Here is a 57,671-nt window from a genome sequence, read left to right as displayed (position 1 = left end):
TTTCACGCTATTCTGAGCCTTCACGTGAGCCGGTAATAGCCAGTGCTCCTGTCAGGGAGCAAAGTCAGCAGACCGAAGTTCCAGAAAAAGCTCTGCCGGCAGACAGCATATTACTCAACCTTAAGGCTGTTCCTGTGAATATGACAAAGGAACATGCCATCTCTACCGCAAGGTCCTATGTCTATGATTATAAGGACATAATGCTCAAACTTGTGCCTTTCTGGAAATATGACTATAACCTTAGTACCGAGCAGAGGTACAGGTCCAAGATAGTGGATATATCAGGCGAAGGTTCGGGTTGTGTGAATGCTCTGAATGGTAACAACGAACAGATATCACTGCATGATGTGCGTGAGACGGTTGCAATTCCGGATGTACGTTATGAGGTAAAGCACCCTCAGACAGTTGAGGAGGAAGCGAAAAAGGAGCTTCTTGATGGCATTATCGACGAGCACACAAAGGACCTGCGCTTTGATGCCACCCAGGGCGAGGCGATCATATCCGAGCACAAGAGATTTAAGCCTGCACCCGATGATATCGAGCTAAATGTACAGCTGGTCTATGTACCCGTATGGGAGGTCAAAGGACCTCGCAATTCCGTTGAGATAAATGCTTACAATTCGGAAGTGTTGCGAAATCCTGTGGATGATGATGCAGAGTTCGTATAATCGTCCTTTCAAGACTTCAGATATTCGTTCGTACATGTGCGAATATTTTATATATCAAAAACCCATATAAGGGATTACCGGCTTAAATCACCTTGTGGTATAGACAAAGAGGAATAAATATGGTAGAAGTAAGTGAGAAAGCAGCAGCAGAATTAAAATCATTGCTCGAGGAGCAGGACAAACAGGACCATTCATTAAGGATATTCATAGCAGGAATGAGCTGCTGTGGTGTTCAGTACGGAATGTCACTGGAAAATGAGATCAGCGAAGAAGAAGACGTTACTGAGGAAGTAAACGGCCTTAAGATCGTTATGAACAAGAATGACGTGGAAGGTCTCTCCTCCGCAACCATTGACTATGTGGACGGACCACAGGGCAAGGGTTTCGTTATCGATAACTCTTCTTCAGCAAACGCATGCGGATCATGTGGTGGCGGTTGCTCTTAAGCACAGTCAGAAGAGCATAAGAATACTTAAATAGTAAAATTCAATTATTGCTACAAGGTGATTATATGTTTCCGGGAATCGGCGGCAGGGGAATGAACCCTGCAAAAGTCAAGCAAATGATGAAACAGATGGGTATAGACATCAAAGAAGTCAACGATGTTGAACAGGTCATCATTAGAACTCCTGATAAGGACATTGTGTTCAATGATGCAAACGTATCCATCATGACAGCACAGGGTACGGATACCTATCAGATAGTCGGTACCCCGGAAGAGGTTGCCAGGGAAGTTGAAGTACCTGACGACGATGTAAGGCTGGTAGCAGAACAGACCGGCGTCTCAGAAGACGAGGCAAGAGAAGCACTGAAGAATGCCAACGGTGACCTGGCGGAAGCCATACTGGCACTCTCAGCCTGATCTCTTTTTTCCTGTCTTTTCTTATCTTTTCTTTATATTTCAGTTACTTTCTTCTGAGCCTATCCTGTGTAATTTTTATCCAATGACCAAAATAGGTTTATACTAATATCATGATTATACATGATGGATGGGAACTATTAACCTCTGGTTTCATTATCTCTTCCTTTTCAGTATCCACCAATAACAATACATTGAGCTGAAATGCATTCCTATGCAGGCTTTGTTGAGTGGTTTCTGAGTTAAGTTCGATCGACCTGAAACAAGGTCGGGTCTTGTGAGATATATAATCATTAATAGTTAGGAAAGGAGTGTAAATGTCTGATAACTTTGATGTCAAACTGGATACAAAGAGTTACCTTCCGGACCCTTCCGTAAAGGAAGACTCATGGATGGGGGATTATGAAAAGGCCTATGATGAATCCGTAAAAGACCCGGAGGCTCACTGGGAGAAGGTTGCGGAGGAACTCGAATGGTTTGAGAAATGGGACCGTGTAAGAGAATGGGAGCACCCTTATGCAAAATGGTTCGTCAACGCCAAAATGAACATTACCTGCAATTGCCTGGACCGGCATGTGTTCAACGGGAGAAAGAACAAGGTAGCTCTCATATGGGTTGGGGATGACGGAGAAGAGCAGGTGATAACATATCGTCAGCTTTACCGTGAGGTTATGAGGTTTGCAAACGGACTCAAGTCCCTGGGAGTTGGAAGAGGTGACCGGGTGTGTATCTATATGCCCCTTGTTCCAGAGCAGATAATTGCAATGCTCGCATGTGCCCGTATAGGTGCGGTACACAGTGTCGTCTTCGGAGGTTTCGGCTCCAATGCCCTGCGCTCCAGGATAAAGGATGCACAGGCAAAGATAGTAGTCACAGCAGATGCAAGCCTCAGACGTGGTAAACGCCTGGACCTGAAATCCATTGTCGACGAAGCCGTAGTAGGTTCTTCAAGCGTTGAGAAGATCGTCGTTCTCAGAAGGATGAAGCCACAGATGGAGCTCTTCTCGGAGATCGAGGTTGATTTCTACGAGATCATGGAAGGCGTGGAGAAGGAATGCGAGCCTGAGGTCATGGATGCCGAAGACCCTCTCTTCATTCTCTATACAAGTGGTACCACAGGTCCTGCAAAGGGAATTGTCCATGCCTGCGGAGGATATATGGTGGGCACATACTATACCACGAAAAACATGTTCGACCTCAAAGAGGGGGATGTTATGTGGTGTACTGCAGACCCCGGCTGGATCACAGGTCACAGTTACATAGTCTACGGTCCGCTTGCAATGGGCGCTACGATCCTGATCTCCGAGACAACACCTGATTATCCGGATCCGGGTGTCTGGTGGGATATGATCGAGGAGTTTGACGTTACGGTCTTCTACACCGCACCCACGGCTATCCGCATGTTCATGAAGCTGGGTGAGGAGTGGCCGAACAAATATAACCTGGGCTCCCTCCGGGTACTGGGTTCTGTGGGCGAACCTCTCAATCCGGAGGCCTTCGAATGGTACTACCGTGTAATCGGAAAGGAGAAGTGTCCGATACTGGATACCTGGTGGCAGACCGAAACGGGTATGCATATGCTCACAACTGCGGTGGGCGAGCCAATGAAGCCCGGATTTGCGGGCAGGCCCGTACCCGGAATAGTTGCCGATGTGGTGGATGAGAACGGTGAGCCGGTGCCTCCCGGGACTGGCGGTTTCCTGGTAATAAAGGAACCATGGCCGTCCATGATGAGGACCGTTTACAACAACGATGAGAGATACCGCCAGTACTGGAACTCCATCAACAACTACTATGCAGCCGGTGACCTTGCGGTAAAGGATGAGGACGGCTATATCATGATACTCGGACGTTCGGATGATGTGCTGATCGTAGCCGGGCACAATATCGGCAGTGCGGAAGTGGAAAGTGCCCTTGTGTCCCATGAGGTGGTTGCTGAAGCCGCAGTTATCGGAAAACCTGATCCGCTCAAGGGTGATTCCATCAAGGCTTTCATTATACTCCGCATGGGTTACGAGCCCGCTGAGAAGCTGAAACTTGATCTGCTGTATCATGTGAGGATGAACCTGGGCCCCATCGCCATGCCTTCGGAAATAGAGTTCGTGGACTCTCTTCCCAAGACCCGCAGCGGAAAGATCATGCGCAGGGTGCTCAAAGCACAGGAGCTTGGCATGGATCCCGGGGATGTTTCAACTCTGGAGGAATGATTTTTCTTTCCTCTTTTTTTCCTCCCTTTAAAACTATAGCAATAGTTATGAAGTATGCACCATAACTAATATCATCAGGGTGACAACATGATGGATTTTTTTGAGCTTTACCTTTCGGAGGACTGCCCGTACGGTGATGAGACCACAGAACTTCTGGATATTCAGGGCAATGGCAGGCTGCGGATAATTTCCCGGGAACACGGGGTTGCTGCATGTATGGATGACCTGGCTGACTTCTATAAAAAGAAGGGTCTGGAAGTTGTCACGTGTCCCGATAACGGTGCTGAGTTCTATCCCAATGATGTGATATTCGAAGCTCAGGGTGAGCTGCCGGTGCTTTTTAAACTCTGGCGCGTGTCCCAGACATTTCTCTCACTGGTATGTGCCATAGCTTCCAATACCCGCATTGCCGTTGAACTTGCTCATAAGGTCAATGCAGGTGTGGAAATTGCAACCAGCAGGAAGACACATCCGGGATTCCGGAAATACGAGCTCAAGGCCGTAAAGACCGGAGGAGGCCAGCATCATCGCAACTCCCTCAGTGATTCCATCCTTGTCACACAGAATCATTTCAACGTGGCCGGAGATTTCGGAAAACTTCGGGCCATGAAAAAGGTCGAGATTGAACCAAGGACCCGGGAGGAGGCCTTCAAATACGCTCCCCTTGCGGATGTACTGCTTCTGGACCATTACAGTCCTGAAGAGCTGGAAACCCTCGTGCCGGAACTTCGGTCCGTGAATCCGCACATTGAGATCGGGGTCGGCGGTATTGATCTTAAAATGGTTTCCGAGTATGCAAAACATGTGGATTTTATCGTGACGAGTTCTCTTTATTATTCAAAGCCTCTGGATCTGACCACTAAAATAAGAAAACTTTGAATGGTATTTTTCAGGCCACATAGTAAATTATTTATATTATAAGCACAAAGGTTGTGTGTAAGGCATGCATTACCGGTGCAAACAGCCCGCGCCCTCGGGGGAGGGTGGCGGAAGCATGTTTCCTGCTAAAGGATACCGAAAAGATAATTAAATCAATAGATCATTTTTCATTCAAAAGAAAAGGTGTTAATATGAGCAAACCGGAATTATTGGATTTCAGTGCAACATGGTGCGGACCCTGCAAGATGCAGAAGCCTTTCCTTGATAAGGTAAAGGAAGAGTTCGGAGACCAGGTTGATGTAAAGGTCATTGATGTGGATCAGAATCAGGAAATGGCTGCAAAATATGGCATACAGGCTGTTCCGACACTCATTATAGTGAAGGACGGAGAGGCAGTCAAACGCTTTACAGGCGTGACCACTGCCGGTATCCTGATCGAGGAACTCAAGAAAGTACTCTAAGTGCTTTCATCTTTCTTTTCTTTCCTTCCGTTTTTCTTATTCACTTTATTCAGACTTTTTTCCTGAAAAACATGTATATACTTTGAGATTAATCCCTGTCCGAGGGATAAGGATATTGCAGGAAATGGTCGACCTTGGGATCATGGTTTTCAGGCAGAAGAACTCGAGAGGTTCCTTCAAGCCACATCTGTCTGTAAAGTTTAGGTCCGGGGAAGACGAACTGGTCACATTCTCCATAGATACGACAAGGACCCCTGCGAAGTATCCGCAACCTGATGCCTATCTTATCACTCATGCACATTCCGATCATAACGGCAAATCTGCAATGCTTTCAGATCGTTCCATATGCACAGGGAAGACCGCCCATGCCCTTGAGATCCGGCATGACAGGGACTATAAGGGCAGGACCGTGGAACTTGGTGCTTCCATTGAGGTCAATGGTGTCAAGGTCAGTACATTCCCTAATTTTCATACCGTGGGTTCAAGTGCCTTCTACTGGGAAAATGATGTGGGAACCCGCATACTTGTCACAGGTGATGTAAAGGATGCCTCGCAGCTTCCGGAGTGTGATGTACTCATAACCGAGGCCAACTACGGGGATCCCGGGGATACCACTTGTTATTTTGATGATGATATCCAGGGATTCTCCTCTGCGCTGGAGGATAACAGCTGTGTTGCCTTTGGAGCCTATGCTTTCGGCAAGGCCCAGCGGGCTGTGGAACTGATGCGCAGCTGCGGCTACGACGGGGCCGTGGAAATGGAAGAGAAATCCCTGCAACTGACACGCTCCCTGCTTGATGATGCAGGTGAACTCGCATGTATCGGTGAATCATGCGGGGATTCCGTCTGCATCGTACCACCCTGGGATCTTGATAAACTGCCATCGGATATGGCTAAGTTTGTCATGACGGGCAGAGCTGACTATCGCTATCCTGCCATTCAGATAAGCGACCATCTGGATGCACGGGGACTGACATCAATGGTCCACCAACTTGATCCGGAATTTACAGTGGTCTATCATCCCGGAGGACACAGGCCCGGAAAGTTTGCCGGCCATCTGAACTCTCAGGGATTCAATGCAATTGCAATTGACAAAATAAACAATGTTCTGAGCAATGAGTTTATCTAGTAGTGTCCTGTATGCAGGATAAAACTTTATATAACTAACAGTTTTTTATAGTACCCGGATATCCAATTATTCAGGAGATTATCAATTGCCAAAACCGTCCAAGAAAAAACAACCTAAGGCTGCTTCTAAGAAAAAGGCCGCCGAAGCCTCTGAAACCGAACAGGTTGAGACTGTCGGAAAGGTTGCCTATAAGCCAAAAACTCCCGAAGAGAGAAAAAAGGCACATGTAGAAGGTATCATCAAGACCGCAGTTGCAGCTCTGCTAGGTATCGTAGCCGGTATTGTTGCCAATTTGGTCTATGGAGCGGGGACCGATACTGTATGGTATGCCGTACTGATCATAGTTGCGGGATTTGCGTACTATATCCAGAGGGTGATCTTCCCGCTGATCAAGATAAACACCAAAGAATTCGGTTTTAAGGACTGGTTCTATGTGGAGTTCATAGTCATTGACTTCTGTCTGGTGACATGGACACTGCTTCTGAATTGATATCTTTTTTCATTACTTTCATTTTTATTGACAGGGATCTTACATGCGAATAGCCATACTGAACAAAGACAGATGCCAGCCAAGACGTTGCAGTCACGAATGTGAAAAGTACTGTCCCAGAGTGAGGACCGGTGATGAGACCATTGTTTTCCAGGAAGACGGAAAACCGTCCATCTCCGAAGAACTCTGCGTGGGCTGTGGTATCTGTATCAACAAATGTCCGTTCGATGCCATCATGATCATAGGCCTTCCGGAAGAGCTCACGGAACCCACACACAGGTACGGTCCGAATGCCTTTGCACTTTACGGGCTTCCGGTCCCGCAGGTAGGCAGGGTGACAGGTATCCTTGGTCCGAACGGTATCGGTAAAAGTACAGCCGTACAGATACTCTCCGGAACCCTCGTACCCAACTTCGGTGAGGGTGAAGGTAACTGGGAAAGAGTGCTTGAATATTACTCCGGCACGGTTCTTTATGATTATTTCAGTGATGTGGTGGATGGTAATATCAAGGTCTCACAGAAACCACAGTACGTGGACCTGATCCCAAAGGCATTCAAAGGCAAGACAAGTGAACTTCTAGAGAAGACCGATGAGCGTGGTGTTCTTGACGAGCTGGTCGAGAGACTTGACCTGTCCCACATAATCGACAGGAAGATCACAGAGCTCAGTGGAGGAGAACTCCAGAGGGTTGCCATTGCTGCCTGTGCAGCCAAGGATGCGGATTTCTATTTCTTTGACGAGATAAGCCCCTACCTTGATATCTACCAGCGTATCAATTCCGCCCAGCTCATACAGGAAATGGCAGAGGAAAAGGCGGTGCTGGTGGTAGAGCACGACCTTGCGATACTTGACATGCTTGCAGATGTGGTACATGTGGCCTACGGTCAGCCCGGTGCCTATGGTGTGATAACCTATCCGAAGGGTGTACGTATCGGAATCAACCAGTATCTTAAGGGTTATCTGCCCGAGGAGAACGTGCGTATCCGTCCGGAAGCTATCAAGTTCGAGGTACACCCCCCGAGAGAAGAGACAGATGTGGAAACACTTGTGGAGTATAACAGCTTCTCCAAAAGCTATGATGAGGCTTTCTCCCTTGAAACAGAAGAGGGCTCCCTGAGAGAAGGTGAGGTGCTGGGTATAGTAGGTCCAAACGGTATCGGTAAGTCCACATTCGTCAAAATGCTTGCAGGCGAGATCGAACCCGATGAAGGCGAACTTGATCTGGACATCTCCATATCATACAAACCCCAGTACATCAAGGGCGACAGTCCCCTGCAGGTACAGTATTTCCTTCGTGGCATCTCCTCGAAGTTTGATACGAGCTACTTCCAGTCCGAGGTGGCAAAACCGCTGCAGCTCGAGCAACTCTATGAACGCTCCCTGACAGATCTCAGTGGTGGAGAGCTACAGAGGGTTGCGATCGCAGCCTGTCTCTGCCGTGATGCGGACATGTATATTCTCGACGAGCCAAGCGCACACCTGGATGTTGAACAACGTTCAATGACCACCAGGGTGATCAAGAGATTTGCAGAGAACAGCAGTAAGACCGCGATGGTAGTTGACCACGATATCTATATGATCGACATGCTCAGCGAGCGTCTGATCGTTTTCGAAGGTGAGCCTGCGGTCTACGGTAAGGCACACCAGCCTGCCAGTATGCAGGCCGGAATGAACCAGTTCCTTGAAAATCTGGATATCACCTTCAGGCGTGATGAGGATACGTCCCGGCCTCGTGTCAACAAGCCTCATTCAAGACTTGACAGGGAACAGAAGGCTAAAAAGGAGTACTACTATCATAATATAGAGTAGTATTCTTTACTTTTTTCTCTGAACTGATTACATTTCCAGATGTCCCAGTTCTCTTCTGAGAATTTCATAAAAGCGTTCCCTGGCATATTTTTCTCTCCAGGGGTAATGTCCGCAGTCCTTCAGCAGTACACAATGGAAATCCCTGAGTGTTCTCTCCAGCGGTTTCCTGACACCTTCAAAGGGATGTGGATCGTGATCGCCGTGTATTGCCACCACAGGACATCTGATGTCTTTTCCCATCCTGAGCAGTTTACCGCTTCTTCTCAGATAACTGGCTTCATTCCACACACTTCTGTTGATCTCGTGGCTGAATTCTGCAGTGTTCTCCTTGAAAGGTAACAGATGGAATGAATCGACGCCTGATATGAGTTTTCCGAATTTTGCAAAAAAATAGTTCTTATTCTTTACAGAGGGATCGCTCATCTTTGCGCTGAGATGAAGATATTCTTCCATTTTGTTCTCGCTCATGCGTTCCAGTCGCTTTTGAATGATTGTGGGGGCATAGCTTTCCTCAAACGGACCGCTGGCAACCAGGATGAGTTTTTTGACATAATTTGAATGTCGTGCTGCAAACATAAAGGCAAGCCAGGCACCCCATGAGTGCCCGACCAGTGATACCGGCAGTTTACCGTGCCTTTTCAGGATATCTCTCAGTTCACTTATCTGTCCGTCAATGCTCATTGAGGTCTGCAGGGGTTCCAGTACTCCGGTGGATGACCTGTTTGAAAGCTCCATGGCCAGCTCTGCCACGCTTCCCGGTGCCCCGGGTCCTCCGTGAATGACTGCAATATCGTATGGCTCTTTTCCATATCTTTTAAAGTTCGGATACATTTTATGCTCTTTCTTTTCTGTCCGATTTTCAGTACCCTGTACTTTTAGAGATTCAATGCAGATATGTTTATTTCAAAGCCATGTATTTGCTTTTTCTCTCTAAAAAATCAGGATAAACCTCTTCGATATTTATAAATACATTCGTGTTCCTTGAAAATATAGGAGTGAATCAAGCAGCCCTATCTATTAGATATATTGTCCGCTAGCGGCTGCTATATATCAATTAAGAATGGAGGAAACTAAACCATGCTGTCAAAGATACCAACGGATATAGACAAGGTCAAACCCGAAGACATCAACAAAGAGATATTAAGGGCCGCAATAGTTGCCGAACTCGATGCCATCAACCTTTATGAACAGATGGCTGAAATGACCGAAAATGACGAGGTCAAAAGAGTGCTTCTGGATGTTGCGCTGGAAGAGAAGACCCATGTGGGGGAGTTCCAGACCCTTTTATTGAGGGAAGATAAGCAACAGGAAGAAGAGCTCAAGGCCGGTGAGGAAGAGGTCAACGAAGAACTCTCAAAGTGAACACGGAGGTCAGGACATGTTTTCGGAAATACCTGTCAATCTCAAAATAGTGGATGAAGAGGACCTTGATAAGGAGATCATGAGAGCTGCCATGATCGCAGAGCTCGATGCCATCAATCTTTATGAGTCCATGGCCTCGCTAACTGAAAGTGAGGACCTCAAGGAGATCTTACTTGATGTGGCCAGGGAGGAAAAGGTCCATGTGGCAATGTTCCAGACAGTGCTAATGGAAGTTGATAAAGAATACCTTAAGGTAATGTCAGAATATTCTCTCGGAGGAGGGAAGGCTTAAGATTAAGATATCTGACCATGCTCCGGAAGAGTCATGGTCCCTCCGCTTTTCTGCTTGCAACCGTGTAGGCGTCATATATGTTATAGAGCCAGAACAGGGCAAGTATGATAGCAGTTACTCCCAGATGCAGTGTCAGTATCAGGGTGAATGCAATGGCAAAGTACAGAAGTCCCTTTCTGGGATCATTGTTTCTGATCTGACCCAGTCCCGGGAATATCAGTGAGAACAACGCGGACTTCCAAGGCTCAGGTTTTTCTTCTTCTTCTTCAACAACCCTTTTATCTTCTGCTGCCATATCTTCTTCATCTTTCAGGCTACATACCCCCAAATAAATTTACTCTCCGCTACTATATTAGAATTTTCCCGTCAGTTGCGCTTTGCCAGGACCGCTCTTAATCTGAGAACACCTGCGTTGAGTATCTTTTTTATTTCAGGGGATTGTGTTGCCTTCTGTTCACCCGATCTTTTCCTTTTCCCGGTTTTAAGATACCATGTAAGGAATTCGGTGGAGATTATTATTCCCATCAGGGTCGACCAGATGACCAGCAGGATGTGGAAGTTATTCACCGGCACAAGTCCGTCTGCAAACAAAAAATGCCTGTATGAGAGAAATGCTACGCTTGTTCCGGGTAATATGATTACTGCGAGTATGGGTATGACCAGCAGGGTCAGCATTGCTAGTCTGGACGACACTGCCACCAGAATGAAAAGCACCGTCAGGGCAAATACTGTAAAAAGCATTGCAGAACCGATAAATGCGAGTAATTCCATTGCTACCCTCTTATTATGCCAATTATTTATAAACTCTATTTATATATAGATATGCAATTGCCGGTATGATCGCGAGTATACAGAACAGGGTGATAAATGACGATACCATGAATCCGGCAGCTTCCACACGCCCGACTTCAGGATTTGCATCTGCTGGATTCGCATCATTATGGATTTCTGTATCTTCCCCGTATTCCTGCACAGTCTCTGCTGTTTCTTCCGGTACAATGCTCTCTGTCATATCATCCACATACAGCACCGTTTTTTCCGAACTTGAACTTCCACTCTGGTCCTGCTCGTCTGTATAATCAACTCTTGCAGCACCCAGATCAAGTTTTCCGGTGGCCTCTGTTACCAGCACGTATTTTATCTCTTCTGATTCACCTGCATCAAGGCTGCCTTCCCATGTGTTGCTGCCGGATACCATTGTGAACTGGCCGGGAACACTATCGGAAAGTCTGACTTCTACTTTCCTGCTGCCGGAATTTATAATGTTAACAGTAACTTCCACTTCTTTTCCCGGAAGTGCGTAATTTGGTGATACGTATTTTTCCACTACGACCCTTGAACCGTGTATCAGGTATTCTCCCTCAACAGGGCCGGACTTCACAGTATATGCCTTTCCGCCGTCCTTCCATTGCACAACTGCCTGCTCGAATGTATATTTTCCCGGAAATGTGGGTTTTGCAAGGTATTCGATTTCTTTTGCAGAATTTGCTTCCACCATTAATGTCCATTCGGTATTTTTCAGGTCGTAGGGAATCAATGATGGGTCAAGTACGTCACTGACCGTTACTGCTGTGGGAAAATCAGCTGTATTCTCCACGGATATGCTGATCCTGAAATATTCCTCAGTTCCGGATTGAACGCTGCTGTCGGGTTTTTCAACTATTTCAACACTCTTTTCAACGGAAATATAAGGCTCGATCAGAACTTCAGTTTGTCCCGATCCTGAGTATGGATTTCCCTTATAATCATAACCAATTACCTCGGATTCGATCTTCACTGTTTTTGCAACAGGTGTCACAGGTGCTGATATAGGTATTATAAATTTTTTTATCTTTGTGGGTTCAAGTTCAGAGTGCTGCATCTCTGGTTCACTGACATCAGCTTCGTTGGAACCTGTGCTTACTATCAGGCCGTGCAACGGAAGGGTTCCGTTATTGGTTACCATGAACTGATAATCTATTGTCTCTCCTGATTCATAGCTGTCCTTATCCGTCACAGTGTCTATTTTGATCTTCGGTTTTCCGGGTCTCAGTGTTTCCATGGAGACTTCCTGTGTCCGCTTATTAACATAGATTACATGAACCATGAATTCATCTGAGAACTTTCTGTGGTTGCCTGAGGAATAGATTTCTTCATCAGTGACGCCATCGCCTCTGACTTCTATCTTTGCACCTTCCTCAGTGATATCCTGTAGCTTTACAGTGTAATCCCCATCCTGAATACTGTTGCCAATCCCAAGGGATGTTTTTGCAAGATTTGTTATCCAGACCCTCTCATACTTCTGCCTGTGCACTTCAAGTGACACGATGCCATTGCTGATATCCAGGACATCGATCTTCAGCTCTCCATTATAGATCTGTTCACTGTTAGCTCCCGTGTCCACATAATAGGATTCCGCGAAATCCCGGTTAATGTATAACAGCAAAGTGGCTGAGTTGCTGTCCGTATCCACGGTATGTGCCTTTACGGTAAACTCATTCAGCTCTGCTCTCTCTCCGGGTCCCAGTTCATACATCCCTTTGAATATCCATATGTTCTCGTCACGAAAATCGTAAGCATGAGCTGATGATGTAAAAATAAGTAAAATAAATGTCAGGATTGCCAGCTTCCGTGCAGCCATTATCAACATCTATGTATTTTTATCTTTTAAATGTTATTGTATTCTTGCTTACGGTAGCCCTCATAAGAACATACAATCCAGCTGCAACCAGGGAATAGATCAGGATCCATATACCCGATTCCATTGAACCTATGCTCTCTATGGAGAGGCGTGTTACAAGGTTTAGGGGTGAATTAGTGAAGAGATATGATACCATAAAGAGAAAGATCAATATCATAGAGTAAAGTAGCTGGGAGACGCCCCTGTCCTTGAACGTCAGGGCTATGCTGCTGCTCAGAAGTACAAGTATCAGTCCTATGATTGTGACCACCAGCAGTATCTCGAAGAAATTACTTATCCTGATCCAGTTTAGTCTTAGTAGCAGCATCCACGCAAAGGACTGCAGGGGCACTATGGCAGTTGCAAGCAGGACCTTACCACTAACGATATCCAGCAGGGATGCTGGGGATGCAAGCAGCAGTTCCATTGTCTTTCTTTCATATTCTTCCGTAATGAAGTCGATAATAAGTCCGCCTGATATGAATGCAGGTGTGAATACAAGCAGTGGGAGAAGTGCCACATAGACAAATTCGAAATAGGTGGAAGAGGTATTGATGCCTCTTTTTATAATATTCACATCGATTGGTGAATAACCCGACAGACGCTGTGTGCGTATATCGCGTACCTGCTGCTCGAACTGCTCAAGTGGTTCTTTTAATTGCATGGAGATAAGTGTGGATTTTATCTCCGACTTGGGGAGATATATCTCCACGTTCAGTATATCCTCTCCTTGCGGGGGTCCGGACGGTATTATTATTATAGCGTCCATCCTGCGTTCATAAAAGTCAGTATATGCCGGAGTAAGGTCACTGTAGAGCTTTGTATTGAGTTTGCTTTCCTGTAGAAGATTGTAAAGTTCGTTATCATCTGTTCCCACAACGGCTATCTTTGTTCCCTGCAGTTCCATGTCTCCCATTGCAGTGGGATCATAGAATGAGGTAAGTCCGATCACAAGGAATGTAGAAAAGGATGCTATGAAGAGCTGGATCAGTACTGAAAGTATGAACGTCTTCTCGTGCATGAGTTCCGAGAACTCTTTTCTTGCAATGCCTCTGATCTTCTTATAGGATTTTCCTGACCTAGCCAAAGAGAATCACCCTCAGGATGAACATGTTATATGCACTGTGAACGATGGTCGCCAGAAGCACTGCCATGAAGTATCTTCGTGTTCCCAGACGATACATACCCAGTGAACTGACCATTGCGGTTGATATATGGAGTAAGAGCGGGATCAGCAGAAGTGTGCCCATTGTCATGACAGAACCAAAGGCCGAACTGGCTATAGGGGAAAGTGTCAGCACAGCAACCGCCTTCTCACCCACAAAGAAACCCGTACCTGAAAGAACCGCCAGTCTGACGGCGTTCTTCAGAGAGACATCTGCAAGTTTTCTTTTGAACAAGGTGTAGATACCTGCTGATTTGACAAGTTCCTCTGCCATGGCCGAGAATATTATCATAGCTATTACAGAATACGGTACAGGTAGATTGAAAAGCATGACTATCAGCATCAACTGGGTCATGTAGACAAACGGTATGAAGACGATGCTGAGCAGGAAAACCGAGCCGTACCTGTGTGACAGGAAGATCTCGAAGGAATCCACGATCTTCTCTTTAATTGTCTTCTGGGTGAAGAGGTCCTCTTCCCTGAAAATGAAAGTCCCGAAGGCAAATGCTGACAGTCCCACAAAGTAGAACGGAATGGTTGAGAACATGTATGTATCAAGCATTATGCTCTCTCCCTCTATCAGGCGGACGATTAGTGTGATAGGGGATATGGAACTTATTGCATGGATATTTGTGAACATGGCCGGGAAGAACAGGTAGCCTGAAATGACCACCGAGAGGAAAACGCTCGCAAATGTCAGCTCCTTAAAGCTTCTTGAAAGGATGGCTCCGAAGAACGAAAGTGCGAAGAACAGCAGTACCACGGGGAATATGGTGGCAAGGATAAGAAACACATTCTTGAGTCCTTCAAAGGCTGTGGGAATTCCCATGATGTAGAAAGTGATAGCAGCCTGTATGAGAAGAGTTACCAGAAGATATGGCACGGTCTTGCCGATAACGATGTCCTTTGCCCTGAGAGGTGCTACGAGTATGAGCTCACCTTTTCTGTTGGTGCGCTCATCCATGACACTGGTGGAGTAGAATTGTGATACGAAGTATATTGGGAATATGAAGAGGAATGCATACAGGATTGCTGTAAAAGGGATCGGTGGGGAGAAATGGGTTGGTGTTGAGATCGTCTGCCGCTGGAAGAAGGTTTTTCCCTGGTATTGGTCAAGTTCTTCTATGTCCTCGGGAGGCATGAATGATGAACCTGAACTGTATGTATCTGGTGTGATTCCCTCGCCGTTTTCATCATTAGTATATGCAGTACTTTGTCTTTCCTCGTCTTCCTCTGTCCCGGCTTCAAGCCTTCCTGCAGTTTCTTCTGCACTCAGGAGCTGGAAGTTCTGGGGTCTCTCCACGTCATGGACTGTTACCCATACAGGGTGACTGTTGTTCACATCATTGTAAGAACTCAGTACTATCTCACGATATTCCTTGATTGTGTTTTCAAGTGCGCTACCGGCGGCGGCTGATTTTCTTGTCTGTGCCAGGTATGCGTTATTCCCGATGATCGTAAGGTCGTCACCGTATCTGTAGAACTGACTTGCTTCATAGGCGGTAACGATACGGGTGTCAAATCTCTGGTCGCTTTCAAGAATATGTTCCAGTCCGGGTTCGGTGGTGGATATACTGTAGATCTCCTGGTTCATGCTCATCTCAGTCTGGGCTGCGGAGGCAGAAGCCAGCACCACCAGTATCAGAGAAATGATGAGCATTGCAGATGATCTTGCATCGAATTTGAGTCTTGACCTGAAGAATTCCCATTTTGCTATTGTGAACCAGCCTGGCATCTAGTTTTATTATGATTTTATTATATTAATATCTATGTAACTAATACACTTATTGACAAATTTCCCAAGCATTATATGTAATAAGAACAGAATTCTTTTCAGAACATCATTTTCGGATGTTTGTGGAGTTGTAAAAATGGCGGATATTCTAGCTCAAACTATACCTTATACCGACATAGCGGTGTCGCAGGTACTGTTCGCACTGGTGGTTCTTATCGCCGGAATAGTGGTTGCGGGGATTCTTTCCGGGATGTTCAGGAACGGTCTTAAGAAAACCAAACTTCCGGAACTCATCATCGAGTTCCTTGTCCGGTTTCTGCGGGCGTTGCTATACGTTGCGGTATTGCTGGCTGTTGTGAGTGCTCTTGGAGTTGACGTAAGCTCGGTGGTCGTCGGACTTTCGGCGGTCATAGGACTGGTTCTTGGCTTTGGTATGCAGGATTCCCTGAATAACGTGGCTGCCGGTGTATGGATCGCATCTCTTAGGCCTCTTGATAAGGGGGAGTATGTGACTGTTGACGGTCTTTCAGGTACCGTGGATGCCGTGGGTATCATGGCTACCGAGCTTCTGACACCTGATAACCAGTTCATAACCATACCTAACAAGCTTGTCTGGGGCAGTCCTATTATCAATGCAACCCGCATGCCAACACGCAGGATCAGTGTTGATGTGGGTGTCAGTTACGGTACTGAGGTCGGTAAAGCGGTCAATGTGGCACTGGATCTGATGAAGGGACATTCACTTGTACTTGATGATCCAGCACCTTCGGTTGTGACGACCGAACTGGCTGATTCTTCGGTCAACCTGCAATTGCGTGCATGGACAAAGACATCCGATTTCTGGCCTGTAAGGAACGAACTGATCAATGGTATATACGATGCTTTCAACAGGGAAGGCGTTGAAATTCCGTTCCCGCAGATGGATGTACATCTGGATAAAGAATAAATCATATGAGGTTGCCACCGGCAACCATTCATTCTATTTTTTATAAAACATTTTATATATTGTAATCTATATTGTGTATTTGTGGAACAGAATATCATCGAAGTCAGTGGACTCAGAAAAGAATACGGGGATTTCGTTGCAGTTGAAAACCTGAGCTTTTCCATAGCAAAAGGCCAGATCTTCGGAATAGTAGGCCCCAACGGTGCTGGAAAGACGACCACACTGAAGATGCTTGGTGGTCTTATCAAACCAAGCAGGGGTGACATCTCCATGAAAGGTCTTGATATGTTCCGTGACTCCGTTGAAATTAAGTCCTTTTTAGGTTTTCTTCCTGAAGAATCACCTCTTTATGAGGGTATGTCTGTGAACGATTATCTGATGTTCTTTGCAGAACTCTATGATATTGATAAGGGCGTGGCAAAAAAGAGGATCTCAGATCTGCTTTTTGATCTTTCGCTCAATGCGGACGGCAAGAAGATAGGTGATCTCTCAAAGGGTATGAAGCGTAAGGTCGCAATCGCCCGCTCTCTTATCAATGACCCCGATATCCTGATCTATGACGAGCCTGCATCGGGTCTTGACCCCATGACATCAAGATATATCACAGACTATGTCCGCTCTCTTAAAAAAGAAGGCAAGACCATCATCTTTACAGCCCATAATCTCTATCAGGTAGAGAGCCTTTGTGACAACATCCTGATACTGAAGAACGGACAGAAGATCATACAGGGAACAGCGGATCATATCCGTGAAGAATACGGTAAGATACAGTACCGTCTTGAGTTCAGGGTCGATGACATCGGGGATTATGATCTTGCAGATGTGACACAGGCAGATGATGCTTATGTTGTAATTACCGATGATATAGATGTGGTCAATAATACTACCAAATGGGTGGCATCCAGAGGCGGGGATATCGTTGAGATGCGAACCATAGTCCCCTCACTTGAGGATATCTTCCTCAGCATCATGGGTGTAGAGCTTTTTGCCGAATGATTTTCTGGCTTTGATTTTTGTATGCGATTATTTTAAATACATATTGTTGCATACGCAACTATTGATATAGCAACAATGGGGATATTTTGATTTCATCATCCGAAAATAAGGACCTTCTAATGAAAAAGGCACATGAGTCCATAGGGAGAGAGTCTTTTTTGCTTGCAAGGCAGGTTCAGACGTTTATTGCAGGGGAACTGGAACCATATGGGATAGGAAGCGGTCAGTTTCCATTTCTGATGCGCCTGCTGCATCGTGATGGCATAAGCCAGGAAAGTCTTACCAGAGCACTGAGCTGTGACCGGGCAACAGGAACCAGGGCCCTGAACAAACTTGAGGAATGCGGCTACGTACGCAGGGAAACCGATCCGCGGGATAAGCGTGCATATTGCGTCTTCCTTACGGACAGGGCAAGAGAGCTCGGACCTGTGATAAAGGAGATATCTTCCCGGATCAACGAAACTGTCTTTAAGGGTTTCACCGGGGAAGAACGGGATAGTTTCATCCTCATGATGAACAGGGCAATAGGCAATATATCTGCCGAGAACGAGGCAAGGAAGGCCCAAAAATGAAGGGTTCCGAAGTCGACCCCGACCCCTATCCGGAAGTCGGGACGGAAAAAAGCACCAAAGGAATGGATACCCTTACCGGTGATCCTAAAAAAGCCATCATAAAGCTGGCACTACCCATGATGTTTGCAATGTCCATCCAGACCATATATAATCTGGTGGATACTTTCTGGGTATCCGGGCTTGGAGCAGATGCCCTTGCAGCTGTAGGCTTCGTGTTCCCGTTCTTCTTTGCTTCCATAGCTCTTTCAAACGGACTCGGTATTGGCGGAGGTTCCGCGATATCCCGCAAACTGGGTGCAAGGAACAAGCATGAAGCTGACAACGTTGCGGTCCACACCATGATCCTGATGCTCATACTGGTGGTACTGTTCGCGGTCCCGCTCTACTTCTATGCAGAAACAATATTCACATTGATTGGGGCCGGAGAGACCGTGGGGCTTGCAACCTCCTACGGAAAGGTAATATTTGCCGGAAGTATCCTGATGTTCTTCCCCAACGTGGCAAGCGCCATTCTGCGCAGTGAAGGTGATACCAAACGCGCCATGAATGCAATGGTACTTGGTTCCGTTCTGAATATCATACTGGACCCGATAATGATATACCAGCTTGATATGGGTATTGCAGGTGCGGCCTGGGCTACTGTGATCTCTCTTGGGGTCAGTTCAGCTCTCATGGCCAACTGGCTCTTTTTCCGCAAGGATACCTATGTGTCCTTTGATTTCGGGGATTTCAGGTTCGACAGGGGTATACTCAGGGATATATTCAGGGTTGGTATACCGGCATCCTTCCAGCAGTCATCCATGGCCCTGATGATGTTGATCATGAATATCATCATAATCTATGTAAGCAATACCGATGCCGTGGCTGTCTACACTGTAGGCTGGCGGGTTGCAACGGTGGCAATTGCACCCCTTATCGGTATAGCAACTGCTGTTATCACTATGAGTGGCTTTGCTTTTGGTGAGCAGTCCTATGACAAGGTATCTTTTACCCATGTTTACGCAACGAAGATGGGTTTTCTTGTTGAGACGGGTATTGCAGTTCTGACATTCGTGCTTGCACCACAGATAGCCTACGCGTTTACCATGTCAGAAGGTGCATCCCATATAACCGATGATCTTACTGTTTTCATCAGGATAATCTGTATCTTCTACCCCACGGTATCCTTAGGCCTGCTTTCCTCGGCTCTTTTCCAGGGTGTGGGCAAGGGTATCAATGCACTTGCGGCAACGATCCTGCGCGCTCTCATATTCGTTCCGTTGTTTGCCCTTGTATTTGCGGTAGTCCTGGATATGGGAATCATAGGTGTCTGGTGGGGAATGGTTGTCGGCAATATGCTCGGTGCTTTAGTGATCTTTCTGTGGGCACGGCTGTATCTTGGGAACCTGTCCGAGAGAGAGGCAGCACATGCTGCAGCCGAAACTGCATGATGCCCTTTCACAAACACTTATAAGCCCCCTGTCGGATAACTTATCATGATCTTCCGTAAAGGGAATTACAATTTTTAAATAAGAATATGGTGAAGGATTCATGGTAGAAGATTTGGAAAAAGCCCTGCCAGCAGGAACAGGTTCTGGAGAATGCTCACCTCTTGAAGATGAGGTAGGTGTCATGCTGCTGGAGACTTCAGGTGGTGAAAAGGTGTATCGCAGGTCCGGTTCCATTGTGGTCATCCTTCCGGAGGGCAGAAGTGCATTTACAACTTCCTGGGTCAATGGAGGATACAGGGAAGACCTGGAGGCTGTGTTCAATCACCATGTGCCAAGGGGTAAACATTCTGCAGAGGACCTTGAAGGAGGTAGCGTTCCGGCTTATCTTGAGTTCATATCGAACAAACTCGGGGTGGATCCCGAAAAATCATCCGGCCTGCTGACCGCGGCCTGTATGGAGAATGCCGCTATTGTCACACGCTCTTTCAGGGGTGTGGAAGTGACTGCCATAGTCACCGGAGGCATCGAAGTCAACGGAGGGCGTGTGGGTGATCCTGCTTCATATTACCAGGAAAACGGGGCTTATCAGTATATACAGGGTACCATCAACACCATACTTCTCATAGGTGCAAACCTCCCTCCGTATTCCATGACCAGGGCGATCGTCACTGCAACCGAGGCAAAGACTGCGGCACTGCAGCAGCTTGTGGCACCAAGCAGGCACTCGAATGGTATTGCAACGGGTTCAGGGACGGATATGATAGCCATCGTTGCGGACAGGACAAGTACTATCACTTTAACCGATGCCGGGAAACATTCCAAGCTCGGGGAGATGATAGGAAGGTGTGTGCTGGAAGCAACCCTGCGTGCCCTGGAACTCCAGTCCGATCTCACACCTCTTTCCCAGAGGGATATGATGGTCCGCCTTGACAGGTTCGGTGTGGATGAGGCAATGTACTGGAAGGCAGCATCAAGACTTGAGGGACAGAACCGTAAGGCTGCTTTTTTAAAGGAGCTACGTGAGTTTTCCAAGAATCCTTCTCTCGTAAGTACTACAGCTGCGGTTCTGCATATACTTGATGAGATATCATGGGGTCTCATTCCGGAAACCGCCGGTAAGAAAGCCGCAGTTTCCATTATGAAAGGTCTGCCTGACCTGCTGGGCTGTGCTGTAGATTTACCCTTTGATGAAATTCTTGATGAAAAGAATTCCATTGTGGATAACTGGATCAATATTACCGCGTGGCTGATCAAGAACGGGAAATTAAGTGCAGTGCCGGACAGGTAAAAAGAGATTCGGGATAATTATGAAAGAACTGATGAATCTCTCAACTTACAAGGTTGAGATGGATATTTTTGATTCAGACTGGGGTAAGATCGCAAACTTTCTGACCAGGCACCAGCTTGATGGTATAGAACTCTATGTGGACCATTCTCCACTGCCGGAGATTCCCGGACATCTCATAGAGGGAGTACATCTTCCCTACTGGATGGGACGACACAGGGCGTGGCTTGATGATTCTGTGTTCTCCTCGGATGTTGAGGAAGCCGAAAAAACCTATCTCTTTGGCGGGCAGAGTCGTGAGGAGATTGTCGGTAATTTCAGAAAAGCAATGGAGAATGCAAGCCTGCTTGATGCCTCATACGGTGTGTTCCATGTGGCTTATGTGGAACTGGAGCACGTGTTCACGCGTAGTTTCAACTGTACTGATTATGATGTAATGGATACCACAGCCGAGTTCCTGAATGAGTCAGTGGAAGCCTTCTCCTCAGGTGAACCACCTGTGCGTCTGTTCTTTGAGAATCTCTGGTGGCCGGGACTGACATTTCTCGATGCGGGACCGATCAGACATTTCACCGAGCAGCTTGATTTTGATAACTGGGCATTCGTTCTCGATGTGGGACATCTCATGAATGCTACAAAGGAATGCAGGGAGGAGGAATGTGCGGTGGACACCGTTCTGGATGTACTTTCAAAGCTTCCAGAGGACATAGTTGATCGTATTGAGGGTATGCACTTTCATCACAGCCTGTCCGGGGAGATCATGCAGTCAGATCCTGATTCTTCAATTCCCGAGGGCTTTGAGGAAATGGCCTTCTTCGACCGTCTCGGCAAAGTCATGGAAGTGGTTGAGAAAATGGATCAGCATATGCCTTTCACTCATGAACGTTGCTCGGAGATAGTGGAATATGTATCTCCCGATTACCTGACCCATGAATTCATTATCCATGACCTGCAATCCATTGACGAGAAGATCAGGACCCAGCGTGCTGCCCTTAACAGGAGATCCGTATAAAGTAACTGTTCTCTAACTCGTCTGTGGATACGAATCGATATGCTGCAGGGACATTTACACTTATAGAGAATGTATGAGGTGCGGAATTTATATATACATGGGTGTATAATCCATTAATATCTATGAGCCGAGACGATAATAACGAATCTGAAGACCCCGAGCATCTTGACCGTTTGAAACTTTTCAGTGCTCTGGGTAGTGAAACCCGCCTGAGAATGCTCGAAAAACTGACAGAAGGGGAAATGCACATCTCCGAACTTGCACGTGAACTGGACATCTCGGTTCCGGTTGCAGCAAAACATGCAAATATTCTCGAAGCAGCAGATCTCATACAGAGAAAAGTATACGGCAAGACCCATGTTCTGCAGCTAAATGACAGAAATCTGTTCAAGGCTCTCGATATATTCGCACCTGCCAAGACAGTTGAGGTGGAAAAGGGCACAACTCTTCTTGAAGCACTGAAAAAGGTGGCTGTTGTCGAGGTCAGGAACATACGCGGTCAGGAGAATATTGTTTCAACAAATGGCGAAGAAGGCTTTTTTGTTTATGAAGTGGATGGTGAATTTTCAGATAAGACAGTCAGCAATTTCACATTTGACGAAAATGCCACTGTAATGTGGAAAAAGCTTGAACCTGTAAGTGTCCTCAAGATCAAGGTTAAAGTCAGGGAAGAATAATTCCAGCATTTGATTCTGTTTTTTACATTTTTACTGTTTATTCTCTGCTCTGTTAATACTTTCACATCGCTTGGTAGCCGCTTATATAGTCTGATACAGGATTAATAAGCAATGACCAGTAGGCACACTGTTAATGAACACCATATGACACTCACGGAGAGGATGAAGGTACTCTCCGAGGGAACAAAGTATGATAGCTGTAACCAGAGTGCCGTATGTCACGCCTTCGGTCCTGACGGTCGTTGTATCCAGCTGTACAAGACCCTGCTTACAAATTCATGCTCCGGGGAGTGTAGCTATTGTCCCAACAGATGCGGGAGGAATTCTGTAAAGGCGTCCCTGACTCCTGAGGAGATCACAAAGATCACCTGGTCCTTCTACAGAAAGAACGCTATTGAGGGTCTTTTTCTTTCTTCCGGTGTTATCGGTGATGCTGAGAACACCGCCGAGAAGCAGCTTGAGGTGGCAAGACTCCTGCGAAACCAGGGCTTTACCGGCTACATCCATATGCGCGTTATGCCTGGCACTCCTCTGTATCTGCTGGAGGAGATTGCAGATTATGCGAACAAGTTCGGTGTGAACGCTGAGACCACAAGTTCTGTGAACTATTCGGAGATATGCCCGAATTTTGATTACAAGAGTGATGTGCTCCAGAGACTAAAGTGGACCAGGGACCTGATAAACAAAAAGAGAAAGGAAGTCGGCTATGGTGGCCGAATAGTGGGTGCCAATGACACTCAGTTCGTGGTGGGTGCTCTGTCGGAGCCCGACCGTGAGATAGTGCAGACCGTTGATAAGTTCATGGATAAGTATGAACTGAGGCGGCCGTATTTCATGAGTTTTGATCCGGTGCCGTCCACACCTCTTGAGAACAATCCGTCTTCTCCCCGGTGGAGGGAAATCAGGCTTTACCAGACTTCCTATCTTCTCAAGGACTATGGCCTGAAAGCCTTTGATTTTGATATGGTCTATGACGACAACGGCTTTCTCATAGATTCGGATCCCAAGATGCTGCTGGCACAGTCACATCCTGAAAGATTCCCTGTGAATGTCAACTCTGCCAGCCTGAATGAGTTGCTGCTTGTACCGGGTATAGGTCCCGTGGGTGCCAACAGGATAGTAAGGTCCAGGCCGATCTCATCTGAAAAGGAGCTCATGCGTATGGGTGTTGTTATATCCAGAGCCCGTCCGTTCATTGAGATAAACGGAAAAAGACAGACCAACCTGGCCTCTTTCATGGGGGCAAGCTGATGATAATAGCCTTCAAGAAAAACGTGGAGGGTGTGCTACTTGCATGTTATGAATTACTGGACAGTCCGAAATCAGATCTCATATATGCGGATACTCTGGAAGAGCTTAAAAGTAAGATATCATTTTCGGGTTTTGAGGACGATGTGAGGACCCTTGGTTTCAAACCGGTGACCAATTGCTCCGATCTTGCCACCCGGATACTTGGCAGGAGAAAAAGCCGGATGTTCCAGCGTGATCCGGGTGTTGAAAAATACATCGACCTTGTTTTAAGGCATTCTTCCTGCAACCCTGTAGAACTTGTACATTTCATATGCTCCTGTGCGGGTAATGCCGATCAGCTATATTCGGGTAAAAGTCCGACCGGTAAGAGATTCTATAATTACATGCGCGATGTGACACGGGCCTATCAACGGTTATGCATGTTCGCCAGACCTGATTTTGTGAACGGCATACTGACTGTTGAAGTGGATTCCCCTCATCACATCGGTGACATGTTCTGCCGCTGGCTTGCGGGAAAGAACCCGGATCTGCCTGTCTATGTTATTGAAAATGATATTGCCTGGATCGGCAACGGGCGCTACATAGGACTTGAGAATTTTACCAACGTACGCTCATCTTTTATACAAAGCCTGAGTTTTTCAAGGGAAGACGATGAGCTTGATCAACTCTGGGATGTCTATTATGATTCCCAGATGATCGAAAACAGGCGCAATAAAAGACACGCTAAACAGCTGCAACCAAAGAGTTCGGCCTCTGTCAGTGAGATGTCACGAAGGGACAGATATAAAGTTGAGCGTGGAATAGCAAATTGTACCCTTGACGAATTCAACGCTTAAATACGGAAATCTGTGAATAAACATGTCTGCAGATATCGAGAGTTTACGTGCCGTCCCCGGTATAGGGGATAAGATGGCAAAAAGATTTATCGAACATTTCGGAACTGAAAGCCTGGCCCTTGAAGCGATACTCAGGGCCGACATTGCGGGTATCTCCCAGGTGGAAGGTATCGGGCAGCGCTTTGCAATATCCCTTGTACATGATATCAGGTCGAAAACCGAAGGAGTTGGGATATCTGACTTTTTAAGGACAGAAGAGGCCATGGCGGTATATGAAAAACTTCTGGAGCTCATAAAGGACTACGCACATACCAGCTACGCAAGGGATAAGCTGCATATCCATATCCCCTATCCGTCAAAAAGATCAGATGCTATCATGCAGATGCGCAGCTCTGTATCCGGATACATGGAAACTGCAAAACTGCTGGGTGAGGATACGGAAATCGTTTCCATGCTCACCAGGGTAAAACCACTCAATATTAAGCTCACGGTTCCGAAGATCCGTGACAGGGTGATAATCTGTGCAGAACAGGAAACTTTTGAGTATGCAAGGGAGAGGTTTGGCTCAATGATGGATGTGCAGCTGGCAGGCTCCCTCTCGGAATTTGTTGACATGGCACGTGGCTATTCCCATGTTGTTGCTGCAGACGATGTTTACCTGTCCTTTGATCTTCCGGAAGATATCCATCCGGAATTCATCTCCGATATAAGGAAAAGTCAAGACTGGCAGATCATTCCTGAGAAAGAGATGATCGTTTTTTCCAGAAATCTCAGTAGCCTGCAGTGTGCCATTGATGTTGTGCGGATATTACGCTCCAGGAATGTATCATTTCTGGATGATGTGTCAGATGATGAACTGGAAGTGCTTGCTTCCACTCTTTCACTGATCGATGATGAGGGAAATGTCATCGAGGGTACCGACGAGGAAATTGACCGGCTGCGCTATGTCATTGCAAACCTCGATGCATGTGTTGCGGCAGCATTGAAAGATGCGAATCTGAAATTTGACGAGTCCCTGGCAAAGAGTGAGTTCACCCTTGGTGGACAGGATATGCTCAGGGTTATGAAGGGCTCCATGGAAGTGAAGGACGTAATGGGTAAGCAATTGCATGAATCCTATTATTCCGTGATGAAAGAATGTGCAGCTTCCATCTGTGATGAGCTGAACCTTCAGAAAAAGGAAATGTTGTTTATAGACGCTCTTTTTCCCGATGAGATTTGCCATCCTGTGGAGCTTGACAGGGAACAGCTGTCTTCTTTCAGGCAGCATATGGAACGCAGGGTACTTACAAGACAGCTTGAGCACAAGCGCGAGCTTGGAAAGGTACTTTCTTCCTATCTTGATATTGCCAGGAACATGATCCGGGAAGTCCTGGATTTTGACGTAGGCTTTGCAGTAGCCTGTTTTGCCAGGGATAATGGTCTTGAAATGCCGGAAATAGTTGATGGTCCGGGTCTTGCACTCGAACAGGGCCGTAATCTCTTCATAGCTTCAAGACACGGGGATGTTGTCCCTATTGACTATTCTGTTGGCAGGAACAGTTACAGTCCTGAGGGTGATGACAGTCGGGTAATACTTCTCAGTGGTGTCAACTCGGGTGGTAAGACTTCCATGCTGGAGTTGATCGCACAGTCCGTGATCCTGACTCATATGGGATTCCCGGTGCCGGCAGAATCTTCGGAGATCTCACTTACGGACGGGTTCTACTATTTCGCCAAGTCCAAGGGAACACTGGATGCGGGAGCCTTCGAGACTACGCTTACGGAGTTTGCTGTGGTGGCGGATGATTCTGCCAAGATGGTGCTGGCGGATGAACTCGAATCCATCACCGAGCCTGGTGCTTCGGCCAAGATCATTGCCGGAATTCTTGAGGTACTGACCGAGAATAAGCAAAGCATGTCTGTATTCGTGTCCCACCTGCCTGAGCTCATACTTGAGAACACCACTTGCAAGATCAGGGTTGATGGTATAGAGGCAAGCGGACTTGATGCCGACCTGAACCTTGTGGTAGAGAGAAGTCCGCGTTATAATTATGTCGCAAAAAGTACGCCTGAGCTCATAGTCGAGAGGCTTTCAAAGAAGACATCAGGTGGAGAACAGGCATTTTATGAGAAATTGAAGAAGAAGTTTAATTGAGAATTCTCATTGATACTTGTCGATCAAAGGCTTCCCTTGGTACTTTTTATCCCTTCTCCTTCAATGACCGTTGCCCTTCGCATGGCATATGCGAATGCCTTGAAAAGTGCCTCTATCTTGTGGTGGTCATTGTCACCGTAGACACTTGCATGCATATTGGTCTTCGAGTTCTGGATAACCGATTCGAAAAAGTGCCTGACCATCTGGGTGCTGAACTCTCCTACCTTTGCTGACATGAACTCTGCATCAAGTACTAGATAACTGCGACCGCCAAGATCCAGTGCCACGCTTGCAAGGGCTTCGTCCATTGGTATGCGGGCTTCTCCGAACCTGGCAATTCCTGCCTTATCTCCGAGTGCTTCTGCAAAAGCCTGGCCCAGCACTATGCCAGTATCTTCTATAAGGTGATGATCATCCACGACCAGGTCTCCGCTGGCTTTGACAGTCAGGTCAAAGTTGCCATGTTTTGAGAATGCTGTGAGCATGTGGTCAAAGAAACCTATGCCGGTATCGATATCTGAATCTCCTGTCCCATCGATGTTCAGTTCTATCCGGATATCGGTTTCACCGGTCTTGCGTGATACTTCTGCAGATCTCATAGATGCACCTTTTATGTGTTTTTTATAAATTTTCACTGATAGTATTTATCGCTTCTGTAAGTGTGAACTTTCCGGTATACAGTGCACTTCCCACAACAACTGCTGATGCTCCTGTCTTCCTGATCGCCAAAAGGTCTTCAAGGGATGTGACTCCTCCTGATGCGATAACCGGGATACTGACCGAGTTTACCAGCTTTTCTGTGGGGCCTGTGCTCACTCCCTGCATAAGACCTTCGGTATCGATATTCGTGAAAAGGAGGCTGCCTGCGCCCAGGCTCTCAAACCTGGTACCCATCTCCACAGCAGTATGTTCTGATTGCTTTTTCCAGCCTTCGATGGATATTTTGCCGTTCTTTGAATCCAGGGCGACATTCACATGCTCGCTGCCAAAGGAATCTGCAAGTTGTTTAACAAGCTCCGGGTTCCTGATTGCTGCGGTACTCAGGATCACCCTGTCCACTCCGAGCTCAAGCAGGCCTGCGGCATCTTCAAAGGATCGGATGCCTCCTCCTACCTGTATCTCAACTCCCATGGGCCTGCATTCTTCTACTATCTTCTCGATGAGGGGTGCATTCTGGCGTGTGCCCTCTATTGCACCATCGAGGTCTATGAGATGAAGGGTTTTTGCACCCTGACTTATCCAGTCCTTTGCAACGGCCACAGGGTCATCAAGAGAGACCATCTCGCTGCCGGGAACGCCCTGCACGAGCTGTACGCACTTGCCGTTTCGCATATCGACCGCAGGGATCACTTCAAAAGCCATGGAATTACCTCAGGGCATCATCCTTTCAATTGGCACGACCAGAACGTCCCTTGCACCGGCCTTTTTAAGCTTGCCAACGGTTGCGAATATCCTGTCGGATTCGACCACCGCGTGAACCGCAAGCATGGATGAATCTGATTCCACCTTCATGACCGTTGGTCCGGCCATTCCCGGAAGCACTCTTTTTACCTCTGCAAGATGCTCTTCAGGTACGTTCATCATAAGATAGCGCTTACCCTTGGCACGCAGTACGCTCTCCATGGCTGTTTTGATCTGTTCGATCTTACCGTCTTTCTGCATGCTTTTGTTGTTTGCGATAAGCTGGACCGATGATGAGAATACCTTATCTATCATCTTCAGGTGGTTGGTCACAAGGGTCGTGCCGGAACTTGATATGTCCACGATGGCATCCGCAATCCCCACATGAGGTGTCATCTCGCAGGCACCGCTCACTTTGATTATCTCGATATCGACTCCCTTCTCCCTGAAGTATTCTTCTGTGATATTAGGGAATTCAGTGGCAACACGCATACCATTGAGTTCGCTTGCAGAGGATATCTTTGATTCCTCTGGAACTGCAAGTACCAGGTTTGCCCCTCCGAAATTAAGATCCAGGAGCACTTCAACATCTGATTTTGTCTCATGTATCAGATCCAGTCCGGTTACCCCGACGTCGGCAGCACCGTCCTGCACGTACTCGGGAATATCGGCGGCTCTTGCGAAAAGAAATGTGATCTCAGGGTCGGTGGTCTTTGCGAACAGTTTCCTGGTACCACCTTCAAGTACCGGTAATCCTGCTTCCCTGAACAGGCTGACCGTAGGGTCATGCAAACGTCCTTTGTTAGGTATGGCAATGCGTATCATGGATTATCCTTCTGAATAGAGTCAGCTATATAAATTGAGTGTTCTTTCAAAGACATTTATGACATATAGATTTCACGCTGACGAATATTTCTGTACTGGATTTTGAAAGCTGTAAATATGATTACAGGTTATACCTTGAAAGAGATAATATTAAATAATACATGCTTAGTTGATACAGAAAAGAATACTTAATTTAGTATCTGATTATCTATTATTCTTGTTCGTAGTGTGCCAATAATATTGCATGAGGATAGCAAAATGTTAAGGAATATCAAAGTCGAACACCTGGTAGAAACGCCAATAGAAAAACAGCAGATCGAGCTTGTGGAGAGGAAGGGTGTCGGTCACCCGGACAGTATCTCGGACGGTCTTGCGGAAGCGGTCAGCCGGGCACTATGCGCTGAATACATAAAAAAATGCGGTGTGGTCCTACACCACAATACCGATGAGACACAGATCGTTGCAGGCAGGTCAAATCCGCAGTTCGGGGGCGGAGAGGTCATCCAGCCCATATACACCCTTCTTGTGGGCAGGGCCACCAAAGAATTCGAAGGCGTGGAGATTCCTGCAGAGGCCGTCGCACTTCAGGCTGCAAGGGATTATCTCAGGAACACGATAGTCGACCTTGATCTTGAAAGGGACATGATCGTGGACTGTAAGCTGGGTACCGGCTCCTCTGACCTGAGGGATGTGTTCAACAGGGATCGTGTGCCGGTAGCAAACGATACTTCCTTTGGTGTGGGACATGCACCGTTCTCAGAACTGGAGCAGATCGTCTATGAATCCGAGAGGCAGCTCATAACCGATCTTAAAAAGAAGATTCCGGGAATTGGTACTGATATCAAGGTCATGGGCCTGCGTGACGGCGATGATATTTCACTTACCATCTGCTGCGGAATGGTGGGCAGGCATGTGGATGACATGGACCACTATATGAATATCAAAGAGGAGATGGCAGACTATGTTACTGACCTTGCGCTAAAACGCACTGACAGGAACGTATCCACATTTATCAATGCAGCAGACAATGCGCAGTGTGGCTCTGTTTTCCTGACCGTTACGGGCACATCTGCAGAAATGGGGGATGATGGCTCTGTTGGTCGTGGTAACCGCTGCAACGGTCTTATAACTCCAGGAAGGCCAATGAGCATGGAAGCCACAAGCGGAAAGAATCCGATCAACCACATCGGTAAGATCTACAACCTGCTTTCTACCCAGATGGCAAGGGACATTGCAAAGGAAGTGCCCCAGATACAGGATGTACACATAAGGTTGCTCTCACAGATCGGCATGCCCATTGACCAGCCACTTGTGGCCAGTGCACATGTGATCCCTGAGGATGGCGCAAACTTCGCATCCATAAGAGCGGAAACAGAATCAGTTATTGATGACTGGCTTTCCGACATTACCAGGATCACCGATATGGTGGTCAAGGGAGAGCTGGATACTTTCTGATATCATTTTTTTAAGATACGGGTGATAGCTCTGCCCGTATTTTTCAACTTTATCTATGACTTTTCTGTGTAGTGTTTTTTAAGATAAGTGGTATTTACCGGCATTATCTTCCTTTGCGGCGAAAGAGCTAAGTATTATTGTGCGTATTGGTGTGTTGCATCGCATAGCATTGGCGTGCTGATGCATGATTTGTAGGACCCGCCTTAACTCAGTTGGTAGAGTGCGCGGCTGTAGTATGGTTCATGTGACACGTTCACAAATTCCGCGCAGGCACCGCGATGCCCCCGGTTCGAGTCTGGGAGGCGGGACTTCCAAAATCATGAAAAGCTTTATATCTCAGAACATCCATTAAGGGGTGCTCACAAGCGAAAACCGCAGAATGTCCGAATAGTGTAGAGGCCTATCATGGAGCCCTGTCGAGGCTCCGACCCGGGTTCGAATCCCGGTTCGGGCGTTAATAACTTTTTCCTGGCTTGTCCGGGTTTTTTTTTGTTTTAAAACTCCATGAAGAGTTTTATGTATTTTTGTTTATATATAGCAGTTTTTATCAAAACTTCATTAAAAAATAAGGTAGTTATACAATTATTTGTACAATGTTTTTCTAGTTTTTGGTATGGTACGTATTAATGAATGCGGCAACTCAAATGCATTCAAAATTCTGATAATCCGTCTATTGTATATGTTGATGCTATTTGCTCTTGTTTTGTTTGAGAGATTTATAAGTTGTAACAATAATCGATTTGTAAAAACTGGTATTGTTTTATTTTGCTCGTTTTTGTAGCCAGCTGCATTTCATATACTGCTATGACTTTATGCTATTGTATATTGGATCTCGGCTCTGAGCAGTTATTTTTGACTTTATACTTTTTATAAAACTCCATTGAATTTCTAGATTGGATTTAATTTACAGCGGTAGTCGTACTTTCATTTGATAACTTATGTTATATACAACTACTCCAAATTTAAACAATTTTTCTTCTGTAGATAATGTTATATATTTTGTATTGTTATAAAGTTTATTACTAGAAAAGTAAATAAATTTAGCTAAAATATGAATACTTTTTTAGTTTAAAACTAGCAAATATAGGAGTAATTCCATGAAAAATATGAATAAATTAATGTTAGTTTCGTTTTTGATTGTATGTCTATTTACATCAATAACGATGGCAAATGAAAATGTGGGCACGGCAGAGGTAACTAAATTAGATAATCGCCTTTCAGACGTGGTAGATGAATTCAACAAAATTGTAACTGATGAAAATTCATCATTCGAAGAAGTTCAAGCGCAAGTTGAATTGATCATGCAAATTGAGGATGAACTGGAAGATATTGGCATGGTTGTCAATTTTGAACCTACATCGGGTGTGCACAAAAATAAGAAAAATGAGGTGATGCCTGCAACAATGTCCTTCAAAATAGTTTCAAACAGTGATAAGAAAAGCAAGGAAAGTCAAGAAGCATATGTTTTTGAAATGAATGAAGGCAAAAAAGAAGTATTAGGGGAAATTTACGGTACAGACATAACAATGGGTGAGTATATAGAAAAAATATTTCCAGAAGCGTTAGATGTTTTACCAAAAAAGACTTTGAATGAGTACTATAAGACCCCAATGACCTGGAGTAATAATCCTTATATGTGTAATGAATCCCTCTCTTCCACTTATGGTAAGGACAAATCTTCTGATGACATAATGGCAACATCAACAACTTATTCTGTACTCCATAGCTCTGATTTATCCGTACTATCATCTAGTAGTGTAAAATTTAAATCTACGTCAGTTGTAATCTCTCCATATTACAAATGCCCAATCCCAGAGATGGAGGTTTTTTCATACCTATGGAAAACTAGTCAGACTGTTCCGCAAGATTCTGTTTTCAAAGTTGGCTATAATACTGGAAAAGTAGAAGCAAGTAAGGAGAAAACAGTTATTAGTGGTTCTTATTATACTCAAGGAAACCATTTCTGCGTGTATCCGCTTGGCTGTTGGCCACTATATGCATCTGCTGTATCTACTTGCGATGTCAAACCAGTGGGGGCTATTTAAACATCTTTTTAGGGGGAATTATCCCCTTTTTTGTTTCGATATCATGGGACATATTTGTATTCTTGGTTGTCTTAATTTTTTGAATGGCGAGAATCTGTGTAAGGGTCTACACATTCGTCGAATATCTTTTAATTTATGTACATTAATGTCAATTATTTATATGTAGGGTAGATGTTATTGTGATATGTAATGCAAATCATTTTTCTAAACTGAACAATGGTGCTTTGGACACGAAACAATGAAAGAAATAAAAGGTGTATTGTTAGGTTTGTTGTTGATTGTGTGTTTCTTTACACAAACCATACTGGCAAATGAAAATATTAACATAGAAGATAGAAATAGATTAGAGAATCACCTTTCGGATTTAGTAGATGAATACAACAAAATTGTAGCCGATGAAAATTCATCATTCGAAGAAGTTATAGTGCAAACTAAAAAGATTATGCAAATTGAGAGTGAACTGGAAGAAATTGGCATGGTTGCTAATTTCGAACCTACGTCGGGTGTGCATCAAAACAACAAAAATGAAATGATGCCTACAACCATATCTTTTGAAATAGTACCTGCCATTACTCAAAAGAAAGAAGAGTATAATTTTGACATGACAGAGGATAAAAAGGAAGTATTAGAAGAAATTTACGGTACAGACATAACAATGGGTGAGTATATAGAAAAAATATTTCCAGAAGCATTAGATGTTTTATCAAAAAAGACTTTAAAAGAGTACTATGAGACCCCAATGAACTGGAAAAACAATCCTTCTAAGTTCAATGAATCCGTCTCTTCTAGTGTGGAGGGGGATAACTCATTTATTATTAAGAGACCACCAAGCTCAGAAAATTTAATATATTCAAATTTGGATTTGAGTTTTTTTTCATCTGATAAAACAAAACTCAGACCTACTTTTGTTTTAATACAGCCATCTTCCAAGTTTAAAATTATAGATATGAACGTTTTTTCTTATTTATGGAAACATGTTGATACTGCGGTTCTGTAGAAATATTCATAATTTTAGAGTAATTGGATATCAGGCTCTGTAGATAACCTCCACATTAAGTTTAAACCACGGAATTCACAGAGAATGAAAACAAATATCCCTCCGTGAACTCTGTGTCCTCGTGGTTGTATCTTCCACAGTTGAGATTATGGCATGAAGATTTCTACAAAGCCGAATATAATAAAATTTAAATGCACTTTTCTGATAACTCTTTTTGCTTACCTTAGTAGATTGATGTGGGGTGCTATAGAATTTTAACCTAGGCGATATACATCACTATATCAACCTCTATAAGTGGTTTCAACAAGAATTAATGAAAAAGTGCTCATTAACTTTACTGTGGACCTATTCTCAACACTGGCATATGCTTCATGTAAGCGACCTTCAGCTCATCGGGTGAGATCTGGTCGTATATATCCATGGCCTCGCCTCTGGTGGCGCCTCTGAGTTCCTTGATGAAGTCCTTTGACATTCCGGATCTTCTAAGCCAGGTTGTAAACCATACCCATAAGCAATGCGGAGTAAACTTTTCGTGTAAGTGGCCTTTCGGGTTGTGTATGCCGAACTTTTCGGTGTAGTCTGTTACTATCCGGTAAATGGGGCTTCTTGTGATCCTGTTGCCTGTCTTTGCCAGGAAGAGCACTAAGGTCTGGTGTTCCAGTAACTTTATGGGGAGGATGAACTCTTTCATCTGTTCTATGCTGATGAGCTGTTTCTTTTCCGGTGTATGGTTCTTCTTGGAGTGACGAAGGTATCTTTTGCGAAACTTTGCAAGTTCGTTCCTCTGGAGAACTCCTTCAAACTCCAGGAAATCAAAGAAGGTGCTAAGACTTGCGAAGTAGGCGTTTATGGTTGCCAGAGTTAGTTTTCTTTCGTCTTTGAGATGAATTAGAAATGGTTGCAGTTTTCACTAAAGTTTAAAAGGATTTTTTAATTAGCAATGATTGTAAATTATTGACCACAGAAAAAGATCTATAGTGTTTGGGCTTGGTGGGGTGGTACAAATCATAGTGTGGTCAATAATTCATGGGTAGGATGCTTGTGCTAATTAAAACACAATTGGCTATGCTCATTCATCGAATATTTTGCATCCTACTAATTATTTTAATGTCATGATTTTATTTAAATATTTGTGTAATTAATTTTGAATGATGCCGGATAATAGCGAAATAAACTCAAAACAACTTCTAAAGAGTTTTTTGCAGATCTCTTAGTCAATTATAAAATATCAATATCTTAAAACTAATTTTATCTATTTATATTAAAACATAAGTAATTAATTAAAATTATAAGCTATGTGGGTCAATATATTACTATGTTCCATGAATGTTTCTTTTGTGATCGTCAATTTGGATATGAAGCAATAGAAAAAGGATATCTTCGTAAAGTTGGTAGTTATCTGTTATGTGCTAATTGCCTGGCAGATCTTAAAGATGCAATGGGTTCCTCGGTCGTTGAAGAAGTCAACGAAGATCAGGAAATAGACTCTCATGCCATGCTTATTTTTGAAACATAATTGAATTTATATTATATGGCTGATTTTACATCCAGCTCCGGCATATGCTTCATGTAAGCGACTTTCATCTCATCGGGTGAGATCTGGTCATAGGTATCCATAGTTTCTTCTCGCTATCGCCTCTGAGTTCCTTGATGAAGTCCTTTGGAATTATGTGTATTTTTGCTGTATTCCTGTCAAACGTGGCAATTATGACTGTTATCTGAGTTAGCTATTGCTACTGAAAAATTATTTGTGCTATTCTAGTGGTGTTTTTATTCAGCCTGCTATATGAAATTAATACACAAACATAACTATTTATGGAAAGGTTCGCTATTATTTCTTATGGTAGATATGAACGATTGTGGCGATGTAAGAGTACTCAAAGTTCTGGTACTAACATTCCTGTATCTTACATTGATGTTTGCAGTGGTTATGGTTGCAGGATTAACAAATCTCTAAGCGCAAGTTAAGGCTATTAGAACAATTTGCATGCAGATTTGTAACATCTGCTTGTTTTTATTCAATCAGTTAATCTTTTCTTCACAGCCGGTAAAGTTCTAATACTGTAAGGTTTAATCTTGCACCGGGCAAATGGATCCGGGTTGGTGGAACAATAAATAAAGCGTTGCTAGATGTACTTTTTGCATCCGAGAAAAGAAAAAACATGCTTTTGATGCTGAAAGATGGTCCTGTAGAGATAACTTCTCTTCTTTGTGGTCTTAATACAAGCAGACAGGCCTTGCTCCCGCAGGCAAAGGTTCTGGAAGAAACTCATCTTATCTCCAAGAACGGTCAGTCCTATGAACTCACATCCATTGGAGAACTTATTCTTGACAGAATGCTCCCCGCAATTGGTACTGTGAACGTTCTGGAAGAGAACGTCGATTACTGGGGTAGTCATGATCTGGATTTCATCCCCGGGTATCTCCTGAAAAGGCTGGAAGAGCTCGATCCATGCACTATAATAGAGCCAGACATGTACAATATTTTTGAGCTCAACGAGGAATTCATAGAAACCAGTAAGAAGTCCGAGTACGTTAATTCCTTTGTTTCATTCCTTCACCCGGACCATCTCCAGATTTTCCTGGACCTCATGGACAGGGACATAGACGCATCGTTAATTGTTTCTGAAAAACTCTTTGAGAAAATCAGGGAGGAATATTTTGAAGATTTCAGGGAATTACTATCAACAGACTCCGTGAAGCTATTCATATACAAAGATAAGATGGATCTGGTGTCCTTTTCGATCAACGATCACTGTTCTGTTATGAGGTTATTGACAAAATCTTATGAATATGACAGCAAACAACTCGTATGCAAAGGACATAAAGCACTCGAATGGGGACAGGAACTCTTCGAGTATTACCGGAAGAGATCAGTGCCTGTAACTTCCTTTGAAAAATAACTTCGAACCGGTTCGCAGTTTACACAAGATTTATAGAAAACTTTGTGTATCTTTTCACTTAGAACATATTATGGAGGCAGCACTGCTTGACTAAAATTTTAAAAACTATTCTTATATCATTCATTGTTCTGCTTATACTTGCCTTTGCACTTGTCTTTATCGGAAATTTCTATTGTACGGTAAGCGATGTTCAAGAGAGTGGTGAACAGGTTGCAAGTATAGACGGAGAATTGCTGGAAAATGATGATTTCATTGCCAGAACCTACGGTTATGAAGATCGTCTTGTGTTCACATATATACCACGCAATCCTGATATGATTGCTGACTACTATGCTGACTACGACATAAGAGAAAACAATAACACAATAGCTGCCGGTGATAACAGGCTGTATGAAGATGTTTCTGCTGAGAATCCTATATTTTTTGAGGTTCCCAGGCAGGAATCAGCTGTATACGAGATGGATATGGTGATCGAAGACCTGGACAGGAATCAGGTCCACAACAGCAGTCTTACAATAGAATCACAAAATTAATAATAATAATCATTCTGATTGAGGTTTATACTATGGACAAAACACTGACATTCGGAATAATCCTGTTTTTATTCGGGTTAATGATTGGAATTTCATTGCCATGGGATAATTCTGACCAATCACAGGAAGATATTCTTCTCATTCAGGAAAGTACTCAGACCATGGGCGCAGCAGACGGTAATGATACGGATATACAACTCTACTCATATAATCTGACCCTGTATAATCCGGGTAGCAAAGAGATATTCGTGGAATCCGTTGAACCTGCCTTCAGAGACGAATTCGAGAGTAGAATGGTCTCTGATAGTCAGAGAGTATATGTCAATGAAAGCATAGCTGTGGAATCTTATATCCATGTGGAGGATGAAGTGACTTTTAACATGTCAGGCCTTTCAAAGGAGGATATTGACAGGATGAGTCCGGTTATCACTGGTATTGAAGTGAACTCGGTGTTCATACTGCCGTTCCCGTAAGAATTTCATTTCAGAATATTGATATTATAGATCAGCATGGTCATCATTAAAGAGGTATACTCTTAATTATCTCCAGAAAGCTGCATTCCAGAAAGATAACCATGAGGTTGTTGAATACAAGGAAAATACCCACGCTTATTATAAACTTCTTTGATATTTCCCACAGCCTTCTCCATCCTGCACTTTCCTGTCTCAGTAACTTGTAGTTATAATATACTATTATCAGGAAAACAAGCTTCAGTATCAGGAATGACCATACTCCGTATTCTGCCATGACCGATCGCAGGAATATGTTTTCTTCAAAACCATATGCCAGTGCATGTCGGGTTGTTAAAAAATCACCGAATACGTAGAACAGGATGATGTACCTTATATCATGCAGAAAAAATGCCATGTCAGCCAGGATGTTTGTTTGATGACTGTTTGTATTCTGCATATCAGGAGGTTCTTATGGAGGTGTATATATCCGGTATGCACTTTCTATGGCAACTTATGTTCAAAGATCCGTCAGTTCTGTACATAATATCTTTCTGTTACACTCATGCCTTTGCTGCTGCCAGAAATCCCACACTGGGAACAATTTTGTACTATTAAATACAGAATACTCCGTATGACAAAAGAAAAGAATCCTCTTGATATAAGTGATACTCTTAAGGATCACAGATCAGATGCTTTCATGATCGTAGGTAATTCCGGTAATGCCGATATGTACTATTCCTCCAGTTTCTTTGCTTCCGATTCCTTCGCCTATATCCAGACAAAGGAGGCCGATGAGATCCTGCTGATCTCTGATATGGAACGCGGACGTGCGGAGAATGAATCAAGGGTATCACAGATACGTACACTTCAGGAATGTAAGTACCGGGACAAGATAAAGGAAAGAGGAGATCCTTCCCTTGCATACTGTGACTGCCTGGCTGAGATACTGCAGCATCATGGCGCTCGCAGGATAACTGTTCCAAGGGATTTCCCGTATCACATAGCACAGACTCTCAAAGAAGAAGGCTTTTCCTTCGAGGCTATTAAAAGCCCATTCCAGCAGCTACGTTCCCGCAAGAGTGAACAGGAGATCGAAAAGGTAAAGACGGTACAGAATGCCTGCAATCTTGCCATGGAAGCAGCGGTTAATATGATACACAAGTCCGAGATCGTAGACGGCAAACTCAACTATAATGGTTTTGACCTTACAGCGGAAGAAGTGCGTCACCAGATCGATATTACTCTTCTTGAACACGGCTGTGAGTCAGAGGGCACTATTGTGGCATGTGGCAAGGGTTCCGCAAATCCTCACTGGGAGGGTACGGGTGTGCTCCGGGCGGATGAACCTGTTGTTATAGACATATTCCCTCGCAGCAAGAAGAATCGCTATTTTGCCGACATGACCCGTACAGTACTCAAAGGTGATGCATCAGAAAGGCTGAAAGATATGTATGAGGCAGTGCATGTAGCTCAGGAAGTTGCCATTGAAATGATAAAGCCCGGAGTAAAATGCAGTGATATACATGGCAGGGTTTGTGATGTGTTCGAAGAGAGGGGATACGATACCACCAGAAGCGGTTCGCAAAGCGGTTTTATTCACTCCACTGGTCATGGTGTCGGCCTTGAGATACACGAAGCTCCGTTTGTGGGTGAGCGTGACACGGTTCTGGAAGCCGGCAATATCATTACCATAGAACCTGGTCTTTACTATCCCGATGTGGGAGGCATCCGTCTTGAGGACCTTATTCTTGTAACGGATGATGGTTTTGAGAATCTCACGGAAATGGAAAAAGAGTTTATTGTATGATCCTTTGAAAAAGTTTATCTTATTTAAGGACAGGTGATAGGATATGGCAAAGGTAACACAGGATCAGGAAGAGGAAATACTGGAAAAATACTTTGAGGCCGGAAGGATACTCTCTCAGGTAAGAGGCGAGGCAAAGGACCGGATCAAAGTAGGTGCAAGCATGCTTGAGGTGGCCGAGTTTGTGGAGAACCGGGCGATCGAGCTGGGCGCAGACGGTTCCGCTTTCCCGTGCAATCTTTCAAGGAACGACGAAGCCGCACACGCAACTCCTTATGCAGGTGAGGAAACGGTTTTCGGGGAAGATGTTGTCAAGCTCGACCTTGGTGTCCAGGTTGACGGCTATATTGCTGATTCTGCTATTACCGTGGATCTTACAGGTAAGTACGGTGACCTTGTAAAGGCATCCGAGGCTGCACTTTATGCGGCTATCGATACTGTGAAGGATGGTGTCAATACCGCAGAGCTCGGTGAGGTTATAGAGGATACCATCACTTCAATGGGATTCAAGCCCATCGGAAACCTTACAGGACACGGGCTGGACAGATATATCCCGCATGCTCCTCCAAGTATCCCGAACAGGAGAATAGGGAACGGTAATGTTCTGAAAAGCGGTGATGTCATTGCCATTGAACCCTTTGCTACCGACGGAACAGGTAAGGTCTATGACGGTACTCTTACAGAGATATTCCAGGTTGTGAGAAAAAAACCGGTGAGATTGCCAGCAGCCAGAAAGCTCTTAAAGGAACTTGAACCGTACAGGACACTTCCCTTTGCCAAGAGATGGTTTAAGACGGAAAAGCTTGACTTCGCGCTGCTACAGCTTGAAAAAGCAGGAGTGGTACATTCGTATCCTGTGCTCAAGGAGATAGGAGGCGGCATGGTCTCACAGGCAGAGCACACTGTAATTGTTACCGATGACGGGTGTGAGATAACAACAAAATGAACAGGAAGGGATAATTATCCGAAAAACATCCCATTTGATTATTCTACTAATAGTTTTTTCAATATTTATGTTACCGGCAGAAGCCTCGTATAGCTGGGAGAACGACATAACAGTGGGACTTGATGGAATGTCATGGACCTACACCGAACAGTATTCGGATAGTAGGTCTGTTCTGTACAGGGCATTCATAGACTCCGAGCTTGGTGATAACGACGGCTTTGTTTCTGCCTGGGAAGTTCTGAAAATGGATACCACAAGCCGGGCGCAGCTCCTGGGTTTACTTGAAGGGAATATGGATGTGAAGATAAACGGCTCATCAGACGCAATAGTGGTCACAGGTGTGGAATCTGACATGTCCATGGAGAGCCTGGGTCCGGTTACAAAGGAAGACACCATCGTCAACATGTATGAGGTGCACTATGTTTTTGAAGAACCCATTATCTCTCTAGGTGACAGGATATGGTTCCTGGGTGAGCCGGGTACTGCTGTGACCATCAGGCTGCCTGACAATATTAAGGTGGAATCCACAGAGGGAATAGACAATGTATCCATAGATTCCGGTGATCTGGGTCAGGAAGTAAGTGGAGATTTCGGCTTTACAGGTGAGGCTGTAATCCATTTTGAACCGGACATGGTTTTGCATCTGGAAGGCGAAGAGGATGAAGAAACTCCCGTATCTTCTGTAGAATCGGATACAAAGTCCTTCGGCTCACTTGTGGATGAGATATTTCCGGGCTTTACAGATGATTTTCTAAAGACCGTAAGAGGAAACTCGCTGATATAATCCCTGATGAATCTATGGAACAGAGATGATTGCAATGATAGTAGAAAAGATAGAACTCGATAACGGATCGGCCATTGGTCTGAGTATGCAGATGCAGAGTGCTCCGCTCCTGCTGATAAAAGCTGATAAGGGTTTTGTCATGTGTGGCTATCTTGATATGGAAGCTGCAACTGCACTCGGTGATGTGGCAGTTAAGGTCAAGGGTGTCAATACCTTTGAGGACGTACTTGAGGCACTTGTGGTGGGTGCTACCGAGAAAGCCATAGATCTTGGCATAAAGGTGGGAATGACAGGCAGGGAAGCACTTGAACTGATGTTCTGACCGTTTTTGTCTATTTCTCTTTTATTATTGAAAGGCTTTTAATATTACCTCCTGCTTCTATTGCGCTACATGCTATATGCTTTTGAGTTATCAGGGGAGCATGATGTCCTTCCCCGCAGAGAGATAATCTCATGTCTGCATGCCGCAGGCCTTGAGTTCGCTGAATCTGCACACTTCGATCAGTGCCTTGTAGTGGACATAGCAGGAGATCACAGGGAAATCGACAGGGTTCTTGTCAGTGTGGCGGAAAGACTTGCGATGTCGCACCACATCCTGAAGGTGGCAGGCATATCTGATGTGGATGAGGATGAAATAATAGCAACTGCTGAAAAGATTGACATATCAAATCATATTGAGTCCGGGCAGACCTATGTTGTCCGTGCTAAAAGGATAAAACACTCAGGCAATGTCAAAAGGGAAAATATAGAGGGTCGCATCGGAGGCAGCATTTACAGGAAGGGTTTCAGGGCAAACCTGAAATCTCCTGATGTGGTGTTCCGTCTGGTCATGACCGACAGGGCAATCCTTGGCTCGGTGGTGGCCTCGGTGGACAGGGGTGCTTATGAGCACAGGGCGCCCCACAAAAAACCCTTTTTCTATCCCGGTGTGCTTATGCCACGGGTCGCAAGGGCACTTGTAAATATCAGCAGCATCAGGCCGGGTGAGGTCCTTCTTGACCCTTTCAGCGGAACTGCCGGAATCCTTGTTGAGGCCGGACTGCTCTCTACACATGTTATCGGTATCGAGGTAAGGCAGAAGATAGCTCATGGTGCGAAGATGAACATGGACCTCTTTGACTCGGATTATTCCCTTCTGGTAGGTGATGCCTGCCGTATTCCGGTAAAGGACTGCACGGTGGATGCGATTGTTACCGATCCTCCCTATGGTCGCTCTGCAGCTATCAAGGCCGAATCCCTGCATCATCTCTATTCGGACTCTTTCTCTGAGATGTACAGGGTGCTTAAAAAAGGGAAACGAGCTGTTGTTGTATCTGAAATGCAGGTGACTGATTTTGCCAGAGCAGCCGGTTTTGAAGTCGTTGATATCTTTACCCAGAAGATACACGGCAGTCTTACAAGGACATTTACTGTCCTTATCAAGGAATAGATGCTCTGCCGTTTCTGGCAGGTATCTGCTTATTTATCTCTTCCTGTATCAGGAACCAGTGGTTTGAAAGTTGCTCTTCGTAATATTTAGGATCTTTAAAACGTGCTCTTATGTGCTTCCAGAAATCGGGACTATGATTGGGTTCGATGAGGTGAACCATCTCGTGATACACAATATATTCAATCAGTTCTCCGGGAAGGTATCGCATATAGGTATTGAAATTGAGGTTTGATCTTGAACTGCAGCTTCCCCATTTTGTCTTCATCTTCCGGAAACGTACTGCTTTTGGCTGCACACCTAGCTCTTTTCCCATTGACAATACGCATGTTCTGACAAGACCTTTAAGTTCTTCCTCCGACCTGCTGTGATCCAGTTCAAGGTCCTTTGAGGCTGAGAGCAGACGTTGCATGCGGATATGCCTGTTGTATATCCACCTTTTGTGTTTCCGGATTATTCTTTCATGGTCTGGATAGCTTTCCGGGATGATAAGTTGAAACTTCCCACCCCTGAACTCAAGTCTCGGATTCCTTACCTTGCTGTGAATGACATGATACCTGATCATGGCATCCTTTATGTTAACGAAATATTCCATCGTTGTGTCCGGACGATCTTTTTTTTAAAAAAGCCCTTCTATTCCTTTGGTACAAGATGGTCCATAACCTCTGCCATCACACGATGGCGCACCGTGTACTCGTGGAAGACCTCATTTGCCCTGCGTATGGAGTAGGCATCCTCGGTCCACTCGATAGGTTCGGGATAGTTCACTTCCATAAGCGTAAGTCCGTAGGGTGGTGCGCATTCGAGTCCCTCTTCATAGAACTCAGGCTCCAGCATCTGCTGCAACCATTCTTCGTCCCTGACACCGCTTCCTACCATGGTAAGCGCGGTCACTATCTTACGTACCATGTTCCACAGGAAACTGTTTGCCTGGATGTCGATCTTTGTAAGGGTTCCACTGACCCTTACATCAATCTTTTCAATGGTACGGATTGTATTCTTATCTCCCTCTTTACTGCAGAAATTTGCGAAATCGTGCTTACCCACAAGTATCTTTGAAGCTGACCTGATGCTGGAGATATCATATTTCTCACCGCTCATGACATAGCGGTACTTTCTGGATATGGCACCTCTCCTGGGGTCAAAGTCATCCGGTACCTCTGCATGTGCCCATGCCCATATCGCTTTCGGGAGTTTTGAATTGATTACCCTTGGTATTGCAAGGTTTGGCTTGTCCGTATCAAAGGCTATTACCATCTCCCTTGCATGTACGCCGGTATCTGTCCTTCCGGCACTTATGTACCCGGCATCTTTTGGGTCACCGACGATATCAAGCTCGGTGAGCGCCCTGAATATCTCACCTTCAATGGTGCCGACATCAGGCTGAATCTGCGACCCGTGATACCCTGTTCCGATATATGCAATCTTAAGTGCTACTCTCATGCCCATTCACGGAGAATCATATCTCTTTATTTCTATAATATATTTCTCTTATGAAAAGGAGAGCAATTACAAAAAGACAGCCAAAGAAAAACCATACACTTGCATGTGAGAGCAGGTCATCCGGGATAATGCCGGAAAGCTGGTGCGACATTGGTGAAACACTATCTGCCGCCATGCCGGAGTCCCCTGCTGCAGGAACCTGGTTTGTTGCACTGAGATTATCATTGAGAATGTTTGCCCCATTGTCAAGACTATCGTTAGGGATAACAGAACTTACGGCTTCCGGATCAACATCCTCGGGAACCAGCATGTCATCGGATGTAGGGCTTTCTGTGATCTCGTAATCCTGGCCGTCAACAGCCTGGTCCGTAACAGGTTCTTCGAAAGTTTCAGCTTCCTGAACCTCTTCTCCGGTAACGTCAGAGGCAGACATCTCTTCGCTTTCAGGGACTGCTTTCTCTTCCATGGGTGCTTCCGGGACGAAAGCTTCGTCCGCAGCTTCTGGTGGTAGATCCTCGTTCAACAATGGCGCCACTGTGTCCTGATACTCAGTTGATCTGACGGAGCTTGCCATGGGTGACGTACCGATGCCGAGATTGAGGTAGTTTGTGAGAGCCTCCAGCCCGGTGGCTGCAAAAATAGCCCCTCCCACCATGATGAGATATTTCTTGAGCATGCTCAGTATCGAGGACTTATCTCCTTTCACACTTCCCGGGGCAACAACGATTATCTTCTGGACAGGTTCGTATATCTTGATCTCCCTGCCCTTCTTGCTCCATTTTGTCTTTTTAACTTTGATAAGGTCAGCTTCCACAAGCGCATCGATGTTGTATTTGATTGTTGTAAGCGGCATGCCTGTCTTTTCTGCCACATCACTTGCGGACATGGGCGTGTCGGCAAGTATGTCCAGAATCTTCATCGCCCGGTCATTGGAAAGTACCTGCGTTATCTTTTTTGAGCCCTCGGCAAGGGGCAGAACAAGGACTTTTTCTGAGCCGGTGTTTTCTTCGTTTTCTTGCATAAAGGTAGTATATAAAAAGGTAATTATATTGTTTCCTTTAAGTACGGGTCTGTTTGAAGTCTTTTTTTACGAAAAGTACTCGTAAAGTTAAAGAGTAGCTAAGACAATATGTGGTAAATTTCGGGGCTATATTTATGATTTCAAAAGAACGTATTATGGAAATTATCGGGAACTACGATCTTGACAACCTCAGTATTGCAACTGTCTGTTCCCATTCCAGTCTTCAGATCTTTGACGGGGCAAGGAAAGAAGGCTTAAAGACAATAGGTATATGTGTAAAGAAACCACCAAAATTCTATGATGCTTTTCCCAAAGCAAAACCTGATGAGTTCATTGTGGTGGACAGTTATAAGGACATTCCAAAGATCGCAGACGAACTCGTATCCAGGAATGCCGTAATCGTTCCTCACGGTTCATTTGTGGAGTACCTGGGTTATGAAGAATTCGTTGATCTTCCTGTACCAACATTCGGTAACAGGTCTGTGCTTGAATGGGAATCCGACAGAGAACAGGAGAGAGTATGGCTTGAAGGCGCCGGTATCCATATGCCAAGGAAGGTAAAAGCCGAAGATATCAACGGGCCCGTGATGGTAAAGTACCATGGCGCAAAGGGCGGAAAAGGTTTCTTTATAGCCAAAACCTTTGAAGAGTTCAAGCGACATGTAAATCCCGATGAGAAATACACCATTCAGGAGTTCATAACAGGTACCAGGTACTATTTCCACTTCTTCTATTCTCCACTGAGGGAAGAGGGCTACCAGCTAAGTGAGGGTATCCTGGAGATGCTCAGCATGGACCGCAGGGTCGAGTCAAACGCCGATGAGATCTTCAGGCTTGGCTCCCCAAGGGAACTGGAAGCGGCAGGTATCCATCCCACATATGTCGTAACCGGAAACGTACCCCTTGTGGCAAGGGAGTCTCTTCTGCCACTGATATTTGAACTGGGTGAGAAAGTTGTCGAGCAGTCCCTCAAGCTCTTTGGCGGAATGATCGGCCCCTTCTGTCTTGAGACCGTGGTAACCGATGACCTGGAGATAAAGGTCTTTGAGATCTCCGCCAGGATCGTTGCAGGTACCAACATCTATCTGAACGGCTCACCTTATTCCGACCTTGTGGATTCAAACCTGTCTACTGGAAGAAGGATAGCCCAGGAGATCAAACTCGCAAGGTCTGAGAACCAACTGGATAAGATTTTATCCTAATAAATTAAATATTCCACCGGATGTACCCCTGCAGGTATATCCGTGGAAGTGATATTTCTGGTACTGACCGAGTGGGATTATGATGTCATTATAGTAGGCGCGGGACCGGCAGGTCTCTTTGCAGCACATGAGCTTACATCCTCCGAGCTGAGAATCCTTGTAATTGATGCAGGTCGGGATATAGATGAAAGGGTATGCCCGATGAGCTCTACGAAAGGATGTCAGCACTGCAAACCATGTTCGATACTGCGTGGTGTTGGGGGCTCGGGAGCATACTCGGACGGAACCCTTAATCTGCGGCCTGATATCGGTGGGAATCTTGCGGATTTCACATCTGACCAGGAAAGCGCCTGGGAGCTTGTAGAATATGTGGACAGCATCTTTCTGAAATATGGTGCCACCAATAACATTTCTTCTCCTCCGGCAGATGAGGTTGAATTCCTGGAGAGGAAAGCTGCGTCCGTGGGTGCGAGCTTCATTCAGATTAAGCAGCGTCACATCGGCTCGGATAATTCCATTGCCTTGATATCTAATTTCAAGCAGGATCTTGAAGCAAAGGGTATTGATTTCCTTCTGAATACCGATGTTGCAGACCTTATTGTAGAAGATAATGTATGCAACGGAGTTCTGCTTGGAAATGGAAAAAGGCTTAGTGCAAACTATATCCTGCTCGCTCCCGGAAGGGTTGGCTGTGACTGGGTGAATGAGATGGTGAACAGACACTCGATCCTCTATTCGTTCAGCGGTGTCGATATAGGTGTAAGAGTTGAAGTACCTTCGATAATCATGGATCCTATCACAAGAATCAATCATGACCCGAAGTTCCACATCCATACAAGGCGCTATGATGATTTTGTCAGGACCTTCTGCACCAATGAACATGGATTTGTTGTTAAGGAAGAATACGAGGGTTTTGTTGCCACAAACGGCCATTCCATGCACAGGAGTGAGTCCGAAAATACAAATTTTGCCTTTCTCGTGCACGTGGAACTGACCCGGCCAATGGAAAACACAATCAGGTATGCAAGGTCCGTGGCCAAACTTGCAACTACTATCGGTGGTGGCAAACCTGTTCTTCAGAGGATGGGAGATCTGCGCAGAGGCAGGCGTTCCACGGAAAAACGCATAGAGAGAAACACGGTTGTCAATACCTTAAAAGATATCACTCCGGGGGATATTTCCATGGCTCTGCCGCACAGGATGGTCATGGATATTATAGAAGGTCTGGAAGTCCTCAATGAGATAATTCCCGGAGTGAATTCCGACTCTACATTGCTGTACGCCCCCGAGGTCAAGTTCTACTCGATAAAACTTCAGGTTGACAGTAAAATGCAAACAAGTATTGGAAATCTCTTTGCAGCAGGGGATGGTGCGGGTCTGTCCAGGGACCTCGTTAACTCAGCAGCCACCGGAGTTCTTGCTGCAAGGGGTATACTTTCCATTGAAAAGTAAAATGGATGGTCCTGTCTTCTTTACAAATTGCTAAGAGAGGAAAGAGGAATCTCGCATAATGATGGTTGGGTGATGTTTGGGGGTATTGATACATTTAGCCAAAAAGAATCAATGCATCAGAGGGGGAATTATTATCGTGTGAGATTCCTCTGCACCTGTAATATATATAGTTCTATATAAGTATTCCGTATCTGATTTTTACGTATGCTGTAAATGTTTTTATGGTGAATTTACCCGTGTATTATGTCTGTTTTTTCAACGTGTTTTATAATTTATTGATGCAAGAAGAAAAATTATTATAATCTTTACAATTCTTAGGATACATGGAAAATACATCGGAGATATTTTGTGCAGGCGTGTCGGAAAAACAATATATTCTTGGAGGGGACGGAAGATCGGATAAGGCTCTCCTCCATCTTGGAAGATATCTTGCACTGGACAGGTCTTCCGGTGCGGATGTCAAACTGGATGTACAGAGGCCGCATGCAGTTCTTATCGGTGGTAAAAGGGGCTATGGTAAGTCCTATACCATGGCTGTACTTATAGAGGAGCTTCTGATGCTTCCCGATGAAGCTAAAACGAATCTTGCATCCATTGTTATTGATACCATGGGTATATTCTGGACTTTTTCCAGGGAAAATGTGGTGCAGGCAGATTCCCTTTCTGACTGGGATCTTGAAGCATCCGGCTTTAACGCGGAAATCTATGTTCCCGCCGGCAGTGAAGAGGAGTACAGAAAAAGGAATATCAGTGTAAAACCAATGTCCATCCCCCTGTCACAGGTCGATGCTTATCAGTGGTGCGAACTTTTCGGACTTGATCCGGTATCTTCCACGGGTGTTCTTATAGTGAGGGTCATTGAAGCACTTCGTGAAAGCTCGTCAGACTTTTCCTTTGAGGATATTCTGGATAACATACTTGAAGACGAACGCTCGGATATAGTATCAAGAAGTGCGGCGGAGAACTATTTCAGGACAGCCATGTCATGGGGTATTTTTGCCGGGAACGGAATGGATATTTCCGATATAGTGGCAGGAGGTACCCTGTCTGTCATTGATGTGAGCACTATCAAAAACGATTCGGTCAGGTCTGCGGTTGTAGGCTTTCTTGCAAGGGATATCTATCACAGGAGACTGGAATCCCGCCGGGCCCATGAAAGGATGCTTATGGGTGAGGAGATTACTGAAAAAGGAATCCCTATTGTATGGATGTTCATTGACGAGGCTCACCAGTTCGTTCCGGCAAAAGGGAACACACTTTCATCAGATGTGCTACTGAACGAATGGCTCAGACAGGGTCGCCAGCCGGGTCTTTCACTTGTTCTGGCAACACAGCGTCCTTCATCTCTGCACAGGGATGTACTTTCTCAATCTGATGTTGTTATATGCCACCGGCTAACCTCTCAGGACGATATTCTCGCACTTGAGTCTGTAAAACCTACTTATATGAGTGAGAATTTCGGAGATTCCATAAAGAAAATGGGTACCGAAAGAGGAATTGCTCTTGTAGTGGACGATAACACGGAAAGCACGCATGTCATCAGGATCAGGCCCCGTATGAGCTGGCATGGTGGCGATGAACAGCTTTTGCATCGTCCCTGAAGAATATTAGCTATTATACACTTTACTTCTTTTTATGCAGAAAAAGATAGTAATTTTTGAAGAATATTCGGATAAGGTATATATCACTTAATCTCACTAGTATGTCCGTAATACAAAATATTCAGACTACATATCCTTGACCACTGCAATTTTGCAGCGTTTTGTTATTGAGTGCGGTCATGGATTATGCTATAGTGACAATATTTGAATCTTAAAAATATATTTTTCAACTTTTCGATCGTGATTCGATGAAAGCCCATTTAGTTAGACAAAAAAACATTGCCGAGAAGATAAGCCCTGAAGTTGCGATTTCCAACTGGAAGGACTGGAAATGGCAGATCAGGCATTGTGTAAATGATATTGATACTTTTGAAACACTTCTGGATATCAAATTCGATCCGGAAGAGAGAAAATCCCTGGAAGAAACACTTGAAAAGTTTCCGCTTTCCATAACTCCCTATTATCTGTCACTTATTCAGGCCGATGACCTGAAGAATGATCCGATATTCATGCAGGCCTTCCCTTCACCAAGTGAGCTGATATTATCGAAAGACGACATGCATGATCCTCTTTCAGAGGATTCTGACAGCCCCGTGCCCGGGATCACACACAGGTATCCCGACAGAGTGCTGTTCCATATAAGTAATGTCTGTTCCATGTACTGCAGACACTGTACCAGAAAGAGAAAGGTCGGTGATGTGGATTCCGTTCCCGGAAAGGAAGAAGTGCAGAAAGGACTTGACTACATAGCCAACCATCCTGAGGTAAGGGATGTACTGCTTTCCGGCGGGGACCCGTTCATGCTCTCGGACGAGTATCTTGACTGGATACTTACGGAACTGCGTGCAATCCCGCATGTTGAGGTCATAAGGATTGGTTCGAGGATGCCGGTAGTACTTCCGTACCGTATAACCGATGAACTTGTGAATGTACTGAAAAAGCATCATCCTGTATGGGTAAACACCCATTTCAATCATCCGCGTGAAGTAACCAAATCATCAAGGGAAGCTCTGCGAAAACTTGCTGATGCCGGGATTCCCCTTGGTAACCAGACAGTACTGCTCTCAGGAGTCAATGACTGTTACAGGATTCTGAAGAGGCTGTTCCACAAACTTGTAGAGAACAGGGTAAGACCATATTACCTTTACCAGTGTGACCTGTCGGAGGGTCTTACACACTTCAGGACCTCTGTAGGAAAGGGTATTGAGATCATGGAACACCTAGTAGGTCATACCAGTGGTTTTGCCATACCTACATATGTAATAGATGCTCCGGAAGGCGGAGGAAAGATTCCAATACTGCCGACATATATGATATCAAGGTCCACGAACAGGGTGATTCTCAGGAACTACGAGGGTGTTATTACCTCCTATAAAGAGCCTGAAGACTATAAACCAGTATACTGCAGCCGTGAATGTGATGACTGCAGTCTGCAGCTCAAACTTGATGATGCATCGGAATACAAGTCAGTGGGTATTGCAAAACTGCTTGTGGACCACGACGAAACCTTAAGTCTGGTTCCCGGCGAAACAGAAAGACTGGAGAGAAGGGACAGTGAAGGATAAAGTGGAAACTGTAGGTGAATCTGCGATACAGCACGGCAGTTTCAACGACAGGATCTACCTGATGCATCTCTCTCCAGCTGATCATGGTTCCATCCTTGAAGACCTGGAGAGTATTGCACAGAAGAATGATTATTCCAAGATATTTGCTAAAATCCCCTCCTCACAGAAGGAGGATTTTCTCTCTTTCGGATACAGGGAGGAAGCATTTGTACCAGGTTTCTTCGATGGCAAGGAAGATGCCAGCTTCATGTGTAAATACTTCACAAGGTCCCGGATGGTCGACGAGGATGCAAAGGTCAATAAGGAAGTACTTGAGACAGCTCTCTCAAAGGACAGCAAAGATGAGTCCTTCCGACTTGACAATGATGCCTCCTGCACGCTCTGTACTGAGGAGGATGTGGAGCGCATGGCAGAGATATACAACGAGGTCTTTGCCACCTATCCTTTCCCCATTCACGACCCATCCTACCTGCTCAAGACCATGTCCGATAATGTAGTTTACTTCTGTATCAAGGAAGATGACCGGATAGTAGCTCTGGCGTCATCTGAAATGGATATTGAGAATAATAATGTGGAAATGACTGACTTTGCAACACTTCTGGAGTGTCGTGGGAAGGGTTATTCCCAGTACCTTCTGGGCTATATGGAAAAAGAGATGGCCGAGAGAGGTGTGCTCACAGCTTATACCATTGCCAGGGCAGGGTCTTTTGGTATGAATATAGTGTTTTCAAGGAATTCCTACCGGTATGCGGGAACTCTTGTCAAGAATACGAATATCGGCGGCAAGCTTGAAAGCATGAATATCTGGTACAAGAGCCTTTGATTCAGGCTGGCCGGTTCAGAAAGAACAAATCACTTACACGTTGTAGATGGTATCCTTGATATTTTTGGTTACTATCTCAACGCTGTAATTGTGGACAGGCAGCTCTGTGAGGAGTTTTTCATTGATAAAGTTTGTCAGATCCTCATCATCATCAAAAAGGCCGAAGGCTTTGATAGAATACTGGCCTGTGGTCTGATATATCCTGGTAAACTCTTCCATTGAAAGCAGTTTGTTTATACCTGCCTTCATTTTTTTTGGTTCCATCTCAAGGTTGAATATTGCAAATGTATTCTTACCGAACTTTTTAGGGTTGAGCAGGACCACATAGTTCTTGATATAGCCCTCTTCTTCCAGCTTATCAAGCCGGTACCTGACACCGTTCTCACTGAGGCCTACCTGCTTTGCTATTTCAGAAACCGGAGTGCGCGCTCCTTCCTGCAGTATAGAGAGGATCAGAATATCTTTTTTGCTTACCATTGATATAAATTAAAGACCGTCGAAGCTATTAAGATTTTTCTGGTGGTTTATACAAAGTAGTTGCTATTGTAAATCGCAGAGTAGTATTATTTCCAGTAGTATTATTTAGGATGATTGTATCTATGGTATTCAACTTAATCGATAATCCAAATAATTGATATCCGGTGTTAATATGAAAGGAAGAGTCTGGAAATTCGGAGATGACGTAGATACGGATGCTGTTATCCCTGGCAGGTACCTTATTCTCAACACGCCTGAAGAACTTGCTGAACACGCTTTTGAAGGTGTCAGACCGGAGTTCGCCAAGCAGGTAGAAGAAGGCGACATAATTGTCGCAGGTAATAATTTCGGTTGCGGTTCCTCAAGGGAGCATGCTCCGATCGCACTTAAAGGCACAAAGATAAGCTGTGTGATTGCAAAATCCTTTGCACGTATCTTCTTCAGGAACTCCATCAACATTGGCGTGGCACTTCTCGAATGCCCCGATACCGATAAGATATCCGATGGCGATGAGCTTGAGGTTGATTTTGCAACAGGTGTTATCACGAACCTGACAAAAGATGAGAAATACCAGGCAACACCTCTGCCTGAGTTCGTCAGGGGTATCATGGATGCCGGCGGTCTCATAGAGTATACCCGCAGAATTATCTGAAATCTGCTTCACACTTGATAAATATCACTATAACAGGAGAATAACATGACCCAGTATAAAGTACCCGTAATACCCGGAGACGGTATCGGACCAGAGATCATTGCAGAAGGTCGCAAGGTCATCGATGCTGCAGGTGAGAGATTCGGTTTTGACGTAGAGTGGGAGGAGTTTCCACACGGTGCTGACCATTATCTTGAGACAGGTGAGCTTATTTCAGAAGATTCACTGAAGGAACTTTCACAGTATTCCGCTATTTACCTTGGTTCGATCGGAGATGACAGGATCGCACCGGGGGTACTGGAGAAAGGTATCCTGCTTGCTGCAAGGTTCTATTTCGACCAGTACGTAAACCTGCGTCCGATCAAGCTTCTGGATGGCGTATGGTGTCCACTCAAGGATAAGACTCCCGAGGACATCGATTTTGTTGTCGTCAGGGAGAACACAGAGGACTTCTATATCGGTATAGGCGGACGTGCAAAGTCAGGTACAAGTAAGGACCTTCTTGAGGTTCACAGGTCACTTTACAATGCAAAGTTCGGTCTTGACATCGAGACTGACAGTGAGGAGATCGGATACCAGATAGGTATGATCTCAAAGGAAGGCACACAGAGAGTAATGGAATACTCTTTCGATCTTGCTGAAAATAGGAATAAACATGTTTCATCAGTTGACAAGGCAAATGTCCTCTCAGACATATACGGATTCTGGAGAGAGGAGTTCAATGCAGTTGCAGAAAAGCATCCTGATGTAAAGACAGACTTCAACTTTGTCGATGCTATCACAATGTGGTTCGTGAAGAATCCTGAGTGGTTCGATGTTGTCGTGACCCCTAACATGTTCGGAGATATCATTACCGATCTTGGTGCAATGGTGCAGGGCGGACTCGGACTGGCTCCGGGAGGAAACATCAACCCTGAGGGAACCAGTATGTTCGAGCCTATCCACGGTTCAGCTCCGAAGTACAAGGGTCAGAACAAGGTCAACCCCATAGCAACCATCTGGGCAGGTGCCATGATGATCGAGCAGCTTGGTGAAAAGGAAGCTGCAGATGCTATCGTGTCCGCGATCGAGACCAATATCCGTGAAGCAAAGGTCCAGACCTACGATATGGGTGGCTCCGCAGGTACATCCGATGTGGGTGACGATATTGCCAGGATAGTCCTGGGCAAATAATCCTTTTATTTTTGCATCCTCAGGGATGCATTTCTGTTTTTTTTTTTCTTGGTTTTTACTTTCTGGTTCTATTTCTATAATCCGTATGCTGTTTCTGTTTTTATCTCATAATGATGATTAGGATTATATTCAAAAATATAGAAATAGTTATATAGCCAGGAGTGAAGTTTTCATTAGTTAAGATTATACAAAGCCGGACTCACGGCCAGATAAAGGTGAAAATATCTGTCCTTTTTGTTCCGGAAGGAAGTGTTAGCTGTATGGCCAGATCAATTGAAGACCTCGAAAAAGACCTCAACACTATGAACGAGATGTTCCGCAAGTATGTGAAATTATCATCACACTACCAGAAACAGATAGATAACGCGGATATCCCTGAAGAGCAGCGCAATGCTCTGCTGGAAAAGCTTGAAGAGGAGAATGAGAAAGTTCAGCAGGCAAAGCTCCAGATCGAGAAGTTCGAGCAGACCATCCAGGCTCTGAAGCAGTCCAGAGCAAAACTAAAGGACGTAAGCTCCAGGGATGACAAAGTGGATTACCTGGTCGCCTACAATTAAAACAAAAAATTGATCTAAGTTTTCACGCCATGCAGTAAACTTCAACCTTTGATGCGGGTTCCCAGGTGAACCTTGCTCAGAGGTTCTGTTTTCAGACTTTCCTGCATGATGACCTGCCGGACGTTGCTGGCATTGGTGCCATCCATTACTATTGTTTCAAGATTGCAGCGCTCGATGATCTTTGCAGCCAGTGGGTCCACAGGTGATTTGGAACCTGCTTTCATCTCGGTGGCTATTACAGTGTTGACAAGCTCTTTGCATGTCATGGTATCGTATTTCTTTGCATCGGGGTGCTCTCTCGGGTCTGCGGTATAAACACCATCCACTGCAGTTGCGATTACAAGCATGTCAGCACTCATGTACTCTGCGAGTATGGCTGCAACCGCATCCGTTGTCTGGCCCGGGATAACTCCTCCCATAACGATAATTTTACCGGATGTAAAAGCATCTCTTGCCTCTACATAGTCAAGAGGTGGTCTTGGATATGCATCATCACCGAGTGCCGATATCAGCAGTTTTGCATTCAGTCTGGTGATGTCTATACCAATGTAGTCGCATTCGACCTCATTCGAACCTGTGCTGCGTGCGACATTTATGTAATCCCTTGCAGCAACACCGCCGCCTGTTACAACTATTATATCGTGCTCTTTTGAGATTTCCCTGAGTGCATCGGCATATGCCAGAAAACTTTCAGGCTTCAGTTCCTTTGCCAGAATTGATCCGCCTACTGATAAAATAATTAACATAATAATCACTGCTTAACGCTGTCTTTGGCTTAAAAGTATCGCCACGGCTCCAAGGGCTATCAGGCCGGCTAGTGAACTGAAACCCGGGATTATGGTTGATATGTCTAAAGGATCAATGTCAGATCCCATTTTCTCGCTGTGAAGTATTCCTCCGTTATACAGCCCTGACAATCTGGCCACATCCCCGATTTCCTGATCGGTTGATCCGTAAAAATATATTTTGATGTGGTCTTCGGTGGAGTTATCCATAAGCACTAATGTATAACGGCTCATTGAGGAGTCTATACTGCTAAGTTCCCCGGTTACTGTGACATACTTTCCGTTATAGTATGAAGGATCGGAGTTGATGCTGGAAATATTGACTTCTCCCATGTCCTGTATCGGATAGTGCAGAACATAGCTGGGATACATGATATCATCTTCTATGGGATCATGCATGAACTCGCCTGTGATCATGGCCTGTTCACCGCCCTCAAAACCGTCGAACAACTCTGATTTTGTCGTATCTATCTTCAGAGAATAATCATCTTCCGTGAGCACAGCGGATTGTTTCCCGATTTCGGAAAGATTGCCGATGACACTTATCTTACGATATGCCATCGTGCTGTCATAAACAGTGGGATCTTCCATGATCTTTGAGAGGGGGATGATCTCAAGTTCGAACATGGAAGCGCTTGCAAAAGTGGCAGTACATGTGAGTAAGAGCAAAGTGATTGTTGCCAGTTTCAGTGTACTGCCGTTTTTCAATATATCACCTTATCAGAGTTTGCCCATCTTGTGGAGAAGCTCGGCGTTAAGAACACTTGCGCCTGCTGCACCGCGGATGGTGTTGTGTCCCATTGCGGTATAACGGATACCTTCTCTGATCCTTCCGACAGATACACTCATACCATTGCCCATGTTCCTGTCAAGGCGGGGCTGTGGTCTGTCTGCCTCTTCCCTGACTATGATTACCTCTTCGGGCTCAGTCGGGAGGTCTCCAAGGTCCGGCTTGAAGTTGAGGAATGCCTCTTTAACCTGTTCAGGGCTTGGCTTATCTGCCATTTTTGCCCAGATCGATTCGGTATGACCATCCATTACCGGAACCCTGTTACAGGATGCACTGATGTCTATGTCTGCAAAGGTGATCTCTGAACCATCGAACTCACCGAGAAGTTTCAGTGGTTCTGTTTCCATCTTCTCCTCTTCACCGCCGATGTAAGGGACGATATTATCAAGTATTGCCATTGAAGAGACACCATTGTAACCTGCACCGGAGACTGCCTGCATAGTGGCCACCTGGACTGCTTCAAGGCCGAACTGCATGAGTGGTTTGAGTGTCGGGACCATGATAATGGTAGAACAGTTGGGGTTTGTTACTATGTAACCGTCCCATCCACGATTGTCCTGCTGTACATCTATGAGTCCCAGATGATCTGCATTGACCTCGGGGACCACGAGCGGTACATCTTCTGCCGTTCTGAATGCGGATGCATTACTTGCAACTGCAAATCCTTCTTTGGCAAACTCAGCCTCTACGGTTTTAGCATAGTCTGATGGAAGTGCTGAGAATACAACATCCGCATCCACCTTTTTGGGATCAACCGGGACAACTTCCATATCCCTTACATTGTCGGGGATGTTGCTCTCGAGTCTCCAGTTAGCTGCTTTTCCGTATGTTTTCCCTGCACTTCTTTCAGATGCTGCAAGGGATGTGACTTCGAACCAGGGGTGATTCTCCAGTGCCTGTATGAATCTCTGTCCTACCGCACCGGTAGCACCCAAGACACCTGCTTTGATTGATTCTGACATAGATCTTCCTCGAAAAATAAGAAAAAAGAATTTAAAAATAGAACGCCCCGGAATAAACCAATGGGTTATTCCATGGCTATTGCGTCTGTCGGGCACACATCGACACATGCACCGCAGTCCAGACACTCACCTGCGTCTACTACTGCAATGTTGTCGCCGTTCATAGCGATTGCCTCTGCCGGGCATTCATCTACGCATGTTCCGCAACCGACACATTCGCTGACAGTAATAATTGCTACCATTTTACTTTTCTCCTTATTGTTTGACTGATGTGGCGTATTATATTAATATCCACTATATTAGTAATGAACTACACTCTATCATTACATAAGTGAAATAAAAAGTTATCGTTGTCTGTCTAAATAAAGATAACATCTCCATGTTTTCTCTATTTCTCTGAAGGTCCGGTTTTTTGTTCTGCACATAGTCCTTTCTTTGTTCTGAATAGATTTGTTCAATAGAAAAATATATTATTTTAATTAAGCAAAATTTATGTAGTTCCGTATTAACTGCATACTATGCAAAAAAGATTCTCTCCTATTTTCGTATTTGCTGATAGTGGCATATCGCCTGTAATCGGTGTCATACTCATGCTGCTCCTCACTATCCTGCTTGCAGGAATAACTGTTACTTCTGTATATGGTGATGGCTTTTCAGATTCCCTGAGCAAGGCTCCGATGGCAGTTATCGAGGTGGAGAGTGTGGAGGGCGGCGTACCGATGCCGAATCATTACGGTTA

The 57,671-nt window shown here is 45.1% G+C and carries 60 protein-coding genes and 2 tRNA genes (2 of these 62 only partly in view); 43 read left to right on the top strand and 19 right to left on the bottom strand.

Going from position 1 to position 57,671, the window contains the following annotated elements; translation table 11 throughout:
- The 9 genes from HWN40_RS12865 to HWN40_RS12825 form a co-directional block, all read left to right on the top strand.
- On the top strand, positions 1–668 hold the 3' portion of the coding sequence (locus tag HWN40_RS12865; RefSeq protein ID WP_176966104.1) for a hypothetical protein. It extends 502 nt beyond the left edge of the window; only the last 668 of its 1,170 coding nucleotides appear in the window; its start codon lies off the left edge, out of view; the stop codon is at positions 666–668.
- Positions 669–787: 119 nt separating this feature from the next.
- Positions 788–1,114, top strand: a complete 327-nt coding sequence (locus HWN40_RS12860; RefSeq protein ID WP_176966103.1) for a HesB/IscA family protein — start codon at positions 788–790, stop codon at positions 1,112–1,114.
- A 65-nt stretch (positions 1,115–1,179) separates the two neighbouring features.
- Entirely contained in the window at positions 1,180–1,530 is a 351-nt protein-coding gene (locus HWN40_RS12855; protein ID WP_176966102.1) for a nascent polypeptide-associated complex protein, read from the top strand.
- Between the two features lie 314 nt (positions 1,531–1,844).
- On the top strand, positions 1,845–3,734 hold the full coding sequence (gene acs, locus HWN40_RS12850) for an acetate--CoA ligase (RefSeq protein WP_176966101.1): 1,890 nt from the start codon (positions 1,845–1,847) through the stop codon (positions 3,732–3,734).
- Positions 3,735–3,821: 87 nt separating this feature from the next.
- A complete protein-coding gene (locus HWN40_RS12845) occupies positions 3,822–4,613 on the top strand; it encodes a beta/alpha barrel domain-containing protein (protein ID WP_176966100.1) in 792 nt (263 codons plus the stop codon).
- A 155-nt stretch (positions 4,614–4,768) separates the two neighbouring features.
- Positions 4,769–5,074, top strand: a complete 306-nt coding sequence (locus HWN40_RS12840) for a thioredoxin family protein (protein ID WP_281361439.1) — start codon at positions 4,769–4,771, stop codon at positions 5,072–5,074.
- A 124-nt stretch (positions 5,075–5,198) separates the two neighbouring features.
- Positions 5,199–6,203 (top strand): MBL fold metallo-hydrolase, encoded by a 1,005-nt coding sequence (locus tag HWN40_RS12835; RefSeq protein ID WP_176966426.1) that lies wholly within the window; start codon positions 5,199–5,201, stop codon positions 6,201–6,203.
- Between the two features lie 85 nt (positions 6,204–6,288).
- Positions 6,289–6,693 carry an EMC6-like membrane protein gene (locus HWN40_RS12830; protein ID WP_176966098.1) on the top strand — a complete coding sequence of 135 codons (405 nt, stop codon included), beginning with the start codon at positions 6,289–6,291 and terminating at the stop codon, positions 6,691–6,693.
- Between the two features lie 43 nt (positions 6,694–6,736).
- Positions 6,737–8,503 (top strand): ribosome biogenesis/translation initiation ATPase RLI, encoded by a 1,767-nt coding sequence (locus HWN40_RS12825; RefSeq protein ID WP_176966097.1) that lies wholly within the window; start codon positions 6,737–6,739, stop codon positions 8,501–8,503.
- Between the two features lie 27 nt (positions 8,504–8,530).
- Here HWN40_RS12825 and HWN40_RS12820 read toward each other — a convergent pair whose 3' ends face one another.
- Entirely contained in the window at positions 8,531–9,334 is an 804-nt protein-coding gene (locus HWN40_RS12820; protein WP_176966096.1) for an alpha/beta fold hydrolase, read from the bottom strand.
- 246 nt (positions 9,335–9,580) lie between these two features.
- Here HWN40_RS12820 and HWN40_RS12815 point away from each other — a divergent pair, with 246 nt between their 5' ends.
- Positions 9,581–9,865 carry a ferritin family protein gene (locus HWN40_RS12815; RefSeq protein ID WP_176966095.1) on the top strand — a complete coding sequence of 95 codons (285 nt, stop codon included), beginning with the start codon at positions 9,581–9,583 and terminating at the stop codon, positions 9,863–9,865.
- Between the two features lie 16 nt (positions 9,866–9,881).
- The gene (locus HWN40_RS12810; RefSeq protein ID WP_176966094.1) at positions 9,882–10,157 is read left to right on the top strand and encodes a ferritin family protein; all 276 of its coding nucleotides are present in this window, start codon (positions 9,882–9,884) and stop codon (positions 10,155–10,157) included.
- Between the two features lie 31 nt (positions 10,158–10,188).
- Here the strand turns inward: HWN40_RS12810 and HWN40_RS12805 are convergent, their stop codons facing one another.
- The 5 genes from HWN40_RS12805 to HWN40_RS12785 all read right to left on the bottom strand — a co-directional run bounded on the left by HWN40_RS12805 (position 10,189) and on the right by HWN40_RS12785 (position 15,716).
- Positions 10,189–10,452 carry a hypothetical protein gene (locus tag HWN40_RS12805; RefSeq protein WP_246275927.1) on the bottom strand — a complete coding sequence of 88 codons (264 nt, stop codon included), beginning with the start codon at positions 10,450–10,452 and terminating at the stop codon, positions 10,189–10,191.
- A gap of 71 nt (positions 10,453–10,523) precedes the next feature.
- Positions 10,524–10,928: a hypothetical protein gene (locus HWN40_RS12800; RefSeq protein ID WP_176966093.1), complete on the bottom strand. Its 405-nt coding sequence runs from the start codon at positions 10,926–10,928 to the stop codon at positions 10,524–10,526.
- A 22-nt stretch (positions 10,929–10,950) separates the two neighbouring features.
- Positions 10,951–12,777 (bottom strand): DUF11 domain-containing protein, encoded by a 1,827-nt coding sequence (locus tag HWN40_RS12795; RefSeq protein ID WP_176966092.1) that lies wholly within the window; start codon positions 12,775–12,777, stop codon positions 10,951–10,953.
- A 19-nt stretch (positions 12,778–12,796) separates the two neighbouring features.
- Positions 12,797–13,903, bottom strand: coding sequence for an ABC transporter permease (locus HWN40_RS12790; RefSeq protein ID WP_176966091.1), 1,107 nt, complete (start codon positions 13,901–13,903; stop codon positions 12,797–12,799).
- Positions 13,896–15,716 carry an ABC transporter permease gene (locus HWN40_RS12785; protein ID WP_176966090.1) on the bottom strand — a complete coding sequence of 607 codons (1,821 nt, stop codon included), beginning with the start codon at positions 15,714–15,716 and terminating at the stop codon, positions 13,896–13,898. Before HWN40_RS12785 ends, HWN40_RS12790 begins: the two co-directional genes overlap by 8 nt.
- Positions 15,717–15,852: 136 nt before the next feature.
- Here HWN40_RS12785 and HWN40_RS12780 point away from each other — a divergent pair, with 136 nt between their 5' ends.
- The 10 genes from HWN40_RS12780 to HWN40_RS12735 all read left to right on the top strand — a co-directional run bounded on the left by HWN40_RS12780 (position 15,853) and on the right by HWN40_RS12735 (position 26,858).
- Positions 15,853–16,662 carry a mechanosensitive ion channel family protein gene (locus HWN40_RS12780; RefSeq protein ID WP_176966089.1) on the top strand — a complete coding sequence of 270 codons (810 nt, stop codon included), beginning with the start codon at positions 15,853–15,855 and terminating at the stop codon, positions 16,660–16,662.
- An 81-nt stretch (positions 16,663–16,743) separates the two neighbouring features.
- The gene (locus HWN40_RS12775; RefSeq protein WP_246275926.1) at positions 16,744–17,658 is read left to right on the top strand and encodes an ABC transporter ATP-binding protein; all 915 of its coding nucleotides are present in this window, start codon (positions 16,744–16,746) and stop codon (positions 17,656–17,658) included.
- Positions 17,659–17,744: 86 nt separating this feature from the next.
- On the top strand, positions 17,745–18,230 hold the full coding sequence (locus HWN40_RS12770) for a MarR family winged helix-turn-helix transcriptional regulator (RefSeq protein WP_176966088.1): 486 nt from the start codon (positions 17,745–17,747) through the stop codon (positions 18,228–18,230).
- Positions 18,227–19,660, top strand: a complete 1,434-nt coding sequence (locus tag HWN40_RS12765; protein ID WP_176966087.1) for an MATE family efflux transporter — start codon at positions 18,227–18,229, stop codon at positions 19,658–19,660. The genes HWN40_RS12770 and HWN40_RS12765 overlap by 4 nt, the downstream gene beginning before the upstream one ends.
- A 100-nt stretch (positions 19,661–19,760) precedes the next feature.
- Positions 19,761–20,948: an adenosylcobinamide amidohydrolase gene (locus tag HWN40_RS12760; protein ID WP_246275925.1), complete on the top strand. Its 1,188-nt coding sequence runs from the start codon at positions 19,761–19,763 to the stop codon at positions 20,946–20,948.
- Between the two features lie 19 nt (positions 20,949–20,967).
- A complete protein-coding gene (locus HWN40_RS12755) occupies positions 20,968–21,957 on the top strand; it encodes an apurinic/apyrimidinic endonuclease family protein (RefSeq protein ID WP_176966086.1) in 990 nt (329 codons plus the stop codon).
- A 122-nt stretch (positions 21,958–22,079) separates the two neighbouring features.
- Positions 22,080–22,634 carry an ArsR family transcriptional regulator gene (locus HWN40_RS12750; RefSeq protein ID WP_176966085.1) on the top strand — a complete coding sequence of 185 codons (555 nt, stop codon included), beginning with the start codon at positions 22,080–22,082 and terminating at the stop codon, positions 22,632–22,634.
- A gap of 111 nt (positions 22,635–22,745) precedes the next feature.
- Positions 22,746–23,885: a radical SAM protein gene (locus HWN40_RS12745; protein WP_246275924.1), complete on the top strand. Its 1,140-nt coding sequence runs from the start codon at positions 22,746–22,748 to the stop codon at positions 23,883–23,885.
- Positions 23,885–24,721: a DUF4130 domain-containing protein gene (locus tag HWN40_RS12740; protein ID WP_246275923.1), complete on the top strand. Its 837-nt coding sequence runs from the start codon at positions 23,885–23,887 to the stop codon at positions 24,719–24,721. The genes HWN40_RS12745 and HWN40_RS12740 overlap by 1 nt, the downstream gene beginning before the upstream one ends.
- Before the next feature lie 22 nt (positions 24,722–24,743).
- Positions 24,744–26,858, top strand: coding sequence for a MutS-related protein (locus HWN40_RS12735; protein ID WP_176966084.1), 2,115 nt, complete (start codon positions 24,744–24,746; stop codon positions 26,856–26,858).
- 23 nt (positions 26,859–26,881) lie between these two features.
- On the opposite strand, the gene hisB is transcribed toward HWN40_RS12735, so the two are convergent.
- Genes hisB through hisG form a run of 3 tightly spaced genes read right to left on the bottom strand, consistent with a single transcriptional unit; the run spans position 26,882 to position 29,084 of the window.
- Positions 26,882–27,457, bottom strand: a complete 576-nt coding sequence (gene hisB, locus HWN40_RS12730) for an imidazoleglycerol-phosphate dehydratase HisB (protein ID WP_176966083.1) — start codon at positions 27,455–27,457, stop codon at positions 26,882–26,884.
- Between the two features lie 22 nt (positions 27,458–27,479).
- Positions 27,480–28,220 carry a 1-(5-phosphoribosyl)-5-[(5-phosphoribosylamino)methylideneamino]imidazole-4-carboxamide isomerase gene (hisA, locus tag HWN40_RS12725; RefSeq protein WP_176966082.1) on the bottom strand — a complete coding sequence of 247 codons (741 nt, stop codon included), beginning with the start codon at positions 28,218–28,220 and terminating at the stop codon, positions 27,480–27,482.
- A 9-nt stretch (positions 28,221–28,229) separates the two neighbouring features.
- A complete protein-coding gene (gene hisG / locus HWN40_RS12720) occupies positions 28,230–29,084 on the bottom strand; it encodes an ATP phosphoribosyltransferase (protein ID WP_176966081.1) in 855 nt (284 codons plus the stop codon).
- Positions 29,085–29,342: 258 nt separating this feature from the next.
- Between hisG and HWN40_RS12715 the strand changes: the two genes are divergently transcribed.
- From HWN40_RS12715 to HWN40_RS12695, 5 genes are all read left to right on the top strand, one after another.
- Entirely contained in the window at positions 29,343–30,539 is a 1,197-nt protein-coding gene (locus HWN40_RS12715; RefSeq protein ID WP_176966080.1) for a methionine adenosyltransferase, read from the top strand.
- Positions 30,540–30,736: 197 nt separating this feature from the next.
- Positions 30,737–30,847, top strand: a tRNA-Tyr gene (locus tag HWN40_RS12710).
- Between the two features lie 73 nt (positions 30,848–30,920).
- Positions 30,921–30,993, top strand: a tRNA-Asp gene (locus HWN40_RS12705).
- 643 nt (positions 30,994–31,636) lie between these two features.
- The gene (locus HWN40_RS12700) at positions 31,637–32,584 is read left to right on the top strand and encodes a hypothetical protein (RefSeq protein ID WP_176966079.1); all 948 of its coding nucleotides are present in this window, start codon (positions 31,637–31,639) and stop codon (positions 32,582–32,584) included.
- Positions 32,585–32,822: 238 nt separating this feature from the next.
- Complete coding sequence (locus tag HWN40_RS12695) at positions 32,823–33,581, top strand: hypothetical protein (protein WP_176966078.1); 759 nt, start codon at positions 32,823–32,825, stop codon at positions 33,579–33,581.
- Positions 33,582–33,915: 334 nt separating this feature from the next.
- Here the strand turns inward: HWN40_RS12695 and HWN40_RS12690 are convergent, their stop codons facing one another.
- Positions 33,916–34,272, bottom strand: coding sequence for a tyrosine-type recombinase/integrase (locus HWN40_RS12690; protein WP_343044087.1), 357 nt, complete (start codon positions 34,270–34,272; stop codon positions 33,916–33,918).
- Positions 34,273–35,704: 1,432 nt separating this feature from the next.
- Here HWN40_RS12690 and HWN40_RS12685 point away from each other — a divergent pair.
- From HWN40_RS12685 to HWN40_RS12675, 3 genes are all read left to right on the top strand, one after another.
- Complete coding sequence (locus tag HWN40_RS12685) at positions 35,705–36,484, top strand: helix-turn-helix transcriptional regulator (protein ID WP_176966076.1); 780 nt, start codon at positions 35,705–35,707, stop codon at positions 36,482–36,484.
- A gap of 86 nt (positions 36,485–36,570) precedes the next feature.
- Positions 36,571–37,017 (top strand): hypothetical protein, encoded by a 447-nt coding sequence (locus tag HWN40_RS12680; RefSeq protein WP_176966075.1) that lies wholly within the window; start codon positions 36,571–36,573, stop codon positions 37,015–37,017.
- 32 nt (positions 37,018–37,049) lie between these two features.
- Positions 37,050–37,490, top strand: a complete 441-nt coding sequence (locus HWN40_RS12675; protein ID WP_176966074.1) for a hypothetical protein — start codon at positions 37,050–37,052, stop codon at positions 37,488–37,490.
- A 46-nt stretch (positions 37,491–37,536) separates the two neighbouring features.
- On the opposite strand, the gene HWN40_RS12670 is transcribed toward HWN40_RS12675, so the two are convergent.
- Positions 37,537–37,926: a DUF5658 family protein gene (locus HWN40_RS12670; RefSeq protein WP_176966073.1), complete on the bottom strand. Its 390-nt coding sequence runs from the start codon at positions 37,924–37,926 to the stop codon at positions 37,537–37,539.
- 174 nt (positions 37,927–38,100) lie between these two features.
- Between HWN40_RS12670 and HWN40_RS12665 the strand changes: the two genes are divergently transcribed.
- From HWN40_RS12665 to HWN40_RS12645, 5 genes are all read left to right on the top strand, one after another.
- Positions 38,101–39,276, top strand: a complete 1,176-nt coding sequence (locus HWN40_RS12665; RefSeq protein WP_176966072.1) for a M24 family metallopeptidase — start codon at positions 38,101–38,103, stop codon at positions 39,274–39,276.
- Positions 39,277–39,319: 43 nt separating this feature from the next.
- Positions 39,320–40,219, top strand: coding sequence for a type II methionyl aminopeptidase (gene map, locus HWN40_RS12660; RefSeq protein ID WP_176966071.1), 900 nt, complete (start codon positions 39,320–39,322; stop codon positions 40,217–40,219).
- A gap of 67 nt (positions 40,220–40,286) precedes the next feature.
- Positions 40,287–41,003 carry a hypothetical protein gene (locus HWN40_RS12655; protein ID WP_176966070.1) on the top strand — a complete coding sequence of 239 codons (717 nt, stop codon included), beginning with the start codon at positions 40,287–40,289 and terminating at the stop codon, positions 41,001–41,003.
- A gap of 34 nt (positions 41,004–41,037) precedes the next feature.
- Positions 41,038–41,325 (top strand): YunC family protein, encoded by a 288-nt coding sequence (locus HWN40_RS12650; protein WP_176966069.1) that lies wholly within the window; start codon positions 41,038–41,040, stop codon positions 41,323–41,325.
- 69 nt (positions 41,326–41,394) lie between these two features.
- On the top strand, positions 41,395–42,432 hold the full coding sequence (locus tag HWN40_RS12645) for a TRM11 family SAM-dependent methyltransferase (protein WP_176966068.1): 1,038 nt from the start codon (positions 41,395–41,397) through the stop codon (positions 42,430–42,432).
- Here HWN40_RS12645 and HWN40_RS12640 read toward each other — a convergent pair.
- From HWN40_RS12640 to HWN40_RS12630, 3 genes are read right to left on the bottom strand one after another with little or no spacing between them, the layout of a single operon-like run.
- Positions 42,422–43,024: a M48 family metallopeptidase gene (locus HWN40_RS12640; RefSeq protein ID WP_176966067.1), complete on the bottom strand. Its 603-nt coding sequence runs from the start codon at positions 43,022–43,024 to the stop codon at positions 42,422–42,424. The two genes, HWN40_RS12645 and HWN40_RS12640, sit on opposite strands and share 11 nt — an antisense overlap.
- 38 nt (positions 43,025–43,062) lie before the next feature.
- A complete protein-coding gene (gene truA, locus HWN40_RS12635; protein WP_176966066.1) occupies positions 43,063–43,872 on the bottom strand; it encodes a tRNA pseudouridine(38-40) synthase TruA in 810 nt (269 codons plus the stop codon).
- Between the two features lie 16 nt (positions 43,873–43,888).
- Positions 43,889–44,893 (bottom strand): ArsR/SmtB family transcription factor, encoded by a 1,005-nt coding sequence (locus HWN40_RS12630; RefSeq protein ID WP_176966065.1) that lies wholly within the window; start codon positions 44,891–44,893, stop codon positions 43,889–43,891.
- A 134-nt stretch (positions 44,894–45,027) separates the two neighbouring features.
- Between HWN40_RS12630 and HWN40_RS12625 the strand changes: the two genes are divergently transcribed.
- From HWN40_RS12625 to ablB, 5 genes are all read left to right on the top strand, one after another.
- Complete coding sequence (locus HWN40_RS12625; protein ID WP_176966064.1) at positions 45,028–46,095, top strand: formate--phosphoribosylaminoimidazolecarboxamide ligase; 1,068 nt, start codon at positions 45,028–45,030, stop codon at positions 46,093–46,095.
- A 42-nt stretch (positions 46,096–46,137) separates the two neighbouring features.
- Positions 46,138–47,547, top strand: a complete 1,410-nt coding sequence (locus HWN40_RS12620; protein ID WP_246275921.1) for an NAD(P)/FAD-dependent oxidoreductase — start codon at positions 46,138–46,140, stop codon at positions 47,545–47,547.
- A gap of 323 nt (positions 47,548–47,870) precedes the next feature.
- Positions 47,871–49,148 carry an ATP-binding protein gene (locus HWN40_RS12615; protein WP_176966063.1) on the top strand — a complete coding sequence of 426 codons (1,278 nt, stop codon included), beginning with the start codon at positions 47,871–47,873 and terminating at the stop codon, positions 49,146–49,148.
- A 248-nt stretch (positions 49,149–49,396) separates the two neighbouring features.
- A complete protein-coding gene (kamA, locus tag HWN40_RS12610) occupies positions 49,397–50,713 on the top strand; it encodes a lysine 2,3-aminomutase (protein ID WP_176966062.1) in 1,317 nt (438 codons plus the stop codon).
- The gene (ablB, locus tag HWN40_RS12605) at positions 50,703–51,536 is read left to right on the top strand and encodes a putative beta-lysine N-acetyltransferase (protein ID WP_176966061.1); all 834 of its coding nucleotides are present in this window, start codon (positions 50,703–50,705) and stop codon (positions 51,534–51,536) included. Before kamA ends, ablB begins: the two co-directional genes overlap by 11 nt.
- 33 nt (positions 51,537–51,569) lie before the next feature.
- Here the strand turns inward: ablB and HWN40_RS12600 are convergent, their stop codons facing one another.
- Positions 51,570–52,013: an Lrp/AsnC family transcriptional regulator gene (locus HWN40_RS12600; RefSeq protein ID WP_176966060.1), complete on the bottom strand. Its 444-nt coding sequence runs from the start codon at positions 52,011–52,013 to the stop codon at positions 51,570–51,572.
- 172 nt (positions 52,014–52,185) lie between these two features.
- Between HWN40_RS12600 and HWN40_RS12595 the strand changes: the two genes are divergently transcribed.
- The 3 genes from HWN40_RS12595 (at position 52,186) to HWN40_RS12585 (ending at position 54,395) form a co-directional block, all read left to right on the top strand.
- Positions 52,186–52,665 (top strand): 3-isopropylmalate dehydratase small subunit, encoded by a 480-nt coding sequence (locus HWN40_RS12595; protein WP_176966059.1) that lies wholly within the window; start codon positions 52,186–52,188, stop codon positions 52,663–52,665.
- Between the two features lie 45 nt (positions 52,666–52,710).
- Entirely contained in the window at positions 52,711–53,838 is a 1,128-nt protein-coding gene (locus HWN40_RS12590; RefSeq protein WP_176966058.1) for an isocitrate/isopropylmalate dehydrogenase family protein, read from the top strand.
- Between the two features lie 260 nt (positions 53,839–54,098).
- Entirely contained in the window at positions 54,099–54,395 is a 297-nt protein-coding gene (locus HWN40_RS12585) for a hypothetical protein (protein WP_176966057.1), read from the top strand.
- A 41-nt stretch (positions 54,396–54,436) separates the two neighbouring features.
- On the opposite strand, the gene pyrH is transcribed toward HWN40_RS12585, so the two are convergent.
- The 4 genes from pyrH to HWN40_RS12565 form a co-directional block, all read right to left on the bottom strand.
- Positions 54,437–55,141 carry a UMP kinase gene (gene pyrH / locus HWN40_RS12580; RefSeq protein WP_176966056.1) on the bottom strand — a complete coding sequence of 235 codons (705 nt, stop codon included), beginning with the start codon at positions 55,139–55,141 and terminating at the stop codon, positions 54,437–54,439.
- 12 nt (positions 55,142–55,153) lie between these two features.
- Complete coding sequence (locus tag HWN40_RS12575) at positions 55,154–55,888, bottom strand: hypothetical protein (RefSeq protein WP_176966055.1); 735 nt, start codon at positions 55,886–55,888, stop codon at positions 55,154–55,156.
- Between the two features lie 12 nt (positions 55,889–55,900).
- Positions 55,901–56,932 carry an aspartate-semialdehyde dehydrogenase gene (gene asd / locus HWN40_RS12570; RefSeq protein ID WP_176966054.1) on the bottom strand — a complete coding sequence of 344 codons (1,032 nt, stop codon included), beginning with the start codon at positions 56,930–56,932 and terminating at the stop codon, positions 55,901–55,903.
- A gap of 65 nt (positions 56,933–56,997) precedes the next feature.
- Positions 56,998–57,174 (bottom strand): 4Fe-4S binding protein, encoded by a 177-nt coding sequence (locus tag HWN40_RS12565; protein WP_176966053.1) that lies wholly within the window; start codon positions 57,172–57,174, stop codon positions 56,998–57,000.
- A 276-nt stretch (positions 57,175–57,450) separates the two neighbouring features.
- Between HWN40_RS12565 and HWN40_RS12560 the strand changes: the two genes are divergently transcribed.
- Positions 57,451–57,671, top strand: partial view of a type IV pilin N-terminal domain-containing protein gene (locus tag HWN40_RS12560; RefSeq protein WP_176966052.1) — the 5' portion only. Its footprint extends 430 nt past the window's final position; only the first 221 of its 651 coding nucleotides appear in the window; the start codon lies at positions 57,451–57,453; its stop codon lies off the right edge, out of view.

Source organism: Methanolobus zinderi (genome assembly GCF_013388255.1).
GTDB lineage: Archaea > Halobacteriota > Methanosarcinia > Methanosarcinales > Methanosarcinaceae > Methanolobus > Methanolobus zinderi.
Note: the sequence above shows the minus strand (reverse complement) of the source record. Positions and strands in the feature narration are given on the sequence as shown.

Bases quoted from the DNA above. Each gene is read 5' to 3' on its own strand.
- HWN40_RS12860 (WP_176966103.1), top strand. From the start codon at position 788: ATGGTAGAAGTAAGTGAGAAAGCAGCAGCAGAATTAAAATCATTGCTC.
- HWN40_RS12855 (WP_176966102.1), top strand. From the start codon at position 1,180: ATGTTTCCGGGAATCGGCGGCAGGGGAATGAACCCTGCAAAAGTCAAG.
- acs (WP_176966101.1), top strand. From the start codon at position 1,845: ATGTCTGATAACTTTGATGTCAAACTGGATACAAAGAGTTACCTTCCG.
- HWN40_RS12845 (WP_176966100.1), top strand. From the start codon at position 3,822: ATGATGGATTTTTTTGAGCTTTACCTTTCGGAGGACTGCCCGTACGGT.
- HWN40_RS12835 (WP_176966426.1), top strand. From the start codon at position 5,199: ATGGTCGACCTTGGGATCATGGTTTTCAGGCAGAAGAACTCGAGAGGT.
- HWN40_RS12825 (WP_176966097.1), top strand. From the start codon at position 6,737: ATGCGAATAGCCATACTGAACAAAGACAGATGCCAGCCAAGACGTTGC.
- HWN40_RS12820 (WP_176966096.1), bottom strand. From the start codon at position 9,334: ATGTATCCGAACTTTAAAAGATATGGAAAAGAGCCATACGATATTGCA.
- HWN40_RS12815 (WP_176966095.1), top strand. From the start codon at position 9,581: ATGCTGTCAAAGATACCAACGGATATAGACAAGGTCAAACCCGAAGAC.
- HWN40_RS12810 (WP_176966094.1), top strand. From the start codon at position 9,882: ATGTTTTCGGAAATACCTGTCAATCTCAAAATAGTGGATGAAGAGGAC.
- HWN40_RS12805 (WP_246275927.1), bottom strand. From the start codon at position 10,452: ATGGCAGCAGAAGATAAAAGGGTTGTTGAAGAAGAAGAAGAAAAACCT.
- HWN40_RS12800 (WP_176966093.1), bottom strand. From the start codon at position 10,928: ATGGAATTACTCGCATTTATCGGTTCTGCAATGCTTTTTACAGTATTT.
- HWN40_RS12795 (WP_176966092.1), bottom strand. From the start codon at position 12,777: ATGGCTGCACGGAAGCTGGCAATCCTGACATTTATTTTACTTATTTTT.
- HWN40_RS12785 (WP_176966090.1), bottom strand. From the start codon at position 15,716: ATGCCAGGCTGGTTCACAATAGCAAAATGGGAATTCTTCAGGTCAAGA.
- HWN40_RS12780 (WP_176966089.1), top strand. From the start codon at position 15,853: ATGGCGGATATTCTAGCTCAAACTATACCTTATACCGACATAGCGGTG.
- HWN40_RS12765 (WP_176966087.1), top strand. From the start codon at position 18,227: ATGAAGGGTTCCGAAGTCGACCCCGACCCCTATCCGGAAGTCGGGACG.
- HWN40_RS12760 (WP_246275925.1), top strand. From the start codon at position 19,761: ATGGTAGAAGATTTGGAAAAAGCCCTGCCAGCAGGAACAGGTTCTGGA.
- HWN40_RS12755 (WP_176966086.1), top strand. From the start codon at position 20,968: ATGAAAGAACTGATGAATCTCTCAACTTACAAGGTTGAGATGGATATT.
- HWN40_RS12750 (WP_176966085.1), top strand. From the start codon at position 22,080: ATGAGCCGAGACGATAATAACGAATCTGAAGACCCCGAGCATCTTGAC.
- HWN40_RS12745 (WP_246275924.1), top strand. From the start codon at position 22,746: ATGACCAGTAGGCACACTGTTAATGAACACCATATGACACTCACGGAG.
- HWN40_RS12740 (WP_246275923.1), top strand. From the start codon at position 23,885: ATGATAATAGCCTTCAAGAAAAACGTGGAGGGTGTGCTACTTGCATGT.
- HWN40_RS12735 (WP_176966084.1), top strand. From the start codon at position 24,744: ATGTCTGCAGATATCGAGAGTTTACGTGCCGTCCCCGGTATAGGGGAT.
- hisB (WP_176966083.1), bottom strand. From the start codon at position 27,457: ATGAGATCTGCAGAAGTATCACGCAAGACCGGTGAAACCGATATCCGG.
- hisA (WP_176966082.1), bottom strand. From the start codon at position 28,220: ATGGCTTTTGAAGTGATCCCTGCGGTCGATATGCGAAACGGCAAGTGC.
- hisG (WP_176966081.1), bottom strand. From the start codon at position 29,084: ATGATACGCATTGCCATACCTAACAAAGGACGTTTGCATGACCCTACG.
- HWN40_RS12715 (WP_176966080.1), top strand. From the start codon at position 29,343: ATGTTAAGGAATATCAAAGTCGAACACCTGGTAGAAACGCCAATAGAA.
- HWN40_RS12700 (WP_176966079.1), top strand. From the start codon at position 31,637: ATGAAAAATATGAATAAATTAATGTTAGTTTCGTTTTTGATTGTATGT.
- HWN40_RS12695 (WP_176966078.1), top strand. From the start codon at position 32,823: ATGAAAGAAATAAAAGGTGTATTGTTAGGTTTGTTGTTGATTGTGTGT.
- HWN40_RS12690 (WP_343044087.1), bottom strand. From the start codon at position 34,272: ATGAAAGAGTTCATCCTCCCCATAAAGTTACTGGAACACCAGACCTTA.
- HWN40_RS12675 (WP_176966074.1), top strand. From the start codon at position 37,050: ATGGACAAAACACTGACATTCGGAATAATCCTGTTTTTATTCGGGTTA.
- HWN40_RS12670 (WP_176966073.1), bottom strand. From the start codon at position 37,926: ATGCAGAATACAAACAGTCATCAAACAAACATCCTGGCTGACATGGCA.
- HWN40_RS12665 (WP_176966072.1), top strand. From the start codon at position 38,101: ATGACAAAAGAAAAGAATCCTCTTGATATAAGTGATACTCTTAAGGAT.
- map (WP_176966071.1), top strand. From the start codon at position 39,320: ATGGCAAAGGTAACACAGGATCAGGAAGAGGAAATACTGGAAAAATAC.
- HWN40_RS12655 (WP_176966070.1), top strand. From the start codon at position 40,287: ATGTTACCGGCAGAAGCCTCGTATAGCTGGGAGAACGACATAACAGTG.
- HWN40_RS12650 (WP_176966069.1), top strand. From the start codon at position 41,038: ATGATAGTAGAAAAGATAGAACTCGATAACGGATCGGCCATTGGTCTG.
- HWN40_RS12645 (WP_176966068.1), top strand. From the start codon at position 41,395: ATGCTATATGCTTTTGAGTTATCAGGGGAGCATGATGTCCTTCCCCGC.
- HWN40_RS12640 (WP_176966067.1), bottom strand. From the start codon at position 43,024: ATGGAATATTTCGTTAACATAAAGGATGCCATGATCAGGTATCATGTC.
- truA (WP_176966066.1), bottom strand. From the start codon at position 43,872: ATGAGAGTAGCACTTAAGATTGCATATATCGGAACAGGGTATCACGGG.
- HWN40_RS12630 (WP_176966065.1), bottom strand. From the start codon at position 44,893: ATGCAAGAAAACGAAGAAAACACCGGCTCAGAAAAAGTCCTTGTTCTG.
- HWN40_RS12625 (WP_176966064.1), top strand. From the start codon at position 45,028: ATGATTTCAAAAGAACGTATTATGGAAATTATCGGGAACTACGATCTT.
- HWN40_RS12615 (WP_176966063.1), top strand. From the start codon at position 47,871: ATGGAAAATACATCGGAGATATTTTGTGCAGGCGTGTCGGAAAAACAA.
- kamA (WP_176966062.1), top strand. From the start codon at position 49,397: ATGAAAGCCCATTTAGTTAGACAAAAAAACATTGCCGAGAAGATAAGC.
- HWN40_RS12600 (WP_176966060.1), bottom strand. From the start codon at position 52,013: ATGGTAAGCAAAAAAGATATTCTGATCCTCTCTATACTGCAGGAAGGA.
- HWN40_RS12595 (WP_176966059.1), top strand. From the start codon at position 52,186: ATGAAAGGAAGAGTCTGGAAATTCGGAGATGACGTAGATACGGATGCT.
- HWN40_RS12590 (WP_176966058.1), top strand. From the start codon at position 52,711: ATGACCCAGTATAAAGTACCCGTAATACCCGGAGACGGTATCGGACCA.
- HWN40_RS12585 (WP_176966057.1), top strand. From the start codon at position 54,099: ATGGCCAGATCAATTGAAGACCTCGAAAAAGACCTCAACACTATGAAC.
- pyrH (WP_176966056.1), bottom strand. From the start codon at position 55,141: ATGTTAATTATTTTATCAGTAGGCGGATCAATTCTGGCAAAGGAACTG.
- asd (WP_176966054.1), bottom strand. From the start codon at position 56,932: ATGTCAGAATCAATCAAAGCAGGTGTCTTGGGTGCTACCGGTGCGGTA.
- HWN40_RS12565 (WP_176966053.1), bottom strand. From the start codon at position 57,174: ATGGTAGCAATTATTACTGTCAGCGAATGTGTCGGTTGCGGAACATGC.